50 protein-coding genes and 4 pseudogenes (1 of these 54 only partly in view) are annotated in these 57671 nt (G+C 51.3%); 36 read left to right on the forward strand and 18 right to left on the reverse strand.

The window, feature by feature from the left end:
* Window positions 1-150: 150 nt before the first annotated feature.
* From ACLHV8_RS24640 to ACLHV8_RS24650, 3 genes and pseudogenes are all read left to right on the forward strand, one after another.
* On the forward strand, window positions 151-387 hold the full coding sequence (locus ACLHV8_RS24640) for a hypothetical protein (protein WP_080847372.1): 237 nt from the start codon (window positions 151-153) through the stop codon (window positions 385-387).
* Between the two features lie 54 nt (window positions 388-441).
* On the forward strand, window positions 442-1584 hold the full coding sequence (locus tag ACLHV8_RS24645; protein ID WP_208595081.1) for a hypothetical protein: 1143 nt from the start codon (window positions 442-444) through the stop codon (window positions 1582-1584).
* A gap of 207 nt (window positions 1585-1791) precedes the next feature.
* Window positions 1792-2870, forward strand: a pseudogene (locus ACLHV8_RS24650) (IS3 family transposase).
* Window positions 2871-3310: 440 nt separating this feature from the next.
* Here ACLHV8_RS24650 and ACLHV8_RS24655 read toward each other — a convergent pair.
* Window positions 3311-4279 (reverse strand): IS5-like element IS903B family transposase, encoded by a 969-nt coding sequence (locus ACLHV8_RS24655; protein ID WP_022649395.1) that lies wholly within the window; start codon window positions 4277-4279, stop codon window positions 3311-3313.
* Window positions 4280-4481: 202 nt separating this feature from the next.
* A complete protein-coding gene (locus tag ACLHV8_RS24660) occupies window positions 4482-5108 on the reverse strand; it encodes a TetR/AcrR family transcriptional regulator (protein WP_049006209.1) in 627 nt (208 codons plus the stop codon).
* A 138-nt stretch (window positions 5109-5246) separates the two neighbouring features.
* On the opposite strand from ACLHV8_RS24660, the gene ACLHV8_RS24665 reads away from it, so the two are divergent.
* The 6 genes from ACLHV8_RS24665 to ACLHV8_RS24690 all read left to right on the forward strand — a co-directional run bounded on the left by ACLHV8_RS24665 (window position 5247) and on the right by ACLHV8_RS24690 (window position 11437).
* Window positions 5247-5534 carry a YtcA family lipoprotein gene (locus tag ACLHV8_RS24665; RefSeq protein ID WP_072001243.1) on the forward strand — a complete coding sequence of 96 codons (288 nt, stop codon included), beginning with the start codon at window positions 5247-5249 and terminating at the stop codon, window positions 5532-5534.
* A 9-nt stretch (window positions 5535-5543) separates the two neighbouring features.
* Complete coding sequence (gene mdtN / locus ACLHV8_RS24670; protein ID WP_208595083.1) at window positions 5544-6563, forward strand: multidrug transporter subunit MdtN; 1020 nt, start codon at window positions 5544-5546, stop codon at window positions 6561-6563.
* Between the two features lie 12 nt (window positions 6564-6575).
* Window positions 6576-8555 carry an FUSC family protein gene (locus ACLHV8_RS24675; RefSeq protein WP_208595084.1) on the forward strand — a complete coding sequence of 660 codons (1980 nt, stop codon included), beginning with the start codon at window positions 6576-6578 and terminating at the stop codon, window positions 8553-8555.
* A gap of 293 nt (window positions 8556-8848) precedes the next feature.
* The gene (locus ACLHV8_RS24680) at window positions 8849-10429 is read left to right on the forward strand and encodes an AMP-binding protein (protein ID WP_208595085.1); all 1581 of its coding nucleotides are present in this window, start codon (window positions 8849-8851) and stop codon (window positions 10427-10429) included.
* Window positions 10426-10878 (forward strand): MarR family winged helix-turn-helix transcriptional regulator, encoded by a 453-nt coding sequence (locus ACLHV8_RS24685; protein ID WP_208595086.1) that lies wholly within the window; start codon window positions 10426-10428, stop codon window positions 10876-10878. The genes ACLHV8_RS24680 and ACLHV8_RS24685 overlap by 4 nt, the downstream gene beginning before the upstream one ends.
* A 22-nt stretch (window positions 10879-10900) precedes the next feature.
* Window positions 10901-11437 carry a hypothetical protein gene (locus ACLHV8_RS24690; protein WP_208595087.1) on the forward strand — a complete coding sequence of 179 codons (537 nt, stop codon included), beginning with the start codon at window positions 10901-10903 and terminating at the stop codon, window positions 11435-11437.
* A gap of 123 nt (window positions 11438-11560) precedes the next feature.
* Here the strand turns inward: ACLHV8_RS24690 and ACLHV8_RS24695 are convergent, their stop codons facing one another.
* Window positions 11561-12229, reverse strand: a complete 669-nt coding sequence (locus ACLHV8_RS24695) for a hypothetical protein (RefSeq protein WP_049006200.1) — start codon at window positions 12227-12229, stop codon at window positions 11561-11563.
* A gap of 450 nt (window positions 12230-12679) precedes the next feature.
* On the opposite strand from ACLHV8_RS24695, the pseudogene ACLHV8_RS24700 reads away from it, so the two are divergent.
* Window positions 12680-12826: pseudogene (locus ACLHV8_RS24700) on the forward strand (YggW family oxidoreductase); the annotation flags it as partial.
* 105 nt (window positions 12827-12931) lie between these two features.
* Here ACLHV8_RS24700 and ansB read toward each other — a convergent pair.
* The 6 genes and pseudogenes from ansB to ACLHV8_RS24730 all read right to left on the reverse strand — a co-directional run bounded on the left by ansB (window position 12932) and on the right by ACLHV8_RS24730 (window position 21161).
* On the reverse strand, window positions 12932-13978 hold the full coding sequence (gene ansB, locus ACLHV8_RS24705) for an L-asparaginase 2 (protein ID WP_049006198.1): 1047 nt from the start codon (window positions 13976-13978) through the stop codon (window positions 12932-12934).
* Window positions 13979-14529: 551 nt separating this feature from the next.
* Window positions 14530-16461: a putative bifunctional diguanylate cyclase/phosphodiesterase gene (locus tag ACLHV8_RS24710; protein WP_208595088.1), complete on the reverse strand. Its 1932-nt coding sequence runs from the start codon at window positions 16459-16461 to the stop codon at window positions 14530-14532.
* Window positions 16462-16478: 17 nt separating this feature from the next.
* Window positions 16479-16973 carry a molybdopterin-dependent oxidoreductase gene (locus tag ACLHV8_RS24715; protein ID WP_049007691.1) on the reverse strand — a complete coding sequence of 165 codons (495 nt, stop codon included), beginning with the start codon at window positions 16971-16973 and terminating at the stop codon, window positions 16479-16481.
* 405 nt (window positions 16974-17378) lie between these two features.
* Window positions 17379-18076, reverse strand: a pseudogene (locus ACLHV8_RS24720) (IS1 family transposase).
* Window positions 18077-18146: 70 nt separating this feature from the next.
* Entirely contained in the window at window positions 18147-19931 is a 1785-nt protein-coding gene (locus ACLHV8_RS24725) for a diguanylate cyclase (RefSeq protein WP_208595089.1), read from the reverse strand.
* Window positions 19932-20051: 120 nt separating this feature from the next.
* On the reverse strand, window positions 20052-21161 hold the full coding sequence (locus ACLHV8_RS24730) for an AI-2E family transporter (RefSeq protein WP_208595090.1): 1110 nt from the start codon (window positions 21159-21161) through the stop codon (window positions 20052-20054).
* 351 nt (window positions 21162-21512) lie between these two features.
* Here ACLHV8_RS24730 and ACLHV8_RS24735 point away from each other — a divergent pair, with 351 nt between their 5' ends.
* The 8 genes from ACLHV8_RS24735 (at window position 21513) to tauD (ending at window position 29010) form a co-directional block, all read left to right on the forward strand.
* A complete protein-coding gene (locus ACLHV8_RS24735) occupies window positions 21513-21962 on the forward strand; it encodes a hypothetical protein (RefSeq protein ID WP_208594394.1) in 450 nt (149 codons plus the stop codon).
* 185 nt (window positions 21963-22147) lie between these two features.
* A complete protein-coding gene (locus ACLHV8_RS24740; RefSeq protein WP_208594393.1) occupies window positions 22148-22876 on the forward strand; it encodes a hypothetical protein in 729 nt (242 codons plus the stop codon).
* A 232-nt stretch (window positions 22877-23108) separates the two neighbouring features.
* On the forward strand, window positions 23109-24509 hold the full coding sequence (gene mmuP / locus ACLHV8_RS24745) for an S-methylmethionine permease (protein WP_208594392.1): 1401 nt from the start codon (window positions 23109-23111) through the stop codon (window positions 24507-24509).
* Window positions 24496-25428 (forward strand): homocysteine S-methyltransferase, encoded by a 933-nt coding sequence (mmuM, locus tag ACLHV8_RS24750; protein ID WP_208594391.1) that lies wholly within the window; start codon window positions 24496-24498, stop codon window positions 25426-25428. Before mmuP ends, mmuM begins: the two co-directional genes overlap by 14 nt.
* A gap of 172 nt (window positions 25429-25600) precedes the next feature.
* Window positions 25601-26563, forward strand: a complete 963-nt coding sequence (gene tauA / locus ACLHV8_RS24755) for a taurine ABC transporter substrate-binding protein (protein WP_049007686.1) — start codon at window positions 25601-25603, stop codon at window positions 26561-26563.
* A gap of 10 nt (window positions 26564-26573) precedes the next feature.
* Window positions 26574-27341, forward strand: coding sequence for a taurine ABC transporter ATP-binding subunit (gene tauB / locus ACLHV8_RS24760; RefSeq protein ID WP_208594390.1), 768 nt, complete (start codon window positions 26574-26576; stop codon window positions 27339-27341).
* Entirely contained in the window at window positions 27338-28165 is an 828-nt protein-coding gene (gene tauC, locus ACLHV8_RS24765; protein ID WP_208594389.1) for a taurine ABC transporter permease TauC, read from the forward strand. The genes tauB and tauC overlap by 4 nt, the downstream gene beginning before the upstream one ends.
* The gene (tauD, locus tag ACLHV8_RS24770) at window positions 28162-29010 is read left to right on the forward strand and encodes a taurine dioxygenase (protein ID WP_208594388.1); all 849 of its coding nucleotides are present in this window, start codon (window positions 28162-28164) and stop codon (window positions 29008-29010) included. Before tauC ends, tauD begins: the two co-directional genes overlap by 4 nt.
* A 105-nt stretch (window positions 29011-29115) precedes the next feature.
* Here tauD and ACLHV8_RS24775 read toward each other — a convergent pair whose 3' ends face one another.
* Both ACLHV8_RS24775 and hemB read right to left on the reverse strand, forming a co-directional pair.
* Complete coding sequence (locus ACLHV8_RS24775; protein WP_208594387.1) at window positions 29116-30816, reverse strand: lysophospholipid acyltransferase family protein; 1701 nt, start codon at window positions 30814-30816, stop codon at window positions 29116-29118.
* A gap of 72 nt (window positions 30817-30888) precedes the next feature.
* Window positions 30889-31863, reverse strand: a complete 975-nt coding sequence (gene hemB / locus ACLHV8_RS24780) for a porphobilinogen synthase (protein WP_028017695.1) — start codon at window positions 31861-31863, stop codon at window positions 30889-30891.
* Between the two features lie 395 nt (window positions 31864-32258).
* Here hemB and ACLHV8_RS24785 point away from each other — a divergent pair, with 395 nt between their 5' ends.
* Entirely contained in the window at window positions 32259-35033 is a 2775-nt protein-coding gene (locus tag ACLHV8_RS24785; protein ID WP_208594386.1) for an autotransporter outer membrane beta-barrel domain-containing protein, read from the forward strand.
* 88 nt (window positions 35034-35121) lie between these two features.
* Window positions 35122-35745, forward strand: a complete 624-nt coding sequence (locus tag ACLHV8_RS24790; protein ID WP_208594385.1) for a helix-turn-helix domain-containing protein — start codon at window positions 35122-35124, stop codon at window positions 35743-35745.
* 2 nt (window positions 35746-35747) lie between these two features.
* Here the strand turns inward: ACLHV8_RS24790 and ampH are convergent, their stop codons facing one another.
* The gene (ampH, locus tag ACLHV8_RS24795) at window positions 35748-36908 is read right to left on the reverse strand and encodes a D-alanyl-D-alanine-carboxypeptidase/endopeptidase AmpH (RefSeq protein WP_208594384.1); all 1161 of its coding nucleotides are present in this window, start codon (window positions 36906-36908) and stop codon (window positions 35748-35750) included.
* 204 nt (window positions 36909-37112) lie between these two features.
* Here ampH and ACLHV8_RS24800 point away from each other — a divergent pair, with 204 nt between their 5' ends.
* The 3 genes from ACLHV8_RS24800 (at window position 37113) to ACLHV8_RS24810 (ending at window position 40094) form a co-directional block, all read left to right on the forward strand.
* On the forward strand, window positions 37113-37646 hold the full coding sequence (locus tag ACLHV8_RS24800; protein WP_028017693.1) for an isochorismatase family protein: 534 nt from the start codon (window positions 37113-37115) through the stop codon (window positions 37644-37646).
* Between the two features lie 115 nt (window positions 37647-37761).
* Window positions 37762-38982: a peptide antibiotic transporter SbmA gene (sbmA, locus tag ACLHV8_RS24805; RefSeq protein ID WP_129323797.1), complete on the forward strand. Its 1221-nt coding sequence runs from the start codon at window positions 37762-37764 to the stop codon at window positions 38980-38982.
* A gap of 14 nt (window positions 38983-38996) precedes the next feature.
* On the forward strand, window positions 38997-40094 hold the full coding sequence (locus ACLHV8_RS24810; RefSeq protein ID WP_108090719.1) for a DUF1615 domain-containing protein: 1098 nt from the start codon (window positions 38997-38999) through the stop codon (window positions 40092-40094).
* Here the strand turns inward: ACLHV8_RS24810 and ACLHV8_RS24815 are convergent.
* Entirely contained in the window at window positions 40091-40390 is a 300-nt protein-coding gene (locus ACLHV8_RS24815) for a DUF2755 family protein (protein WP_028017690.1), read from the reverse strand. The genes ACLHV8_RS24810 and ACLHV8_RS24815 overlap by 4 nt on opposite strands.
* Window positions 40391-40638: 248 nt before the next feature.
* On the opposite strand from ACLHV8_RS24815, the gene ACLHV8_RS24820 reads away from it, so the two are divergent.
* Window positions 40639-40875, forward strand: coding sequence for a DUF2754 family protein (locus tag ACLHV8_RS24820; RefSeq protein WP_028017689.1), 237 nt, complete (start codon window positions 40639-40641; stop codon window positions 40873-40875).
* On the opposite strand, the gene ddlA is transcribed toward ACLHV8_RS24820, so the two are convergent.
* The gene (gene ddlA / locus ACLHV8_RS24825; protein WP_208594383.1) at window positions 40872-41972 is read right to left on the reverse strand and encodes a D-alanine--D-alanine ligase; all 1101 of its coding nucleotides are present in this window, start codon (window positions 41970-41972) and stop codon (window positions 40872-40874) included. The two genes, ACLHV8_RS24820 and ddlA, sit on opposite strands and share 4 nt — an antisense overlap.
* A gap of 293 nt (window positions 41973-42265) precedes the next feature.
* Between ddlA and ACLHV8_RS24830 the strand changes: the two genes are divergently transcribed.
* The 5 genes and pseudogenes from ACLHV8_RS24830 to adrA all read left to right on the forward strand — a co-directional run bounded on the left by ACLHV8_RS24830 (window position 42266) and on the right by adrA (window position 47081).
* Window positions 42266-43480, forward strand: coding sequence for a multidrug efflux MFS transporter (locus ACLHV8_RS24830; protein ID WP_028017687.1), 1215 nt, complete (start codon window positions 42266-42268; stop codon window positions 43478-43480).
* Between the two features lie 210 nt (window positions 43481-43690).
* Window positions 43691-43951: an anti-adapter protein IraP gene (iraP, locus tag ACLHV8_RS24835; RefSeq protein ID WP_049007514.1), complete on the forward strand. Its 261-nt coding sequence runs from the start codon at window positions 43691-43693 to the stop codon at window positions 43949-43951.
* Window positions 43952-44050: 99 nt separating this feature from the next.
* Window positions 44051-45465 (forward strand): annotated as a pseudogene (gene phoA / locus ACLHV8_RS24840) (alkaline phosphatase).
* Between the two features lie 89 nt (window positions 45466-45554).
* Window positions 45555-45875, forward strand: coding sequence for a phosphate starvation-inducible protein PsiF (gene psiF, locus ACLHV8_RS24845; RefSeq protein WP_028017684.1), 321 nt, complete (start codon window positions 45555-45557; stop codon window positions 45873-45875).
* 102 nt (window positions 45876-45977) lie between these two features.
* Window positions 45978-47081, forward strand: a complete 1104-nt coding sequence (gene adrA / locus ACLHV8_RS24850; protein WP_108090717.1) for a diguanylate cyclase AdrA — start codon at window positions 45978-45980, stop codon at window positions 47079-47081.
* 16 nt (window positions 47082-47097) lie between these two features.
* On the opposite strand, the gene proC is transcribed toward adrA, so the two are convergent.
* Window positions 47098-47907: a pyrroline-5-carboxylate reductase gene (gene proC, locus ACLHV8_RS24855; RefSeq protein WP_028017682.1), complete on the reverse strand. Its 810-nt coding sequence runs from the start codon at window positions 47905-47907 to the stop codon at window positions 47098-47100.
* Window positions 47908-48004: 97 nt separating this feature from the next.
* On the opposite strand from proC, the gene ACLHV8_RS24860 reads away from it, so the two are divergent.
* The 5 genes from ACLHV8_RS24860 to ppnP all read left to right on the forward strand — a co-directional run bounded on the left by ACLHV8_RS24860 (window position 48005) and on the right by ppnP (window position 50643).
* The gene (locus ACLHV8_RS24860; protein ID WP_014830847.1) at window positions 48005-48463 is read left to right on the forward strand and encodes a YaiI/YqxD family protein; all 459 of its coding nucleotides are present in this window, start codon (window positions 48005-48007) and stop codon (window positions 48461-48463) included.
* A 144-nt stretch (window positions 48464-48607) separates the two neighbouring features.
* A complete protein-coding gene (gene aroL, locus ACLHV8_RS24865; protein WP_028017681.1) occupies window positions 48608-49132 on the forward strand; it encodes a shikimate kinase AroL in 525 nt (174 codons plus the stop codon).
* A gap of 45 nt (window positions 49133-49177) precedes the next feature.
* On the forward strand, window positions 49178-49369 hold the full coding sequence (gene yaiA / locus ACLHV8_RS24870) for a protein YaiA (protein ID WP_028017680.1): 192 nt from the start codon (window positions 49178-49180) through the stop codon (window positions 49367-49369).
* 237 nt (window positions 49370-49606) lie between these two features.
* Window positions 49607-50284, forward strand: coding sequence for an AroM family protein (locus ACLHV8_RS24875; RefSeq protein WP_028017679.1), 678 nt, complete (start codon window positions 49607-49609; stop codon window positions 50282-50284).
* 71 nt (window positions 50285-50355) lie between these two features.
* Entirely contained in the window at window positions 50356-50643 is a 288-nt protein-coding gene (ppnP, locus tag ACLHV8_RS24880) for a pyrimidine/purine nucleoside phosphorylase (RefSeq protein WP_008503270.1), read from the forward strand.
* A gap of 48 nt (window positions 50644-50691) precedes the next feature.
* Here ppnP and rdgC read toward each other — a convergent pair whose 3' ends face one another.
* Window positions 50692-51606, reverse strand: a complete 915-nt coding sequence (rdgC, locus tag ACLHV8_RS24885) for a recombination-associated protein RdgC (protein WP_028017678.1) — start codon at window positions 51604-51606, stop codon at window positions 50692-50694.
* Between the two features lie 123 nt (window positions 51607-51729).
* Here rdgC and mak point away from each other — a divergent pair, with 123 nt between their 5' ends.
* Complete coding sequence (mak, locus tag ACLHV8_RS24890) at window positions 51730-52635, forward strand: fructokinase (protein WP_208594381.1); 906 nt, start codon at window positions 51730-51732, stop codon at window positions 52633-52635.
* A gap of 74 nt (window positions 52636-52709) precedes the next feature.
* On the opposite strand, the gene sbcC is transcribed toward mak, so the two are convergent.
* Window positions 52710-55841 carry an exonuclease subunit SbcC gene (gene sbcC / locus ACLHV8_RS24895; RefSeq protein WP_208594380.1) on the reverse strand — a complete coding sequence of 1044 codons (3132 nt, stop codon included), beginning with the start codon at window positions 55839-55841 and terminating at the stop codon, window positions 52710-52712.
* Window positions 55838-57043, reverse strand: a complete 1206-nt coding sequence (gene sbcD / locus ACLHV8_RS24900; RefSeq protein WP_049007508.1) for an exonuclease subunit SbcD — start codon at window positions 57041-57043, stop codon at window positions 55838-55840. Before sbcD ends, sbcC begins: the two co-directional genes overlap by 4 nt.
* Before the next feature lie 187 nt (window positions 57044-57230).
* On the opposite strand from sbcD, the gene phoB reads away from it, so the two are divergent.
* Window positions 57231-57671, forward strand: the 5' portion of a protein-coding gene (gene phoB, locus ACLHV8_RS24905) for a phosphate response regulator transcription factor PhoB (protein ID WP_003859122.1). Its footprint extends 249 nt past the window's final position; the window shows 441 of its 690 coding nt (coding positions 1-441); the start codon lies at window positions 57231-57233; its stop codon lies beyond the right edge, outside the window.

The following is a 57671-nucleotide window of genomic DNA, read 5'->3' on the forward strand; positions in this document are numbered from 1 at the left end:
CCCTTCAAGGCTATGAGGTTAGCACGAAACTTTCCTGCTTAGTGTTGTGGTGTTTTTTACGTTCTTCTTCTGATCGGTAGCTTAGCTACACATCTCATTTAAGGGATTATCGATCACGAGAACGGCGGCAATTAACTTCCGGAAAGTGACATGTCACGGGCCATAAATGGCGGGATGAATTACAACCCCGTGCAGTACCTCAGTGGCTATGGCGCTCCTGTTGTTTCATCCACCAGCAACCATTCAGGGGGGACCATCAACCAGACCAATCATTACAACATAATCGCTGGTGGCGTGGATGCGGACGGGCTGGTGAGGCGTATCAAGCAGGAACAGTCGGAAGACATTCATCAGCCAATGAATTTGACCAAGACTGACAAATTCTAATACGTCTAACTTCCTGATAGGATTAATCCGAATGCGTTCAACTGGGATAGGGATATGAAGAAAACTTTGATTGCAACATTAGTGGGCATAACGATGTTAACCGGGTGTGGGCCACAAGAGTTAACCCCCGAACAAAAACAGGAAGTTTCTGCACTTAAGGCTGAGTTGTCCCAAACTGAGGGAGAAATCTCAGCAGCGAAAGAAGTTGATCAACAATTTTCTGGTGGGTTAATCAAGAATTTAACGACAGCAAGATTGGAGGTTTTAGGAACTAATAAGGCTCTTTTAGAACAGCGTATCAATGCTATTGAGTCCGGTGCCAAAATTGATGTAGTTGTCTCTGGTACCAAGCCAGACCCTGAACTTGCTGCCTCTATTAAAACAGAGATCGATAATCTGACTGTTAAAATTAACGAAGCTAAAGCAGATGCCAGCCAGTACACTGGTGGTTTGATTCAGGTACTGAAACTATCAGCAGTTGCCACTGAAGAGCAAAGCATGGCTATGCTTCAGCAAAAATACCTTACCGCTAAGTATGGGCTCGCTGAAGTTAAGTTAGCACCTGTTCAAGATAATGCAGCAACCGCCAGCGGCAAGAAGGAAGCAACTTCTAAAACTACCCAAGAACAACCCCCTCTGTTGCCACCCGCTGAAGGCCCGTTCGGTCTTGAAGCTGGTCTGACCCAGAAAAATATCGAAGATATGATCGGGGCAAAGTTAAAACCACTACCGGATAGCGTGAATCTGTATACTTCCGATACACTACCGAAGCAAAACGCAGATTTTGAAATGTATGGTTTGTTGATCTCGCCTAAATCTGGCTTATGTCAAATACGGGCTTTAGGAAAAAATATTGATACTGATAGCTATGGTTTGGCTCTTAAATCCAAGTTTGAGGAATTGAGTAATTCTCTAAGCTCACTGTATGGAAAGGCTGAAACTACAGACCTTTTGCTTGCTGGTTCAATCTGGAAAGAGCCTCAGGACTGGATGATGGGGCTAAACAAAAAAGAGCGCTTCTTATCTGCAACCTGGAAGGGCGCAAAAGAAACGCCGCTAAAAAATAATATTGATACTATCTCTATTGAAGCCAGAGCTAACAGCTCTTCCAAAGGATATGTCTACCTCCAATACTCATTTAAAAATAATGATGTGTGTCAGGCTGAGATTGAGGGAGCAAAAAAAAGTTCACTGTAAAACACTCCCCCCATTCTAATGGGGGGGTTATTAAAAGTCAGAAATAGTCATGTTGTTAAATGAAGTATAAATACTGTCAATATATTCTATTCGTCTGCTTCTGCTGCCTTCTATTTCCTGCAGTAGGGAATCTTTCTGACCTGCTCCCCGTTGATTAATACACCCCGATGTTAGTAATGTCTTCATAAGCCACATGAGGACATCCCCATGAAGAAGCGTGTTTCCGACGAACAGATCATCAGTATTCTTCGCGAAGCGGAAGCCGGAGCTTCTGCCCGTGAGCTCTGCCGTAAGTACGCCATTTCCGACGCCACCTATTATACCTGGCGTAAGAAGTATGGCGGTATGGAGGTGCCCGAGGTGAAGCGGCTTAAATCTCTTGAAGAGGAGAACGCCCGCCTCAAGAAGCTGCTTGCCGAAGCCATGCTGGATAAGGAGGCACTTCAGGTGGCCCTGGGGCGAAAGTACTGACGACAGGCCAGAAGCGGGAAGCCGTTGAGTTTATGTGTGATGCGACCGGTCTGTCGCAACGTCGTGCCTGCAGGCTTACGGGTTTGTCCCTGTCGACCTGCCGCTATGAGGCTCAGCGTCCGGCAGCTGATGCGCATTTATCAGGGCGCATCACTGAGCTGGCACTGGAGCGCAGGCGTTTTGGCTACCGCCGCATCTGGCAGCTGCTGCGTCGTGAGGGCCTTCACGTCAATCACAAGCGTGTATACCGTATTTACCACCTTAATGGACTGAGCGTAAAACGCAGACGACGCCGTAAAGGGCTGGCAACCTAACGGTTTCCGCTTCTGCGCCCGGATGCGCCGAACCTGACATGGTCGATGGATTTCGTTATGGACGCACTGGCCAACGGTCGGAGGATCAAGTGCCTGACCTGTGTGGATGATTTCACGAAGGAGTGTCTGACAATCACCGCTACTTTCGGTATTTCAGGCGTTCAGGTCACGCGTATTCTGGACAGCATCGCGCTGTTTAGGGGCGATCCGGCGACAATAAGAACCGATCAGGGTCCGGAATTTACCTGCCGCGCGCTCGATCAATGGGCCTTTGAGCATGGTGTGGAACTACGGCTTATCCAGCCAGGTAAGCCAACGCATAACGGATTTATTGAGAGTTTTAACGGACACTTTCGCGATGAGTGTCTGAATGAACACTGGTTCAGCGATATTCTTCATGCCCGGAAAACGATTAATGACTGGCGGCAGGATTATAACGAGTGCCGTCCCCATTCATCGCTGGATTACCAAACACCAGCTGAATTCGCAACGGACTGGTGAAACAGGAAATATGAAGAAAAACCAACCGACATTACTAACTGAAGGTTGTATCTAATCCTGGTGGCAGGTCAAAAGACCTATTTGGACACGGTAAAAAGAGAGGGAGACGTGCCTTTTTATATAAAGGTTTCATGGCGAAAATAAATAGAAGAATGTAATCACTATCAGTGAAATTAGAAAGCATTTTGGCAATAAATGCTCTCAATATAATAATAGGTTGATTGATTTTAATTGGTTTTTTAAGATGGTTTGTCCACGATTTCTTGATATACTTAAGCGCGAAGTATTCTTCTGAATTTGGCCTGCTTAATTGCAGGCTTTTTTTTAATTATAGAAAATTCAGTATCAAGAACATCGGTTTGCTAACCACATTTACTCACTGGTTGGCTTTGTTGAATAAATCAGATTTCGGGTAAGTCTCCCCGTAGCGGGTTGTGTTTTCAGGCAATACGCACGCTTTCAGGCATACCTGCTTTCGTCATTTTGTTCAGCGCTCGTACCAGGGCCATAGCCTCTGCAACCTGACCATCGTAGTCACGCAGTGTCAGTGAACCTCCGAACAGCTGTTTTACCCGGTACATCGCCGTTTCCGCTATCGAGCGACGGTTATAATCTGTTGTCCATTTCCACCGCGCATTACTCCCGGTCAGCCGCTGATTCGCAACAGCACGGTTACGGTCTGCATATTCACCGGGCCAGTAACCCGCGCCTTTTCGGGGCGGGATAAGCGCGCTGATTTTCTTACGCCGCAGTTCATCGTGACAGAGCCGGGTGTCGTAAGCGCCGTCTGCCGATGCTGCCCTGATTTTTCTGTGAGTCTGCCGGATAAGACCCGGGAAGGCTTCTGAGTCCGTCACATTGTTCAGCGACAGGTCTGCACAGATGATTTCATGTGTGTTGCTGTCAACTGCCAGATGCAACTTTCGCCAGATACGGCGGCGTTCCTGGCCATGTTTTTTGACTTTCCATTCGCCTTCACCAAAGACCTTCAGCCCGGTGGAATCAATCACCAGATGCGCGATTTCACCCCGGGTGGGCGTTTTGAAACTGACATTAACCGACTTTGCGCGCTTGCTGACACTGGTGTAATCCGGGCAGCGCAACGGAACATTCATCAGTGTAAAAATGGAATCAATAAAACCCTGTGCAGCCCGCAGGGTCAACCTGAACACGCGTTTAATGACCAGAACGGTGGTGATGGCGAGATCAGAATAGCGCTGAGGTCTTCCCCGTGATGAAGGCGTTGCCGACTCATACCAGGCCTGAATAGCTTCATCATCCAGCCAGAAAGTTATGGAGCCACGGTTGATGAGGGCTTTATTGTAGGTGGGCCAGTTGGTGATTTTGAACTTTTGCTTTGCCACGGAACGGTCTGCGTTGTCGGGAAGATGCGTGATCTGATCCTTCAACTCAGCAAAAGTTCGATTTATTCAACAAAGCCTCACTGGTTGTGACGTTCTTTCGCGGATGTAGCCAGCATGCAATTCAACCACCTCTTGATGCTATGAGAGGTAGTGCATGGAGCGGGGGGGGATTAACAACCATGCACTTCAGGACATATACTCAGACATATATCAGCAATAAATACCTATGATATCAAAGGTATTTTTACTAATCCGATTTAACCAACTGTACTTCCGTTGATTCAAGGTAGAGTGCTAGAGAATGCAGTATTTTGGGAATGAACTCGTAAGGAAGTTTATTATCCCGCTGGAAAGCCTGCTGCAGAGTACCTATAGCGAGGGAATGAAGGAAGTTCGCTTCTCGTATAATTTCTGATTTTGTAACGTTACGGTTCCTGCGCTCTAATATATGGATCAGGAAAGCAAGAAACTTCGACTGAGTAAAATCCGGATTTATTCTCAGAAGAAGTGGTAAATAGGCCTTGTTCTCAATAAGGAAGTTGGCATAGGGCTGAAAAATAGCATTAATAAGATCGCCTGCAGGCAAAGAGCACCAGTCCTGCTCCACATATTGGTTTTTTTTCGCATCCAACATCTCGGAAAGTTTGTTATCAAAACTGAGCTTCAGTGATTCCTTAACGGACTCAATATCGGGGAAAAAATGATAAAGCGAACCCGGCGCTGTACCTGAACGCTTTGCAAGTTCCTGAATAGTGAGCTTTTCAATGGAGATGTCACTGATAATCTCAGCGGCTGCATCCAGGATTTTTTGAACCCTGAGGTGCCCCCTTCGTTGCATGGGGGGTCGTAAGCGGTTGGTATCTGAAATTGCCATAATGTGTCCTGGAAGAAGGTGACCTGTTGGTTGTCTATTTTGCACGATCTTGAGATTTGGTGCTGTATAAGATAAGCTAAACTTGAATAAAGATTCAAGTTTAGCTACTTTAACATTAAATTTCATGAACATACGAAAATGTACAAACATCCAGGCAAGCCATCATCATTCCATCTTCTGACGGTGCTGTTTATTGCCGTGAGCTCCCTGACTGGGTGTTCTCCCGCACCTTCTGTTGTCTTGTTCGGCGCATCCTTCCCTGACTGGCTTCTGTGTACGGGCATCGGTGTCACAGGAATGACGCTCTTACACATACTTTCCAGTAACTTGCACAAAACGGGCTGGTTATCCCCGGCAGTCGTTGTGTATCCCTGCGTTACAGCATTGATTTCTATGCTGACATGGCTGATTTTCTTCCCGTCTTAAGGTGCCGAAATGACCGTAAAAAGAAAAATTTATGCGCTCAGTTTATTTCTGGTGACGCTGATGGTTTTGGTGCTTGTCTTGTTCAGAATTGATGCCGCACCGCGTACTGATGATGCTTATGTCTATGCTGACACCATCAACGTCGTTCCTGAGGTGAGTGGCAGAATTATTGAATTGCCAGTCAAAGATAACCAGCTCGTGAAAAAAGGGGAGCTGCTTTACCGCATTGATCCGCGTCCATTCCAGAATTCACTGGATGCCAGTCAGGCCCGTCTGATCACCCTGAATGAGCAGATCAAGTTATCAGAACGCTCCGTCAGTGCGCAGCAGTACAACGCCGATGCCGTCGCTGCCCAGGTAGAGAGTGCCCGTAGCCAGTATCAGCAGGCGCAGGATACATATAACCGTAAGCTGGCGCTGATGGGTAAAAACTATGTGTCTAAAGAAGAGCTGGAGCAGGCCAGAACAGCGAGAAACAGTGATGAAGCTAATTATAACTCGACCAGACTTCAGGCCCGACAGGCCAGTGCCGCTGTCAGCGGTGTGGATGCGCTTGTGGCGCAGCGGGATGAAGTAAGGGCACAAATTGCCGAAGCTAAGCTGAATCTTGAATACAGTGAAGTTCGTGCCCCATTCGATGGACGAGTCACAGCACTGAAGACCACTGCGGGTCAATATGCATCCCCGGCACAACCTGTCATGACGCTCATTGATACAGGGCAGTGGTATGTCATCGCCAACTTCAGGGAAACCGATCTGAAAGGTATTACTGAAGGAACAACGGCAACGGTATTTATCATGGCGGATACCGGCAAAGCTTTTTCTGGCACCGTAGACTCAATGAGCTATGGCGTTGCACCGGGTGACAGTGCCACCGTCGGAGGACTGCAGTTAGTCGAAAAGACCATTAACTGGGTTCATGTTTCCCAGCGTTTCCCGGTAAAAATAAAAATGTCTGAAACCGATAAAGGACTCTTCCGTATTGGTGCTTCAGCTGTTGTAACGTTGCACCGCGGCAACAAGTTTTAACGGGGTCAGACTATGGGTACCACGTCTCCTGCTATGAGTGATTTGTGGATTTCTATGCGTCCATATCCCGGGCGTCTGAACCATGTCTTACGTGCTATGGTGGCTTGTACGATTGTGGTGATCATGTCGCAAAGCCTGCAGGTACCGCTGCTGGCTTTGTCATTAATTACCGTTTTTTTTGTCACCCAGACGAACATTGTTGTGACCAGACTGACGGGGATATTGTTTATCGTCGGGTCCACTTTCTCTATTGTTCTGTCATTAATTGTTCTGAAAGTGACATGGAATACCCCATTTTTGCGGATCCTAATCTCCTTCACGCTTTTTTTTGTCAGTGCGTTTTTGATGCGGACGACAAAAATCGGCGTGGTATTTTTTGTGGTTGCTATTGTCGCAATATACACGCAAAGCCTTGTGGATATTTCACCTGATGCAGATACTCTGGTCAGAGGGATCCTTTGGGTATGGGTGGCCGTTAACTATCCCATTGCCGTGACATTAATTGTCAATTCTCTCCTGATGCCATTGGAGCCGGAGATTCAGCTAAAACGGACCATTGGGAAGCAATTGTCGGATATGGCTTCTCTACTTTCAGCTGATGCCGCGTTACTGCGAAGACAAAACACCTTAAGCCAGGCAGGACGCGATATTCAGACGCTGTACCGGCTTTTGCGTTACAAAACGATGCGGGACAAACATGCTGCACAAAAAGGGGGGCATTATCTTACTGCGATCGCAATTGTTTCTGAACTGCGTACAGCATCTTGCCATCTTCCCGCTAGCTTTGAAGGGGAGGATGTATTAAAGGATGCAGAAACACTCCGTAATGCAATAAAGCAGTTAGAATTAATGCTAATTAATGGGGAGCCTGACTGGCAAACGAAACCTCCGGTATTGCATTCCGCAGAACCAGCCTTTATCGCGATAGCGGACATTATCAGCTCTTATAACAAACAAGTGGCGGCAGCGGAAAATAAGGCAAATACCCAGGAACTATCGCCAGGTACACACGCGGGTGTTCTGGTAAAGGATGCCTTCAGCAACGAAAATTATGTGTTTTTTTCACTTAAAACACTGCTGAGTGCGGCAGTTTGTTATTTGTTCTATACCGCAACGGACTGGTCAGGTATTCATACCATTATGCTCAGTTGTCTCATTGTTGCGCAGCCGGGTCTGGGGAATACGCATCGGAAAATCATCCTTCGTCTGGTCGGTGCTGCAGTTGGCAGTGTGTTTGCGCTGGTGGCTATTGTCTATCTTACTCCACGGATCGATACGCTGTTTGGCCTGCTCTGTATTGTGCTTCCAGTCATCGCATTGTCTTCGTGGATCTCTGCTGGCCCGGAGAATATAAGTTATGCAGGGGTGCAAATCATGTTCACCTTCGCTCTTGCGACGCTTGAGACGTTTGGTCCGGTCACAGGGTTGACAGAAGTAAGGGACAGGATCGTCGGTATTATCCTGGGGATTATCGTTGCAGGTCTTATCCATACCCTGATAAGACCGGAACGAGAGGGCGGTGTAATGTTGCAGAATCTTGGTGCATTATTTGATGAAGCCCGGAACTGGCTTCACAGTGCAACTCGCCATAATGAAACACGTCAGAAGGTCGCGACCGGTCTCGTGGAATGTGAAGATATCGCGGCCAGAGTTGCCATTGAACCCACCTGGTTTAGCGCTGAAGGATCGCATGATCAGTTGCATCAACACTCTCTGTCGATTTTGAACGCCATAAAAAATGTGCTTTTTTATATCGATCGCGTTTCGTTTGAAAAAGAACATCTGAAAAACCAGGAACCCGCCAATGAATTTATTTTGGGGATTCAGGGTAATATGGACAAGATTTCCAGTGTGTTAAATGGTAGGACTGTAAGCGATAGCGATGTTTATTATCCTGTTCCCGATAGCGTATTGCCGGACTCGTTCAGGGATGCCGCTAAGGGGTTAGAGGAGAGCCAGCGACACTTCTTTAACCTCACCTCAACGTTATAATTTGTCTTGTACTTAAGCCTATGGTAGAGCATAACTCGATGTTCTTGTTTTTTTGTAATTTTGTTAAAAAAATAAAGGTTATTTTCAAATTTATTTGGAGTGTTGGAGTATTGTGTTTTTGAGTTATTTGATCATGGGGTTGTGACTATGAAATATAGTGGAAGCATGAAGTAACGCCGTGAAATTAAAATAAGTGAGGGAACTCTCACTTATAAAAAAATACTACTCCAACTCTTGATTAAACATCTCTAATGTTAAAAATTAGTTAAAGACAATAACCGGGGGGCAATGCGGTGAATCAGAACCAGACTAAAGAACATCATACTTTGACCGAAATGTTTGAATCATCTTGCATAACTTATGAGTGCTATCCTGCCATTATATGCAACGATGCGATAGTCAGTTATGCAAAAATGGGCGAGCTCAGCAGAAATATTGCTGCATGGTTACAAAATGAAGCTTTTTTTACGCGTGGTGATTGTATCGCTATCATGCTTCCAAATTCATTACAGTATGCAATTTCAGTCATGGGGGTGTTACGGTCAGGGATGGTCGTTGTTAACATAAACCCAAATTCGACACGCTATGAAATTGAAAAATATATGATGGACTGTCGTCCTAAGGCCATCATTACGTTACCAGAACTGAAAGAAAAATGTCCGGAAGGTGATAATCTTTATATTATTGAAGCTGGTATGGATGATTTTCCGGACACGCCTGATGAATGTCTATCTGACTCATATGAAAAGGGAAATATCACCACTCTCGAAAAAATCATATTTTTGGGACAGTGTTTTTCATTTACCGCTCCCGAGGTAAAACAGAATACCCTGGCCTTTCTTCAGTATACCGGTGGCACGAGTGGAATTCCAAAGGCGGCAATGTTGACTCATGGCAATATCGCGGCAAACCTCAATCAATTACATCGTGTTTGCGGTGAATATCTGACAAAGGGTAAAGAGCGAATTGTAACTGCATTGCCCTTATATCATATCTTTTCACTAACGGTGAATTTTCTTTATTTCTTTTCGATTGGTGCAGTGAATATTTTTATCAGCAATGCCAGAAAAATTGATGACGTCATCAGTGCTATGATGAAGTATAAATTTACGGCCATTACAGGGGTTAACACGCTTTATAACGCATTGTTGAACCACCCTAAATTTGCAGAACTGGATTTCTCAGCAGTTAATTTTTGCGTTAGCGGTGGTACGGAGCTGGTTCGCCCTGTGGCTGAGAAATGGTTCGGCATTACAGGAAAACCGATTCTTGCTGGTTATGGCATGACGGAGTGTTCTCCTCTGGTTTCCGTTCAGTCTTTTGCAACCACGCAATGCCTGAGTAACGTGGGTTGTGCCGTCGCAGAGACGCAGATAAAACTGGTTGATGCCGATGGGAATACTGTTTCACCCGGTGAAAAAGGTGAAGTCGCAGTCAAAGGGCCTCAGGTTATGTCCGGGTACTGGAAAAGAGATGAAGAAACTCATGAAGCCTTAAGGGATGGATGGTATTTCACAGGCGATCTCGCCGTGCAGGATCGGCAAGGCGTCATTACTATTCAGGGCAGAAAGAAAGATATCATTATAGTTTCCGGGTTTAATGTTTACCCTGCTGAAATTGAAGCTGTGGTTCTGCAACATCCATTAGTCAAAGAGGCGGTGGCAATAGGCGTGCAGGATGATGTTACTGGCGAGGCGATAAAACTATTTATCGTACCATCAGATATAACGCCAATGGAAAGTGATATTCGGGAATACTGCCGGAAATTCTTGACATCATATAAAGTACCTAAACATATTGAATATATTGATGCATTACCTAAATCTGGTGTGGGTAAGGTTCTCAGATATAAACTTAAAGGTATTTCTGAATGAGCGAAAAGCCGCTATCGAACGATCTTATTCGTGTGATTGAAAAACTTAATGTCCTTTATCACGAGATGAGGAATGAAGTTAATAAAACTTTATTGCCAATGGCGTTAAGCTTATCAAAATTGCGTGTGTTGAAGGTTATACAAGATACGCCACAATGCTATGCTTCAAGCATCATGGATTGTCTGAACTTCACCTCCCGAAGTGTCACGGAAGCTCTGGATTTTCTCTTATTAGCCGGATTCATTACACGTGAAAAAGAATCTGGTAATCGTAAAGTGAAAATTGTCCGGCTCACCACGGCGGGAGAAATTATCCTTGCCAAAGCTATGAGCGAGCGGGACAGGAAACTGAATGAATTACTGTCTTGCATGAATAATAGTGATTTGGAAATGTTCCAGGACGTTATTAACAGAATGTTTATTTCGTACAAGAGCATGAAAGGCTTGTAATGGGGTTATTGAGGTAAGCAACATGATTGTTGAAGGTCTGCATAAACTGAGTATTTTTATGATGTGTGATCTTTTTGACCATTTTGATTTACGAAATGGCTACGACACAGAGCTTATACGTACTGCTATTTCGACAAACCATTTATGGGCGCTGGAAGTGGCGTATCCCGGTCTTCTGAATGAGTTTGAAGTTCCGGAAGAAACTGTTTTTATTAATGAAATAGCTTGCCTATTTAAGAAACTGCAGAGAACCTATCACATGTTTTCGGATAGTGAAAAGGATAAGCTTTTTACTGCTATTCCAAATTTTTCGCTTACGCACGACCTCACATTTCAGGGTTTTGATTCGATCAGCGAACGTAATATGTTAGATGTGTCAAAAATATTGAAGTTACTGGGTTATCATTCGGACATGGATCTCACTAAAGAAACATACAGCGCCACGACTCAGAGATACACCCGGATGCTTGACCTTGCCATTCCTCCTGACCAGGAGAATGATCCTTCTGGTGTGTTTTCTCTGGATGTTTTCTGTAAAATCATTCTTGCGGGACGTTAATCTGTTAATTTTTTCTTATCATGACGACTATGTAATAATGGATTCTTAATCGACTCGATGAAGGACTCATCGAGTCGAATTAAAAACAAAGTGAGAACACTGAGTCGGGCTTAGTAGCGGGTATTACTGTTTTAGCAAGCGTGGAAGCTGATTATTCAGTTCAAGCAGGCAACTATTCATATATTTTTCAGTTTCGCTGACAACTTTCTTATAATTGTTTGCATTCCAGTCGCTCAATGGGGCCTCGACAGGTGTTGGGGTACATTCTGCTACTGTAAATGCAGAGAACATATTCCCGCTTTCCGGGCGTTTATAAAACAGAACTTTATATTTTAGCTGATAAAGCGGCGTTGCAGCATTCGCATCTTTATAGATTAATGCCCAGGTCGCCTTACCAATATACAGAGGTTGTTTATAGAGGTGGCCATTCCCTTTTTCATTCATCCACTGAGTAATATTTTGTTTGGCTTTTGGAATAAACCAGTTGTTTGTTGGGTTCTCCAGGGTTTCGACTGTTGTTCCTTTATAGTTCTCTTTATCAAAATCACTACTGTTGATACTTCCGAGTAATGCACCGACCACCGCGATCCCCATACCGGCCGCTGCATGAGTCGGAGTCACTTCGCGTAAGTGACTATCGGCCACTCGATTGTTATTCAGCTCTGGAATGGCGGACACGCTGTAAATTTCAATTGAGCTACCATTTGCTGCCTTTACGGTGTCTGGTTTTACCGAACCTGCGCAGCCAGCAAGAATTAAAGATGTGGATATTGCTAAAAGACGTACTTTCATTTTATCTCCATATAATAATTTAACTTAAGTTGCTGTGTCGATTATCTGTGCCAGATATATCAGCTGAATTAACAAAAGGCTCTTTTCAACCAGGTAAGGTGTGCTGACGTATTTTCATATTGAGTATCGACTTGCCCATTAACTTCTTGAGCCATGTAGTCATATTTCTTTGACGGGCATCAAATTTGCTGGTGATATTAGTAACCACCGCTGTGTCTCAGCAATCCGCCCTGGTACTACCAGTAGAAAGCCTTTGGCAAGAGAAGCCAACGGTTGCGGGCTAACGATTACCCCGTCTCCAGCATCGTGAAGCTCACAATCCTCGCTTTTCCCAGCTCTTTTGCCTGGTACAGGGCCACATCCGCCGCGCGCAGTATATTACAGGCTGTTAGCACGCTACTAAGCTGATCTTCACCTGTGCTCTTCTGCCCGTTATTATCCAGGCTAACTACGGGGTTGTCGGAGACGGTGATTCGTCAGCCGCTTGATGAGGCCATTGCTCAGGGGGATCTGACCGAGAGTGAGACGCACTGGCAGATCACCCAGCACGGAAAACTGTTTTTAAACTCGCTGCCTGAACTGTTTCTCACCGAATAAGATCCTAAGTGCATTTACCGGATAAAGCCATCCGGCAAACTGCCTGATGGCGCTGCGCTTATCACTTTGACTTTCAAGTCTGATAAGCGCAGCCGCCTTCAGCGATTAAAACTGATTAAACATCGTCTGGATCTGTTTCGGATCTTTAGTCTGCGTCAGCGCCAGTTGCAGCAGTACGCGTGCCTTCTGTGGGTTCAGGGAACCAGAGGCAACGAAACCGTATTTCGCATCATCGATTTCAGCATCCTGCGTGGTTGAACCCGTCGGTACGCGGGAAGAACGCACCACAACAGTCCCTTTATGCGCTGCGGTTGCCAGCGTATCGAAGACTGTTTTGTACAGGTTGCCGTTACCCACACCCGCGCTCACAATCCCATCATAACCGGCATCCACCAGCGCTTTTGCCGGCAGATCTGAAGCATTCGCGTAGTTATAGACGATACCGACCTTCGGCAGCTCATTCAGCTTAGAAACGTCGAACGGCGTGGAGGTGGTATGCTTACGCGCAGGCGTTCGCTGGTAGTCGATTTTACCGTTATGAATGTACCCCAGCGGTCCGTAGTTTACGGATTTGAAGGTCGCCACATCGGTGGTGTTGGTTTTGGTCACGTCGCGCCCATCAAGCACGGTGTCATTCATCACCACCAGCACGCCACGGCTGGCAGAGGCTTTATCCGCCGCGGTCACCACCGCGTTATAGAGGTTGAACGGACCGTCTGCGCTCATCCCGGTAGACGGACGCATTGCGCCAACCAGCACCACTGGCTTATTGCACTTCACGGTTAGATCGAGGAAGTAAGCGGTCTCTTCCATGGTGTCTGTACCGTGGGTAATCACGAAGCCGTCGGTGCTGTCACACTCGTTATTGATCTTTTTCGCCAGGGTTAACCAGACGTCGTCGTTCATATCCTGCGAACCGATATTGACGACCTGCTCACCCTTAACGTTAGCGATATCCTTAAGTTGAGGAACGGCTTTGACCAGATTCTCTACGCCAACTTTGCCCGCCGTATAGTTAGATTTAGTTGCGGAGTCACCGCCACCGGCAATCGTCCCGCCGGTCGCTAAAATGGTGATGTTCGGTAAGGCGAGCGCTGCACCGCTGAAACCCATAACCAGTGCTGCCAGTGCCGTTTTCCTGAAAAACTCCATGTTATTTCTCCAGTTACGTGAATTTATCGTATTATCCCAACCTCATAGTTGAATAATGTGATTTCATCCAGTTAACCAGACAAATGTATTTTTTAGATTGTTAAATTTAGAGGTGGATGTCGCTTCCACCCGAACCACCAGCAAAATCGCCGTTGCTACGTTTCTGAAAAACCTGCCACAACCACTCTGAAAGGGTTTCCATCTTCCCAGCAGCACTTTCAGCAATACCCGTTTATTCCTCAACTCATCAATCAATACGACGTTCATCAAACCAGGCCACACTGAATTTGGCCACCTGAGCAGAGGTGATGGACTAACTCCGCATCGGTATTACCCATTTTAGTAGCTGATGGCACTCTCCTGCTGTGAGATAATGCGTACGCAAACGGTTTCGTACCGTTTTCGACACATATATCTTGATGGAATTGATGCCTGGTTTTTTCATTCTGGACGCCACCGTTCCCTGACGAGGCGTCTTTTTTTCCGTTACTAAAGCGTTAACGGATAATGAAAAAGTGCTGTGTAAAGCAGGAGAAAATGCTAAATGTGATTTAGCCGTTTTTGATTTTTAGGTCGACTTGAGATTGAGGTTTTCCGAATAGATATCCCTGCACGAGATCGCAGCCAAGTGCCTGAAGACGTTCAAGCTGCGCTTCGGTTTCAACACCTTCTGCGATGACACTCATATTGAGGCTCTTCGCCATACCGGTTATCAATTTGACGATATTAAGCGCATCATCCTGTGTGGAAATAGGATTCACAAAGGATTTGTCTATTTTAATTTTATCAAAATTCAATTCACTCAGTCTTGAGAGCGACGAATATCCCGTTCCGAAATCATCGATGGAAATTTTTACACCCAGAGATCTGAGCTTTTTGAGGATAGTGATTGGCATGTTGCTGTCACTGAAAAGAGAAGATTCCGTCACCTCCAACTCGAGTCGGTTAGCCGGTAGTCCTGTCTCTTTAAGGATGGATTGCACCATCGTCGTAAATGATTTATTACCCAATTGAATAGGTGAGACGTTTACGGAGATCCTTGCCGGAATCGCCCATAGCGCTGCTTCCCGGCAGGCAAGCTCAAGCACAATTTTGCCGATCTGATTGATCATCCCGGTTTTTTCAGCGACAGAAATAAAGTAATCAGGTGACAGCATCCCCTTCACCGGGTGTATCCAGCGAATAAGCGCTTCATATCCGTAAATTTGATTGCTGAATGAATCGACAATAGGTTGGTAATATACAACGAACTCATGGTTATCGAGTGCTAGTGCCATGTCATGTTCAAGGGTTCTGCTTTCCTGCAATCTTTGCATCATCCACTGACGGAAGACTTTTATCTGCTGTGAACCTTCTTTTTTGGCTTCATAGAGCGCCAGATCGGCAAATTTATAGAGATAATCAGAGCGTCGTTCATTGTCTGATAAAACGATACCCACACAGGTAGCAATTTTTATAAGTTGATTATTAATCGTATAGGGCTGACTAATCTCATCGCTGATTTCTCTGGCTCGCGAAAGTGCCGCTGTTTCGGTTAAACCACTGGACAGAAGCGCAAATTCATCACCGCCCAGGCGGTAAAATGTCTCTGAATCGCAACTCATTGAAGTCAGACGGCGGGATACCTGACGTAACAGTAAATCGCCGGTATCATGGCCATAGGTATCGTTGACCTCTTTGAACCGGTCTAAATCAAATAACATTACCGTTACAGGGATATGGTTTTTATCTGCCTGAAGATTAATTTTGTTGAGATCGTCCCAGAAGTAAAGTCGGTTTTTCATCCCGGTGAGGGAGTCATGATAGACATCATATTCCAGCTTCGCATTCTGAATTTGCAGTGTTTCTTTTGATAACTGGAGCTCTTCAGCAAGGCTTTTAACCTGCATATGTGCTTTGAGAATATTTTTGTTCTGATAGATCATTAAAAATCCCAGGATAAAGCTTAATATCACCAGGAGCAATGAAAGAGCAGAGTAAATATAATAAAGTATCTGTACTTTCTTGTTGGATTCATTAACCGTGTTAATGTCTTTCGTTAATGCTGTTGCAGAAAGTTGACTCAGTGGTGCATCGAGCATATGCATATTTTTCAGGTATGCCTGTAACTCAGAATGGCTCATTTTCTCAAGATGACCATCCAGATAGTTCAGTATTTGCTCTACGCGTGAAGCGAGCTCCTGGTGCGTTTTATCGCTGTCAATATAGTGACCTAAATCTCCCCCTTTCATTAAATCGCCCTGACTCAGCATAATTTCAAGTCGCATGCGGACCTGGTCTATCGTAACGTCATCGGTATCGGTTGCGTATAGACCAAGCCATGATTCAAAACGGTAATACTCAGATACCAGTTGGGCCACTGACCAGGACTCAGTGTATTGAGTCAGTTTTTGCAACTCTTGCTGTCGATCATAAACAAGGTATGCAATATATCCTGTCGTGATAAAAAGAGAAAAAATGATACCAACCAGTATCCTGTTCATTATGTTCTCCTGAACGACTACTCAATCTTCATTTTGCTAACCTGCCATGCTGATCGTGAGTAATAAATCTGATTATTCAACTCAGGAAGACTGTCATAGGGGTATACAATGAACGATGGGCCTTTATCGCGGATGCGCATATATTCGCCATTAACCTTTAGGGCAAGTATGGCGTTGTATTTTTTGAAGTCACTGAGAGGGATGACGGTAGAGTAATCATTGAGCGCGATAACATTAATGTTTGATCCCTTCGCACCCACATAATCCATGAGTTTGCTCATTGGAACGCCCTCAAACTTAGTGCGGCCATTATACCAGGGGGATGTTGTCTCAAAACTCACCATACCCAGTTTTTCAAGGCTGGCGAGATCAAACACTGCTTTCCCATTATCATTGGTATTTTCTATATTACCGTAAATCGTTAAAATGGGTTTACCGACTGGTTTTGGCAGGTCGCCAGCCCAGGTCAAACTCGGTGCCAGACAGCATAACAGCAGTAGGATTAATCGCATTTTGGCCTCCACTTTTTTACCAGAAGTATAAGAATTATAATTTAGTTATCATACTAGTTTATATATTTTGTTGAGACGCTACTGTTTTTATACATTTTTTGCGTGTAAATCAAGTGAAATCAATGAGTTGTGTTTGTGAGGTGACAGGGTGTTTTCTGCATAAAAAACGGTTAAGTTGTTGAGATAAACCAATGTTACTTGAATAAACTCCCCCGCGTTTAAAAAATGATCGCTTTAATTGATTGATATTTTCTCACACTACTGATTTTACCCGGCCCGGTAACGTAGAAAAACACAACATAACGGGTGGCGAAGCCGTACGTTTATCCAGCTGGGCGAGAACGTGTAAGCCACGTTGTCGCTGGCGGGAAAAATTCATACCGGAAAACCGGTAATGACTCCAACTTACTGATAGTGTTTTATGTTCAGATAATGCCCGATGACTTTGTCATGCAGCTCCACCGATTTTGAGAACGACAGTGACTTCCTGCCCAGCCTTGCCAGATGCCTGCCTCAGATTCAGGTTATGCCGCTCAATGCGCTGCGTATATCGCTTGCTGATAACGTGCAGTTCTCCCTTCAGGCGTGATTCATACAGCGGCCAGCCATCCGTCATCCATACCACGACCTCAAAGGCCGACAGCAGGCCCAGAAGACGCTCCAGCGTGGCCAACGTGCGTTCACCGAATACGTGCGCCACAACCGTCCTCCGTATCCTGTCATACGCGTAAAACAACCAGCGCTGGCGTGATTTAGCGCCGACGTAACCCCACTGTTCGTCCATTTCCGCGCAAACAATGACGTCACTGCCCGGTTGTATGCGTGAGTTTACCGACTGCGGCCTGAGTTTTTAAGTGTCGTAAAATCGTGTTGAGGCCAACGCCCATAATGCGTGCACTGGCGCGACATCCGACGCCATTCATGGCCATATCAATGATTTTCTGATGCGTACCGGGTTGAGAAGCGGTGTAAGTGAACTGTAGCTGCCATGTTTTACGGCAGTGAGAGCAGAGATAGCGCTGATGTCCGGCAGTACTTTTACCGTTACGCACCACGCCTTCAGTAGCTGAACAGGAGGGACAGCTGATAGAAACAGAAGCCACTGGAGCACCTCAAAAACACCATCATACACTAAATCAGTAAGTTGGCACCATTACCGGAAAACCTGTTTAATCAGCCCGCCTCCAGCATCCCAAAACTCACAATCCTTGACCGACCCAACTCTTTCGCCCGGTATAGGGCCACATCCGCGGCGCGCAGCAGGTTGTCACTCTGGGCATGCTGGGGATAGCTGGCAATACCAATCGAGACATCCACCGGCCCAATTTCTGTAAGCCCGTAGCGAAGCGACAGCTCATGCACGCCGTTGTAAATCTTCTGTGCGCAGGTGTGAGCCTCTTCTTCACCAGCACCGGAGAGCAGAACCAGAAACTCTTCGCCCCCATAGCGGAACGCCAGTCCATTGTCATGTGCCGCCCGCTGAACAATCGACGCCACGCTTTTGATCACCTGATCGCCCGCTTCATGGCCGAAGCGGTCATTGATGCTCTTGAAGTGATCGATGTCGATCATCATGCAGCTTAACGGTTCACCGTTACGCATCGCCTGCGTCATTTGGGTTTGCAGGGTATCTTCCAGATGATGACGATTACGCAAACCGGTAAGCGGGTCAAACAGGGCTTTTTCCAGCAATGCGTCGCGTAGTCGCTGGTTGGCGAGCGCCAGACCGAGTGCTTCGGCCATCAGTTCCAGATACGCGCGGGAAGGGGCATTATCCGCAGTGATATTCTGGAAGGAGAGCAAACCAATCGCCTCGCCCTGGGCGATAAGCGGCACGCACAGTGAACTATTCGACTGTGACTCCGGCAGGTGGTAACAGGCGATATCTGGCTCACCATTTACCGGCGGGTGGCTCTGCCCGCGACGCACGGCCCAGCACTCATCCGGATGGAATGTCGTCTTTTCCCCGATCGGTGAAAGCCATTGTGCGACACAGCGCATCTGCCACGGATCGCGGTCAAGCACGTAGAGTTGGCCCGCTATCCCCGGTGCGATATTCGGTGCAAACAGCTCCGCCACGTTAATCACATCGTTAAAGTTCTCGCACCCTTGCAGTCGCTGGGTCATGCGCGCCAGCAGCTCGCGGATGGCCCAGTCGGCATCACGCTCTTTTTCCAGACGTTGTCGCGCCAGGCCGTTTTCACGGAAGATGCGGATGGCCTGAGCCATATCGCCGATCTCATCAATCTGGTTGAAATTGGGCGTTTCAACCGCGTAATCCTGTGAGGCCAGGCGGTGTACCACATCACTCAGACGCACCACGGGGCGCAGCACGCGACGTTTTAATATAAAGCCGAGCACAAACAAGAACAGCAGGGCGGTCAGAGCGACCATCAGCTCAGAAGCCGTACGCAGCGCTTTCGATTTTTTGGTTGCATCCTGAACGGAGGCGATGACGCGTTTGTCGAGTATCTGGTGAAAGTGATCGATCTGCTTCTGCGCGCGCTCCAGCTCCTTCTCATAGGGCTCACCATAGAGCAGAGCAATGGCCTGAGCGTCTTCTCCTCGTTCCAGGCTGGAAAGCGCGGTTTGCTGCTCATCCTGCAGCTCATCAATAATTTTTAACCCTTCACGCAGCAGAGACAGCTCATCATCTGATGCACCATTGTCCCGCAGTTTTTCCAGCCGGAATTCAATGTTCTTCAGATAGCCCTCTGACTGCTGGTATTCCCTGAAGGTTTGCGGATCTTTTTTAATGACGTACAGGCGTGCCAAATCGGACTGCGCCCACGCGTCGGTCTCCACATCTTCAGTAAGCCCATCAAAACGCTGGCGTTGTTCCACCGCCTGACGTTCTGCGGTGTCGGCATTGGAGGCCATCAGCATGATGATGCCGGAGGCGATGGTCAGGCAGACAGTGGCACCATAGGCCCAGTTTGTTATCGTCGCGATTCGCACCTGATGATCCTTTTACGACATGAGTAGGATGGCGTTCTTTCAAATTATAGAAAACGTTTGATTTAAGGCGAAAAAAAAGGCGGCACAGTGCCGCCTGGTATGGTTTTTATCGTCACATCCTCACAAATCCGGAGGATTCTTTCCTTCTTCGATGAAATCCGCGTCCAGCTCTTCGGCGTTACCTTCGTGATCGCGCCCGGAGAAGAGGTTCCAGCAGGCGATAAACAGCGCGGCGATGAGCGGCCCAATCACAAAGCCGTTAATGCCGTACAGCTCCATGCCGCCGAGGGTCGAGATCAGAATCAGGTAGTCCGGCATTTTGGTGTCTTTTCCCACCAGCAGCGGGCGCAGGATATTGTCCACCAGCCCGACGACGATCACGAAGAAGCCCACAATAAACAGCCCTTGCCAGATCTGATGCGTGGCGAACAGGAAGATGGCGGCAGGCACCCAGACAATCGCCGAGCCGATGGCGGGCACCAGCGAGAGGAACGCCATCAGCGCGCCCCAGAGCACGCTACCGTCAATCCCCACAATAGCAAACGCAATCCCGCCGAGAATGCCCTGAACCACTGCCACCGCCGCCGTTCCTTTTACCGTGGCACGCGACACGCCGACGAATTTGGCAAACAGGTGCTGCTTGGCGAAATCCGACAGAGGGAGGGAGTCGAGGATCTGGCGCACCAGATACGGGCCGTCTTTCAGCAGGAAGAACAGCAGATAAAGCATGATGCCGAAGCTAATCGCAAAACCAAATGTTCCTTTGCCAATCAGAAACGCGCTGCCGGCCAGGTACTGTCCACCCTGCAGGGCGACATCCGAGAGTTTTTTCTGGATTTGTGCCGCGTTGTTCAGGTTGTGATCTGCCAGGAAGCCGCTGGCCCAATCCGGAAGGCGGTTGAACAGGCCTGCGACCACTTCCGGGAATTGTGTGTTGTTCTCCTGTAACTTGGTGTAAACCACGTTCAGCTCAATGGCGAGTGAGGAGAGGATCACCGTCAACGGGATAAACACAATCAGGCAGATGATGCCGATGGTCAGCAGCGAGGCCAAGCCGTTGCGATCCCCTAGCGCGGCGCGCAATCTGTTTTTTACCGGGTTAAAGATGACGGTCAGGATCGCGGCCCACAGAATGGCGGAGAAGTAGGGCGACAGCACGTCGAAGAAGGCCCAGGTGACAAGGGCGAGAATAAAAATAAAGAAACCTTTGGTCAGTCCGTTAAAGCGCATCAGTCAGTCCTGGTTACTAAGAAACTGTGTCGACTATAGAACTGATTTAGGGATTTACCAATAATTGCGAGGCTGCTTCAGATAATGACCCTTGTTAGATAATGGATATAGAAGTATCGTTTTGCCACGCCTGCAAAATCAGGCGTCGGGATTGACCTCCTGCTTTCTTCATCGGTGACGTATAATCATGCGTCGTGCGCTCTGCTATACCTCAATGGTGGGCTGAGTGAGGGCATCGTAAGGTGCGCCGGTATCCGATGAAGCCGGTAAGGTCAACTTCGCTCAGCCCGCCACCCATGAGATTGACCTCTCTGATGGCGGTGTTTACATCATTCATCGGAGGCTGCCACTATGGCTACGACCCTAACTCAGACTCACCCATTATTTACATTGCCGTTAACCCACAACACCGATTTCACTGAACTAGCGGACAACTGCGAGCGATTTGTTGACGCTCTGGTGGAGTGTGACGAATTCGCCACAAGGCTTGCCCTGTGCGGACGACTCTCTGTCTGCCTGGCATTATTACAACCCACACTACTTGAACCTGTGCCGGAGCATTTGAAGGAGAACCTGACCGTGGAGTCCCTCCCAACACGTCTGCCTGTATTCGAACCGGAACCTGATCAGTTAGGTCATTACTGTCAGGTTCTGACGCAACTGTTAATGAGTGGTGCTCTGATGGCAGGAGCAGAACGTATGATGCAAGATCTGTTGTTTGAACTAGTAACCTACTACTCTGATACGCTAAAAATGCCGCGCTGGCTCAGAACGGAGGAGGGGATGATTACCCTTGAGTAATTCCCTCACCCTCTCCCCAAACGGGAGAGGGGAGCGATGGTTCATACTATGTTCGGTTGAGATTATGAACAATTCAGGATGAAACATGGTGAAGGACTTTTCAGAAGTGTTTCAAGATTATGTTTTCCCCATCTTTAAATTGTCACAGTATACTGAGCAAAAAAATCCAATGGAAATAAGTGATAATGAAAATAGTGAGCGAAATGAAAAAATTTAGAAGGCATTTTTTTATTTTCAAAAAAATAGTAGAAAATGGATGGAGACTAGAAAGTGAGGGATTCTTTCTCTACTTTTTCGGGGGGATGTGTCTGATTGCTTTCGTTTTACTAAATGAGTATCTTTCTATCTATTTATCAGAGGACGTGTTTTCAGAAGCGTTGCTAAGCTTCTTTGTTTTTTATCCTATGTTGATTCTTTTTTTGCTAAATAGCACATTGATGGTTCTTAGGTTTTACTTTAAAAGAAGATTATTTCAAAGGTATTTATACAAAAGTTCACGACTTGTTGTTCTTAAGATGTGGCAGATTTGCTTGCCCGCAGCATTCGTTTTTACAGGTGTGGGTGTTGTTTGCCTTTTTATTTATTTATACTCTTTGTTTTCAGTTTCTCAGGATAAATATCTTAGGTATGCTGTGCTGTTTTTTTGTTATCCTTTGGCTCTGTTAATTTTTTTAGTTTTATCACATGTTATTAGCGCGTCAAGATTCTTATTTCGACGTGATAAATGGGTTAGGTATATTTTCAGTGTGGGATTGATTTTTTTGTTTTTCATGCTTTACAAAAGCTCTGGCGGGAGTCATAAGGTTGAGTTGGAAATAGATAATGTGCAATATGAAAAACTGCAGGAGTTGTCTAATGATAATGTAAAAAAATATGCACAAGAATTATTTAATAACGCTCTGCAAAAAGAATAATAAACTAACTTTCGCATGAGGTCGGATTGCTCTCACCTGGTAAAAATCATAAGTATCTGCTTGCGGAGGTGCTTATGGCCTGGCGTCCGATTCTCTATGTGATCCTCACAACCCACCCCAAACTCAGCGCGCGTCGCGCCCGTCTGCGCCTGGTCATCTAGCTTTTTATTAACAATCGCGGTATAACACACCTTCTTTGGATGTTTAGATGTCCATACGTATAGAAGGTGATATGCAAACACAACAAGAAAATGGGCAGCTTAAGCGCACCATGAAAACACGCCACCTGATTATGCTCTCGCTGGGTGGCGTGATTGGGACAGGGTTATTCTTCAATACCGGCTACATCATTTCCACGACCGGGGCGGCGGGCACGCTGCTGGCGTACCTGATAGGCGCGCTGGTGGTCTGGCTGGTGATGCAGTGTCTGGGCGAGCTTTCCGTGGCGATGCCGGAAACCGGTGCCTTCCACGTCTACGCCGCTCGCTATCTGGGGCCGGCGACGGGTTATACCGTGGCATGGCTCTACTGGCTGACCTGGACGGTAGCGCTCGGGTCGAGCTTTACTGCCGCCGGGTTCTGCATGCAGTACTGGTTCCCGCAGGTGCCCGTCTGGGTCTGGTGCGTGGTGTTCTGCGCGGTGATTTTTGGCCTGAACGTCATCTCCACGCGCTTCTTTGCCGAGGGAGAGTTCTGGTTCTCTCTGGTCAAAGTGATCACCATTATCGCCTTTATTATTCTTGGCGGTGCGGCAATCTTTGGTTTTATCCCGATGCAGGACGGTTCGCCTGCGCCGGGCTTAACAAATATTACGGCTGAAGGCTGGTTCCCGCACGGTGGCCTGCCGATCCTGATGACCATGGTGGCGGTGAACTTTGCCTTCTCCGGCACAGAGCTTATCGGTATTGCAGCCGGAGAGACGGAAAATCCGCATAAGGTGATCCCGGTCGCTATCCGCACCACCATCGCGCGCCTGATTATCTTCTTTATCGGTACCGTGTTTGTGCTGGCGGCGCTGATCCCGATGCAGCAGGCGGGCGTGGAAAAGAGTCCGTTCGTGCTGGTGTTTGAAAAGGTTGGTATTCCTTACGCCGCAGACATCTTTAACTTCGTGATTTTGACGGCGATCCTCTCGGCGGCTAACTCCGGGCTCTATGCTTCTGGCCGCATGCTGTGGTCGCTCTCGAACGAGAAAACGCTGCCGCGCTGTTTTGCTCGCGTTAATAAGAACGGCGTACCGCTGACGGCGCTATCCGTTTCTATGCTTGGCGGCGTGCTGGCGCTGTTCTCAAGCGTGGTGGCACCGGACACGGTGTTTGTGGCGCTGTCGGCGATTTCTGGCTTTGCGGTGGTGGCGGTGTGGATCAGCATCTGTGCGTCGCATTTTGTTTTCCGTCGTCGTCATTTACAGTCCGGCCAGCCTCTCTCGGCTTTGCAGTACCGCGCGCCATGGTATCCGCTGGTTCCCGTGCTCGGATTTATCCTCTGTGTGGTGGCCTGTGTTGGGCTGTGGTTTGACCCAAGCCAGCGCATTGCCCTTTATTGCGGGCTTCCGTTTGTTGCCCTGTGTTATGGTGCCTACTACCTGACCCGAAATATGACATCGCAGGAGCCTGAACATGTCGCAGAATAATCCGCTTACCGCCATCCTCGAAAAACAGCCGTTTGTGGTGCTGGATGGCGCGATGGCAACGGAGCTGGAAGCTCGTGGTTGTAATCTTGCAGACAGCCTCTGGTCTGCCAAAGTGCTGGTCGAAAACCCGGATCTTATCCGTGAAGTTCACCTCGACTACTACCGGGCAGGCGCGCAGGTGGCGATCACCGCCAGCTATCAGGCCACGCCTGCGGGCTTTGCAGCGCGCGGTCTGGACGAGGCGCAATCTCGGGCGTTAATTGGCAAAAGCGTGGAACTGGCGCGTAAGGCGCGCGAAGCGTATCTGGCTGAGAACCCGCATGCGGGTACGCTGCTGGTGGCCGGTTCCGTTGGGCCGTATGGTGCGTATCTGGCGGACGGCTCTGAGTATCGTGGCGACTATGTACGCAGCGAAGAAGAGTTCACCACCTTCCACCGTCCACGCGTAGAAGCGCTACTGGATGCGGGAGCGGATCTGTTGGCCTGCGAAACGCTGCCGTCTTTTGGGGAAATCAAAGCGCTGGCGGCACTCCTGGCCGAGTATCCCCGCGCCCGGGCGTGGTTCTCCTTTACCCTGCGGGACAGCGAACACCTGAGCGACGGTACGCCGCTGCGGGAAGTGATTGCGAAGCTGGGGCATTATCCGCAGATTGTCGCGTTGGGCATCAACTGCATCGCCCTGGAAAACACCACCGCGGCGCTGAAACACCTGCAGAGTCTGACCTCGCTGCCTCTGGTGGTTTACCCGAACTCGGGCGAGCATTATGACGCGGTAACCAAAACCTGGCACCACCACGGTGAAGTGTGCGAGACGCTGGCAGGGTATTTGCCGCAGTGGCTGGACGCAGGGGCCAAATTAATCGGTGGATGCTGTCGGACCACGCCGAAAGATATTGCTGAGCTGAACGCGCAGCGCTGATGCCCTCACCCTCTCCCTTTGGGAGAGGGAAAAAGCTACACCGCACAAAATCAACTATCCTTTCCCGCTTTTTATCTAAAAACGAATCGTTATGAGCGATTCATTTTTATTCCTTTATCAAAATTCCCGCGCCGGAAATACTGCCCTCATAACAACAAGGGGAGCAGGCACTATGGCAATTTCATCGCGAATCACACTTCTCGGCGCACTGGCGCTGTGGGCATTTCAGGCGCAGGCGGTAGACGTCACCGTCGCGTATCAAACCTCTGCGGAACCGGCGAAAGTCGCGCAGGCGGACAACACCTTTGCCAAAGAGAGCGGCGCGAAGGTTGACTGGCGCAAGTTCGACAGCGGTGCGTCCGTCGTGCGTGCGTTAGCCTCCGGCGATGTGCAGATCGGCAATATCGGATCCAGCCCGCTGGCGGTTGCGGCCAGCCAGCAGGTGCCGATTGAGGTGTTCCTGCTCGCCTCGCAGCTCGGTAACTCTGAAGCGCTGGTGGTGAAGAAAAACATCACCAAACCGGAAGATCTGATCGGTAAACGCATCGCCGTGCCGTTTATCTCCACCACCCACTACAGCCTGCTGGCGGCGTTGAAACACTGGGGCATCAAACCGGGTCAGGTACAAATTATCAACCTGCAGCCGCCGGCAATTATCGCGGCCTGGCAGCGCGGCGACATTGACGGCGCGTACGTCTGGGCACCGGCTGTCAACGAACTGGAAAAAGACGGTACCGTGTTGACCGACTCTGAAAAAGTGGGCCAGTGGGGCGCACCAACCCTCGACGTGTGGGTCGTGCGTAAAGACTTCGCCGAGAAACACCCTGAGGTGGTGAAAGCCTTCGCCAAAAGCGCGATTGACGCCCAGCAGCCCTATATCAGCAACCCGGATGAATGGCTGAAGCAGCCCGCCAACCTGGAAAAACTCTCCCGCCTGAGCGGCGTGCCGCAAGCGGACGTACCGGGGCTGGTGAAAGGCAATACCTATCTCACCCCCGCACAGCAGGTGCAGCAGCTGACCGGGCCGGTAAACAAAGCGATTGTTGATACCGCCACCTTCCTGAAAGAGCAGGGCAAAGTGCCTGCGGTGGCCGCTGATTACAGCCAGTACGTGACCGATCGTTTTGTGAAATAAGGAGTCCGCCATGCTGAATATTACGAACCTGTACGCCGATTACGGCGGTAAACCCGCGCTGGAGGACATTAACCTGACGCTGGACAGCGGAGAACTGCTGGTGGTGCTGGGCCCGTCCGGGTGCGGAAAAACCACGCTGCTGAATCTGATCGCCGGGTTTGTCCCTTATCAGCATGGCACCATTCAACTGGAAGGCCAAAAGGTGGAAGGCCCGGGCGCCGAGCGCGGCGTGGTCTTCCAGAACGAAGGATTACTTCCCTGGCGCAATGTGCAGGAAAACGTGGCGTTTGGGCTACAGCTTGCGGGCATCAGTCGCGAACAGCGGCTGGAAACGGCACGGACGATGCTGAAAAAAGTGGGGCTGGAAGGGGCGGAAAAACGCTTTATCTGGCAGCTTTCCGGCGGTCAGCGCCAGCGCGTAGGTATTGCCCGTGCGCTGGCAGCGAATCCACAGCTATTGCTGCTGGACGAGCCGTTCGGGGCGCTGGACGCCTTCACCCGGGAGCAGATGCAAACCCTGCTGCTGCGCCTGTGGCATGAAACCGGCAAACAGGTGCTGCTGATCACGCATGATATTGAAGAGGCGGTATTTATGGCCACCGAACTGGTGTTGTTATCGCCAGGGCCAGGCCGCGTGCTGGAGCGTTTGCCGCTGGATTTCGCCCGTCGCTACGTCACAGGAGAACCCGTGCGCAGCATCAAATCCGATCCGCTGTTTATCGAACAGCGTGAATACGTCTTAAGCCGCGTGTTTGAACAACGGGAGGCGTTCTCATGAGCATCGTCTTCAGTGAAAAAACGCGCCGCACGCGTATGGTGCTGCGCTGGCCTTTCTCGCACCAAATCACACTGAGCGTCGGCACGCTGCTGGCATTACTGGCGGTGTGGTGGCTGGTGGCTGCCCAGCAGTGGATTAGCCCACTGTTTCTGCCACCGCCGGGACAGGTGCTGGCCAAACTTATTTCCATCGCCGGGCCGCAGGGCTTTATGGATGCCACGCTGTGGCAGCACTTAGGCGCAAGCCTGGCCCGTATTCTGGTGGCGCTGCTGGCGGCGGTCATCATTGGTATTCCGGTGGGAATTGCGATGGGGTTGAGCCCGACTGTTCGCGGCATTCTCGACCCGCTGATTGAGCTTTACCGCCCGGTGCCGCCGCTGGCCTACCTGCCGCTGATGGTGATCTGGTTTGGTATTGGTGAAACGTCAAAAATTCTGCTGATTTATCTGGCGATTTTTGCCCAGGTCGCCATGTCGGCGCTGGCGGGAGTGAAGAGCGCCCAGCAGGTGCGGATCCGCGCGGCGCAGTCGCTGGGAGCAAGCCGCACGCAGGTGCTGTTGTTCGTGATTTTACCCGGCGCGCTGCCGGAGATTTTAACCGGACTGCGCATCGGCCTCGGCGTGGGCTGGTCCACGCTGGTGGCGGCGGAGCTGATTGCAGCCACGCGCGGCCTTGGGTTTATGGTGCAGTCTGCCGGAGAGTTTCTGGCGACTGACGTGGTACTGGCAGGAATTGCGGTGATCGCCGTGATTGCCTTTGGATTAGAACTGGGGCTGCGCGCGTTACAGCGCCGCCTGACGCCCTGGCATGGAGAAATACAATGAGTGAACGTCTGACCATTACCCCGCTGGGGCCGTACATTGGCGCGCAGGTGTCGGGGCTGGATGTGACCCGTCCGCTGAGCGATAACCAGTTCGAGCAGTTGTACCACGCAGTACTGCGCCATCAGGTGGTGTTCCTGCGCGAACAGGCGATAACCCCGCAGCAGCAGCGCGCTCTGGCGCTGCGTTTTGGTGACCTGCATATCCACCCCGTCTATCCGCATGCGGAAGGCGTGGAGGAGATTATCGTTCTGGATACCCACAACGATAATCCACCGGATAACGACAACTGGCACACTGATGTGACCTTTATTGAGACGCCGCCTGCCGGGGCGATTCTTGCGGCGAAGCTGTTACCGGAAACCGGCGGCGATACGCTGTGGACTAGCGGCATAGCGGCCTTTGAAGCGTTGTCCGCGCCGTTCCGGACGCTGCTGAGCGGCTTGCGGGCGGAGCATGACTTCAAAAAATCGTTCCAGGAGTACAAGTACCGTAAGAGCGAAGAAGAACATCAGCGCTGGCAGGAAGCGGTTGCAAAGCATCCACCGTTGCTACATCCGGTCGTGCGTACTCACCCGGTAACGGGCAAGCAGGCGCTGTTCGTCAACGAAGGGTTCACCACGCGCATTGTGGACGTGACGGAAAAAGAGAGCGAGGCGTTGTTGAGTTTCCTGTTTGCGCATATCACTAAACCGGAATTTCAGGTACGCTGGCGCTGGCAGGAGAACGATCTGGCGATCTGGGATAACCGCGTGACTCAGCATTACGCCAATGCGGATTACCTGCCGCAGCGCCGGATTATGCAGCGGGCAACGATTTTGGGCGATAAGCCGTTTTACCGTCCTTAACCCGTCGCTCCCGTAGGCCGGGCAAGCGCAGCGCCACCCGGCGAAAACGGTGCACAATTGCCGGGTGGCGGCTACGCCTTACCCGGCCTACAAAATACCGCACATTTAAAGGTGCGCCTCAATATACCGCTGATAGCGGTTCGCCTTCAGGTAACACAAATCCACCAGCACCAGTCCGTCGACGCAGTCGTTAAATGTCGGGTCGCTGCCGAAATCAATAAACTGCACGCCGCCGGGTTCGCAAAGCTCGGAATACTGTTTGTAGAGCGGGGGAATGCCGCAACCGAGGTTTCCGAGCAGCGATTTAAGCTTCGTCAGGTCATCCACATAATCCACGCCGCTAAACTGTGCCAGAACATCCGGCAGCGATGCCGGATACGGCTGACGTGAGGCGGCTAATGGATGTGTCGCCGGGAACCAGAGACGGTAAAATGCCACCAGCAAATCCCGTGCGGCAGGCGGTAAGCCGCCGGAAATGGAGACCGGGCCAAACAGGTAGCGATAGTGCGGATAACGTGCAAGGTACGCCCCAATGCCGGACCACAAATAATCCAGACCACGACGTCCCCAGTAGCGTGGCTGAATGAAGCTGCGCCCCAGTTCAATACCGTGCTCCAGCACATCCTGCATTTTGTTGTCGTAGTGGAACAGGCTATAGCTGTACAACCCTTCCAGACCGCGACGCTCAACCTGTCTGGCGGTAGGCATAAAGCGATACGCGCCGACGATCTCCAGATCCTCATCATCCCACAGGATCAGATGCAGATAATCATCATCATAACGGTCGGTGTCCCGGCGTTTGCCGCTCCCTTCTTCCACCGCGCGAAAGGCAATTTCGCGCAGGCGGCCCAGCTCGCGCAACAGCGGGGCATCTTCCTGACCGTTACGTTGCCAAAGATAGATGGTTTTACCGTCGCTGGTTTTGCCCAGACATTCGGCCTGCGCCAGCGCGCGTTTCAGGGTGGCCCGGTCTTCCGGGCGGGCGATAGCGCACTGGGTTTTAAAGACGCCAGGCACTCCCTTGCCAAGACGCATCACGTGCTGACGACACTGCTCGGCCATCTCACGTGACGAAAGGGTGGCGCTATGCCAGTGATGCCAGGCGATCTGCTGGCCGATTTTAATCGGCAGCTGGCTATGGCGGCGGCGGAACATCTGCTGCATCAGCAACAGCATCGACAGCGTCGGGGAGACCAGCGTGCTGGCATAAAAGAGCAGGCTGTTATGCGCCTGAATATGCACTGGCAGCAGCGGGGCGCGCAGTTTACTGGCGAGTTTGATGAAGCCAGAGTGCCATTTTTTATCGCGAATACCCTTACGCGTGGGCCGCGAAACTTCTCCCGCCGGGAAGAAAATCAACACGCCTGCGTTTTGCAGATGCTGTTCCATCTGGACCAGGGACGTTTTCGCCGTCCTGCCACCCATATTGTCCACTGGAATAAACAGCGAACTGAGGGGCTCAAGGTGAGTCAGCATCCGGTTGGTCACGACTTTGACATCGCGTCGTACCCTGGAGACGGCGTACAACAGCGCCAGCCCGTCAAGCGTACCCGTCGGGTGGTTGGCAATAATGACCAGCGGGCCATGTTCGGGGATTTGTTCGAGATCGCGGGCGGAAACGGCGCAGAGAATATCAAGGTGCTCCAGAACTTGCTCCACCATATCCAGACCTTTCAGGTGGCGGTGTGCTGCGGCAAATTGCTGGAATTCGTCTTCGTAAAACAGTCTTTTTAACAGACTTTTTTGCCAGGGTGCTGGCCTCGCCTGAGGCCAAAGATCGTCGAGAACGCTATCGAGGCTAAACATGATTACTCCTCCTGCCGTCTTGCGAAGACAGTAGAAGGAGCAGATGTCGGTTGTATTGCAGTTTGGTGAAGATTAGCGGAGGATTTTTTTCTCGGCCAGATCCAGCGCGAAGTAGCTGAAGATCAGATCCGCGCCTGCGCGTTTGATCGCGCCGAGGCTTTCGAGAACCACTTTCTCTTCATCAATCGCACCTGCCAGGGCGGCGAATTTGATCATCGCGTACTCACCGCTTACCTGATAAGCGCCCAGTGGCAGCTCGGTACGCTCGCGAATGTCGCGCAGGATATCGAGATAAGCACCGGCCGGTTTCACCATCAGGCAATCTGCGCCCTGGGCTTCATCAAGCAGGGATTCACGAATCGCTTCCCGGCGGTTAAGCGGGTTCATCTGATAGGTTTTACGGTCGCCTTTCAGCGCTGTACCCGCTGCTTCACGGAACGGGCCGTAGAACGAGGAGGCAAATTTGGTGGAGTAGGACATGATGGCAGTGTCAGTAAAACCTGCAGCATCCAGGGCCTGACGAATCGCCTGAACCTGTCCGTCCATCGCGGCGGATGGCGCGATGAAATCCGCACCGGCAGCGGCAGCGACGACCGCTTGTTTGCCGAGATTAAGCAGGGTGGCATCGTTGTCCACGCCGTGATCGCACAGCACACCGCAGTGGCCATGAGAGGTGTATTCGCAGAAACACGTGTCAGACATCACCACCATTTCCGGCACTGTCTCTTTGCAGATGCGGGACATACGAGCGACCAGGCCATCTTCTTTCCACGCGTCGCTGCCGGTGGCATCGGTATGGTGGGAGATGCCAAAGGTCATTACCGAGCGGATCCCGGCGTTGGCGATGCGTTCGATCTCACGCGCCAGATATTTTTCCGGAATGCGCATCACGCCAGGCATGGCTTCGATGGCCTTATAGTCATCAATCTCTTCTTCGACAAAAATCGGCAACACCAGATCGTTTAAGGTCAGTGTTGTCTCTTCAAACATAGCGCGCAGTGCAGGTGACTTGCGCAGGCGGCGGGGGCGTGCAATTAAATCGGTCATGGTATGCCTGATGTTTGTGGAACAAAGAGGGCTAGTGTACATCAAAGTGAAGACGGGTGTTTTACTAAAGTGGGCATTTTGTTTTTTGCGATATTCGCTAATGAAATATTTGTGCTGCTTCTATATTAATGGTCATGCATGTTTGAAAGTGATTTATTATTTTTGATTATATATTTCGCATCTGCTGGTAAGTATTTTAACGTTATGTTTTTATAATATTTATCTATTGTGACCCTATTCTTTTCATGTATCTTAAGGTCAATTGTCTGGATACGGACTTAATGGAAACATTCATTGAACCTTTTCGAATTGAAAATGCATAATTCCCTCCGCAATAAATATTGCCAAATGATTGATGGACAAACTTGCTTACGTCCCTGAGGAGGGATGACCCAATGCAAACATGGAAAAAGAAACTGGTTGTATCTCAACTTGCATTAGCCTGCACCCTGGCTATCGCTTCTCAGGCCAATGCGAAAGATATTTCCGGTACGACATATAATACTTTTGGATATGATAATACAGCTTCCACTCCCTGGTATTATGGTTATACGGACTGGAATGACTCTGACGTTGCTCACGACGGTGATATTTATCCGGTGATGAATAAATCCACCGTGAATGGTGTTATTTCCACATATTATCTGGATGAGGGTGTTAATGGTCGGGCGAATGCATTGAGCATTTCCAATAGCACTATTAATGGCATGATCACCTCTCAATGTATGACCGCTTCGTGTTCTGATGGCCTGGATACCGACGGTACGATCCATTCGCAGTACGATCGTTTTAGCCTGACCGTCGACAATTCCACTATTAACGACACTTACGAGCACTATGCGTATGACGTTGTTAACGGGGAAAATACGGAAACACATTATCTTGATACTTATGGTCTGGGCAATGCGATTACCCTGGATGTGGAATCGGATATTGTTATCCAGAATAATTCTCACGTTGCCGGTATTACCCTGACGCAGGGTTATCAGGAGCGGGATAATACCCCGTACGACGGCGTTGAAGGCGTGGCTAACAGCAGCAAGGTGTTTACTGACACGCTTGTGGTGAAAGATTCTGTACTGACTTCTGGCGCGTATAGCGATCTGGGTACCAGCGGGTTCTATGGTCAAACCGCGAAGCCGAGCGACTATGGTGAAACCAATGCGACAGCAGCAGATGATGCGGCGCTGATTGTGTCAGCCAGCGAATCTGACAACGCGATGCAGACCTCTGCCACGTTCGATCATTCCACCATCACTGGCGATATTTTATTCTCCAGTACCTTCGACAACAACTTCTACCCGAATGGCGATCCGGCAACCGATACCACCGAGGATGGCATCTATAACCCCACGACTAACGGCTGGGACGGTACCGATAAGCTGGATGTGACTCTCACTAACGGCAGCAAATGGGTGGGCGCGGCACAGTCCAGCGTCGAGGCTATCGGCACGGCTCAAATGTACGGCCTGGGCTATAGCAACGTAGACTGGAGCACGCTGTCCCCCAACAGCATTTGGCCGGACTCCACCTATGACAGCAACGGACACGTTGCGGGAGAATCGGTTTATCAGAGCGGTCTTTTCAACGTTACGCTGGATAACGGTTCTGAGTGGGATACCCGCAAGCTTTCTAACATCGACATGCTGACGGTAAACAACCAGTCGCAGGTCAATGTTGAAAACTCAGGCCTGTTGGCTGATTCCATTACGCTGACCAATACATCCTCGCTGAATATCGGCGATAGCGGTGGTGTGGCCACTGACCATCTGTATCTGGACAGCAATAGCCGCGCGGCACTGACGGAAGAAACGGCCGATCTCTATGCCAACACCATCACCGTGGATAACGGCGCAGAGCTGGCGTTGGGGCTGGGTCAGGTTGATACGCACAATATGGTGCTGAGCGATGGTGGTGTGCTGAACGTTGCCAGCCGTGACTACGTGCTGAACAGCGATCTGAACAACGCGCGCTATATCACCAACGATAAGCACAATGCCGATTATGACTACGGCGTTGTGGCGATTAACTCTGACGGCCATCTGGCGGTGAACGGTGACGTTGCGGGCAACTACAAAGTACGCATCGACGATGCGACCGGTGCAGGTTCCGTAGCCGATTACAAAAACAAAGAGATCGTTCGCGTCTATGACAATAACGCGGATACAGCAGCCAGCTTTACTGCCGCAAACAAAGCCGATTTAGGTGCTTACACCTATCAGGCGCAGCAGCAGGGTGACACCGTTGTCCTCCAGCAGAAAACGCTGACCGACTACGCGAATATGGCGCTGAGCATCCCTTCTGCCAATACCAACATCTGGAACCTGCAGCAGGATACCGTCGGAACGCGTCTGACCAACAGCCGTCACGGGCTGGCGGATAACGGCGGGGCGTGGGTGAGCTACTTCGGTGGCAACTTCGACGGTGACAATGGTGTAATCAGCTACGATCAGGACGTGAGCGGTATTATGGTGGGTCTGGATACCCAGATTGACGGTAATAACGCGAAATGGATCGTCGGCGGAGCGGCAGGTTTTGCGAAGGGAGATATCAGCGATCGTAGCGGTCAGGTCGATCAGGACAGCCAGACGGCGATGATCTACGCGTCGGCGAAGTTCATGAACGATCTGTTCCTCGACAGTTCCCTGAGCTATACCCGCTTCAACAGCGATCTCTCTGCTAACATGAGCAACGGTCAGTATGTTGACGGTAACACCACCAATGACGCAGTGGGTTTTGGGCTGAAACTGGGCTATGACTGGAAGCCAAACCTCTCCGGCTACGTTACGCCATACGCAGCGGTGTCTGGCCTCTTCCAGTCCGGTGATGACTATCGTCTCAGCAATGACATGCGCATGGATGGGCAATCTTACGATAGCCTGCGTTATGAACTCGGTGTCGATGCCGGTTACACCTTCAACTACGGCGGCGATCAGGCTCTGACCCCTTACTTCAAACTGGCCTACGTGTATGATGATGCCGATAACAATGCTGATATTAACGGCGACAGCATTGATAACGGCGTGAAAGGCTCAGCTGTGCGGGTAGGGCTGGGCACCCAGTTCAGCTTCACGAAAAACTTCAGTGCTTACACTGATGCCACTTATCTGGGCGGCGGCGACGTTGACCAGAACTGGGGGGCAAATCTGGGTGTGAAATATACCTGGTAATGAATAAGGCGGGGGGATATCCCCCGCTTTTTATATACAGAAATAAAAATAATATTGAACCGACAAATACGGATGCCTTGAGGTCTGCATGAACGTTAATGCGAAACCACTTTCTGAATTACGCCGGCTCGAACAGTACTTGAAATCAGCCAGTACCTCTTTTAAATGTGCCCCACAGCAATTAATTACCTCCGGCAAGGGTAGTGAGTCCCGGACGATCGTAGTACAGACCGGTATCATCGAAATCTATCGACATTCGGATGAACTGCTTGTGGGCATCGCGACAGCGCCCTTTATTTTTGGTTTGTCCGCCGTGATGATTAATTCCTGTCAGGAATATAAGGTGATAGCCAAAGCATCCTGCACGGGTTTTTATTTGCCCACTGAAACTACCCGCCAACTGCTGCAACAGAATTCCCTGTGGCAAGACGCTTTCGGTTGGTTATCCTGGATAAATTACATTCTTGGAAAACGCGATATGCAGCTGGTGGGAAATAACTCCTATCACCAGATCCGCGCCATGCTGCTGAATATGGCGGAATGGGATGAAGCGTTGCGTTCAAAAATTGGTGTGATGAATCATATTCAACAAAGTACGCGTATTTCACGCTCGGTTGTTGCAGAGGTTCTCGCAGCCCTACGGCAAGGAAACTATATCAGTATGAGCCGGGGCAAACTGGTTAGTATCAACCGTTTGCCCACGGAATATTAATATCAGTTGGACGCGGTAAGCACCTGAGCTTTATTGGCGCTCAGTTCAGCCACTAAATTATTAAGGCCGTCACTCATATTGACGAAACGCGTATGCGGAGAGCGGGTAACGACAACAAACGCGCCCACGTTTGACTGCGGGATCATCGCCATATACGTGATGAATCCACCGCCGCCGCCGGTTTTCTGAATAATTCCCGGACGGCCATTTTTCGGCGCCATATAGACCCAGCCCATGCCGAGCGCATCGGCTTTACCCGGCACGTCCATCCCAATAACGCGGTGCAGCTGGGTACGCTGATAGATCAGGGTCTGCATACGATCGGCCTGGCTGCTGCGCGAGTAGAAATCCGATGAAAGGAACTGCTGCATCCAGCGCATCATATCGCCAGGCGTGGAGTAAACCCCGCCGCTGCCCACGGCCGCCAGCGTATTATTACAGGGGCTAGCGCCTTTCTCAGCCACCATCAAACGACGGCACTGGTCCGGGGACGGGGTAAAGGTGGTGTCTTTCATGCCCAGCGGACGGGTTATCTGCTCTTCAAACAGCTGCGTGTAGGGTTTACCAGACGCCGTAGAAAGGGCGTCCGCCAGCAGGTCAAACGCCAGGTTTGAATAGGAGGCCTGCGAACCCGGAGCTGCCTTCAGCGTGGCGGTGCTCAGGTAATTCCAGCGCTGGTCGCGCGTTGGCCAGACAAATACGTCACGATGCGCCGCCCCGCCTGGCTGCTCACGCGGCAGGGCGCTGGTATGGGTGGCAAGGTTCACAAGCCGGATTGGCGTGCCCTGGTAGGTCGGAACGCGCGCGCCAGGCGGCGCGTATTTGCTGAGCGGGTCGTCGAGCTTAACCACGCCCTGGTCGAGCAGTTTCACCAGCATTTCACTCGTCATCAGCTTGGTTAAGGATGCGATGCGGATAACGGAATCCAGCTGCGGGTGAACGTTATTTCCTGGGCGCGTCTCGCCAAAGCTGCGGAACACGCGCTGGTTGCCGTCGATCACGACCATCGCCATCCCGGTCGCGCCGCTGCCGTAATAGATAAGGTTCGCGTAGCGATCGGCAATATCTGAAGCCAGAACGGGCGCCGTCAGCGGTTGGGCTGCCTGGGCGGTAGAAAAGCTCACCGCACACAGCGCGGCAAAAGAGAGCAGACAACGTTTCAACGAAAAGCATCCATGAAGTGAATGAGGAAAGTAATGGGTATTTATACTACTAATCGGAACCTTGCAATGCCCCGAATTGCATAACGATAGCGAGAAAAACGTAACCATGGGTAAATATGAACAATTTACTTGCAAGCCATCTCCCATTTTGTGACATCGGGCTTATGATAGGCACCTGTGTCACTCAATCTTACGGAGAACGGTATGTCTGAAAAGCGTGTGGTTATGGTTGTCGATATGCAGAACGGCGTATTTGAAACGCCTCGTCATCAGCGTGAAAAGTGTGTCTCTCTGATCAACCAGCTTACGCAGGCAGCCGACAAGGTGATTTTTATCCAGCATACCGAGGCAGGGGGGCTGGAAGAGGGAAGTGATGGGTTTGCATTGCTGCCTGAACTGCACCAGCCTGCTGATGCGCTCTATGTTACCAAGACGGCCTGCGATGCGTTTTATAACACGCCGCTTGAGGCGCTATTACGCGAGCAGGGTATTCAAGAGTTTGTCATCTGTGGTTGTGCCACGGATTACTGTGTCGATGCGACGATCAAGAACGGTGTGAGCCGGGGTTATCACATCACCGTGGCGGAAGATGCTCACACTACCGCCAATCGCCCGGCGGCAGATGCGCAGATCCTGATTAACCACCACAACGACGTCTGGCGTAACTTCATCGCGCCGGCGAATCCTCTCGCAGTGAAACGCACCGAAACAATTCTCGAAAACTGGAAAGCGAACTAATAATTAACCCTCGGGTCTGACCTTTTTGCCTGAGCCTTGAGACGGGCTCAGGCATGATTTTCGTGTGGTGATGTGTTGAACACAGCAAAAGCCATAACAACAAGAAGGAAGCATTATGTTTAAGTCTTTTTTCCCAAAGCCGGGGCCATTTTTCCTGTCGGCATTTATTTGGGCACTGATCGCCGTTATTTTCTGGCAGGCGGGCGGCGGTACCTGGCTGACGCGCATCACGGGTGCGACGGGCGATGTACCGATTAGCGCGGCGCGCTTCTGGTCGCTGAGCTATCTGCTGTTTTATGCCTATTACACGCTGTGCGTGGGGATGTTTGCGCTGTTCTGGTTTGTGTACTCTCCGCACCGCTGGCAATACTGGTCAATCCTCGGCACATCACTGATTATTTTTGTGACCTGGTTCCTTGTGGAAGTGGGTGTGGCGGTCAACGCCTGGTATGCTCCGTTCTATGATCTGATCCAGACGGCGCTGAGTTCACCGCATAAAGTGACCATTAATCAGTTCTACCACGAGGTAGGCATTTTCCTTGGCATCGCTCTTATTGCTGTAGTCATCGGTGTGATGAACAACTTCTTCGTCAGCCACTATGTTTTCCGCTGGCGTACCGCGATGAACGAACACTATATGGCGCACTGGCAACACCTGCGCCATATCGAAGGTGCGGCGCAGCGTGTGCAGGAAGACACCATGCGTTTTGCCTCCACCCTTGAAGACATGGGCGTAAGCTTTATCAATGCCATTATGACGCTTATTGCCTTCCTGCCCGTGTTGGTTACACTCTCGGCGCATGTGCCGGATCTGCCTATTGTCGGCCATCTACCGTACGGTCTGGTGATTGCAGCAATCGTCTGGTCTCTGATGGGGACGGGGCTGCTGGCGGTGGTTGGGATTAAACTGCCAGGGCTGCAGTTTAAAAATCAGCGTGTCGAAGCGGCTTATCGTAAAGAGCTGGTATACGGTGAAGATGATGCAAACCGTGCATCGCCACCGACCGTACGTGAGCTGTTCAGCGCTGTGCGTCGTAACTATTTCCGTCTCTACTTCCACTATATGTATTTCAACATTGCGCGCATTTTGTATCTGCAGGTGGATAACGTTTTCGGTTTGTTCTTGCTGTTCCCGTCCATTGTTGCGGGTACGATTACGCTCGGTCTGATGACGCAGATCACTAACGTTTTCGGTCAGGTCCGTGGGGCGTTCCAGTACTTAATCAACTCCTGGACCACGCTGGTGGAGCTGATGTCTATCTACAAACGTCTGCGCAGCTTTGAACGTGAGCTGGACGATCGTGACCTGCAGGAAGTGACCAATACTTTTAGCTAATACAGGGAGTTGCTATGTCTTTTGCCGTACCGCGTGCGTTACCGTTGTCCTTACTGACTGCTCTCGTCCTGGTCGGATGCGCCGAAAAAGGGGCTGCTCCGCTCAAGAAGGGCGAAAAGCCGGTTGATGTGGCAAGCGTTGTGCGGCAGAAAATGCCCGCCAGCGTGAAGGATCGCAATGCGTGGGCAGAGGCGCTGGCAAAAACCTTTGAAAGCCAAAAGATCGCGCCGACCGAGGAGAATATTTGCTCGGTACTGGCGGTGGCGCAGCAGGAATCAATGTACCAGTCAGACCCGGTGGTGCCGGGTCTGAACAAAATTGCCTGGAAAGAGATCGACCGCCGCGCGGAATCCATGCATATCCCGGTCTTTCTTGTTCATACCGCGCTTAAAATCACCTCGCCAAACGGCAAAAGCTACAGCGAACGGCTGGATACGGTGAAAACTGAAAAACAGCTCAGCGCCATCTTTGATGATTTCATCAGTATGGTCCCGATGGGGCAGAAGCTGTTTGGCTCACTGAACCCGGTACACACCGGTGGCCCGATGCAGGTGAGCATCGCGTTCGCGGAGAAGCATACCGACGGCTACCCGTGGAAAATCGACGGTACGGTGCGCCAGGAGGTCTTCTCCCTGCGCGGTGGGCTGTGGTTCGGCACGTATCATCTGCTGAACTATCCGGCGAACTACAATGAGCCGCTGTACCGTTTTGCCGACTTTAACGCGGGCTGGTATGCCAGCCGTAATGCGGCATTTCAGAGTGCGGTCAGCCGCGCAAGCGGCGTCAAGCTGGCGCTGGACGGCGATCTCATCGCTTACGGCAGCAGCGAGGCGGGCAGCACCGAGCTGGCGGTACGGAAATTATCGACAGCGCTTGGCCTGAGCAACAGCGATATTCGCCGTCAGCTTGAGAAAGGTGATAGCCTGGCCTTTGAGAAAACGGATCTGTACAAGAAAGTCTTTGCTCTTGCCGAGCAGAAGAGCGGGAAAACGTTACCGAGAGCTATTCTGCCGGGTATTCAACTGGAAAGCCCGAAGATCACGCGTAACCTGACAACCGCATGGTTCGCAAAGCGGGTGGACGATCGTCGGGCGCGTTGTATGGGGCTTTAACGGCGGCGGCGAACACGCAAAACTAACGCCACGACGCCTAAAATCATACAACCGGCGAGGAAGGGAACAAGGCCAAACAGGGTACTGACACCAAACCCAATCTCAACTCGCGGGCGTCCGTTATCCTGTACCTGCATCAGGTGTTCATATACCCCTGGCGCATGAACCAGCATATTGAGCAGCTGGGAACCGGCCCAGAAGCAGAACAGAACAAACAGGGCATAAGCAATATTACCTGCCGTGGAGGTTTTTGGTTTGCCGCCAAAAATCGGTTTCGACAATGTAAAATCAGCCATGATGACCTCCCGAAATATCATTCTGTTCAATACGCTTCTTACAGGGGGAGTTTGACAGGTCATCGCATTTGTCAATATCAGAATCGTGGTAATTTTCCCTCAGGAATTCTCCTGGATTGTCGATTTCTGCAGCACATCACAATTTCATCCCTTAAGTGAAATTGCGTCGCGTTTCAGAATTTCCGTATCCGCCACAGACCTGGCCGTAAAACTGTGAGAGGATGTCTTTTTTTCCTGCCGGAGTTGTTATGAAACTCACGTCCAAACTACGCCGTGACTGGCACTACTACGCCTTTGCTATCGGGCTGATCTTTATTCTTAACGGCGTCGTGGGGCTGCTGGGATTTGAAGCAAAAGGATGGCAAACCTATGCCGTCGGGCTGGTGACCTGGGTGATCAGCTTCTGGCTGGCTGGATTGATTATCCGCCGTCGTCCTGAAGAAACGACAGCGGATGAGACGGAGACGGCGAAGAGCGCCGATTAACCGTTTACGGAGCTTTTAAGGGCGCTGTCGGCGGCATGACGCTCCAGCGCCAGCTCGATCAGGCGAGTGATAAGTTCAGAGTAGCTCAGCCCGCTCGCCTGCCAAAGTTTCGGATACATGCTGATATTCGTGAAACCCGGCAGCGTGTTGATTTCATTGATGACCACCTCGTTTTCCGGCGTCAGGAATACATCCACACGCGCCATACCGCTGCAGCCGAGTGTCTGATAGGCGTTAATGGCGATCGCCCGGATCTTATCGTTGATTGCGGGATCGATATTGGCAGGCACGACAACCTGAGCACCTTTGTCATCAATGTATTTGGTGTCGTAGGAGTAGAAGTCGCTGTTTAAGACCACTTCACCGCAGGTGCTCGCCTGTGGAAAATCATTGCCCAGCACGGCACACTCAATTTCACGGCCTTTAATGCCCTGCTCAACCACCACTTTATGGTCGAATTCAAACGCCAGACGGACAGCCTGTGTGAACTCTTCTTCGCTGGTGACTTTGCTGACGCCTACGGAGGAGCCCTGGTTTGCCGGTTTCACAAACAGCGGCAGACCCAGCTCTCCGCTAATTTGCGCGAAGCTGTGTTTGTCGCGGTTGGCGCGAGTGAGCGTCACGAAAGGCGCTATATTCAGCCCGGCATCACGCAGCAGGCGTTTGGTGACGTCTTTGTCCATGCACGCGGCAGAGCCGAGGACGTCCGAGCCGACGAACGGCAGGTTGGCCATGCGCAACATTCCCTGCAGGGAACCATCTTCACCCAGAGTACCGTGAACGATGGGGAACACGACATCAATCTGAGCGAGAGACTGTGCATTGCCAGCGTCGATGAGTTGCCCCTTCACGACGCCGGGCACAGTGGCGACGCTAATTTCCGAAGGATTAAGGGCGATATGTGCTGGATCGTTGGCATTAAGCAGATACTGGCTAGCATCGTTAACATGCCACTGGCCCTGTTTATCAATGCCCAGCAGCACCACGTCGAAACGGCTTTTATCAATTGCATCAACGATATTCTTGGCTGATTGCAATGAAACCTCGTGCTCTGCTGATTTTCCCCCAAAGACAATACCTACGCGCTGCTTTGCCATCTCACTCTCTTCCAGTATGACGAAAAGCCAATAACATACCACGATGCCCTGCGGGTTTCGCGGCCTTCCGCCATAATGTTTTGGGGAATGTTGATGGGGAAGTGGGAGAGGGAAAACTCTTCTGAAGCATAAAATCTCGCCTGGAAATGGATGATTTGTGACTTATTTCACAAATATGATGACTGGGAAGATAAAACACCAAAGTCATCAAGGCCGCATCTCTGGTGCGACGTCAGTATGCGTAACTTGCTAATCTGTAGGCGAATTCGCCTAAAAATGAAGACTGTTTCTTTATGGAATCATGGAAAGTTAATCTTATCTCGGTCTGGTTCGGTTGCTTCTTTACCGGGCTCGCCATCAGCCAGATCCTGCCGTTCCTGCCGCTGTATGTGTCACAGTTGGGTGTGACCTCGCACGAGGCGCTCTCCATGTGGTCTGGTCTGACGTTCAGCGTCACGTTTCTGGTCTCCGCGATTGTGTCACCAATGTGGGGCAGCCTGGCGGATCGGAAAGGCCGAAAGCTGATGCTGCTGCGCGCCTCGCTCGGGATGGCGATTGCCATTCTGCTGCAGGCCTTCGCCACCAACGTCTGGCAACTGTTTTTCCTGCGGGCGGTGATGGGGCTGACTTCCGGGTATATTCCGAATGCCATGGCGCTGGTCGCCTCGCAGGTGCCGCGAGAACGTAGCGGCTGGGCATTGAGTACGCTTTCCACCGCACAGATTAGCGGCGTAATTGGCGGCCCGCTGCTGGGGGGCTTTCTGGCGGACCACGTCGGGCTGCGCGCCGTATTTATCATTACCGCGATCCTGCTGGTGGTCAGTTTTCTGGTCACGCTTTTTCTTATCAAAGAGGGCGGTCGTCCCGTTATCAGCAAATCTGAACGTCTGAGTGGCAAGGCTGTCTTCGCCTCTCTGCCTTACCCTGGGCTCATGATCAGCCTGTTTGTTACTACTATGGTGATCCAGCTCTGTAACGGTTCGGTCGGGCCGATTCTGGCGTTGTTTATTAAGTCGATGGAGCCAGACAGCAATAATATCGCCTTTCTCAGCGGCATGATCGCCGCCGTGCCAGGCGTATCGGCACTGATTTCTGCACCACGGTTGGGAAAACTGGGGGATAGGATCGGTACGGCGCGAATTCTGATGGCTACGCTGATTTTTGCCGTGGTGCTCTTTTTCGCGATGTCGTTTGTGACCTCTCCGCTTCAGCTTGGCGTGCTGCGATTTTTGCTCGGCTTTGCCGATGGCGCAATGCTGCCTGCGGTACAGACCTTGCTGGTCAAATATTCCAGCGACCAGGTGACAGGGCGTATTTTTGGATATAACCAGTCGTTTATGTATTTGGGTAATGTTGCCGGTCCGCTTATTGGCGCCTCTGTTTCCGCGATGGCCGGTTTTCGTTGGGTATTTGCCGCGACGGCGATTGTTGTTTTGATCAACATTATCCAGCTGGCTATTGCTCTGCGGCGCCGCAGGCACATGGCGGAGGTAAAATCGGCAAGATAATGCTTCTGTCGATGTATTGTATATTCTTATGATTGCCGCATTTTTCTATCACCCAATGCGGCATTTTTTATAGAAAAACGTTTCGCTGATAATTCCGAAACCCTATTTTTTTCGATGTCGTCACTTTTGCATAAGATAATACCTTTCTCCGCTTTGCATATTTCCCTCTTGATGTTAGTTTCAGGGGAAATCACATAAGGAAATAACACGATGAAAAATCTCATTGCTGAGTTGCTGGTCAAGCTTGCACAAAAGGAAGAGGAGTCAAAAGAACTGGTCGCCCAGGTCGAAGCTCTGGAAATTGTTGTCACCGCACTATTACGACAGATGGCTAAATCTGACCAGCAGGCATTAATAGAGAGCGTCGAAGGTGCGCTGGATAAGGCAAAACCCGATACTCAGGTTCCGGTTGAGGATGCAGAGTTGCTCCAGCAATACGTAAAGAAGCTCTTGAGGCATCCTCGCAGCTAAACCGTCGCCGGACATAACGACGTGTCATAGAATTGTCATGCAGGATGCCTATAGTCGCTCTGTTTTTATTTTTATGTATTTGTACATGGAGAAAATAAATTGAAACAGAGCGCACTTTTCATCGCATTACTTCCCCTGTTTATTACCCCTGCTATTTATGCTGATACGTCCAATACTCACATGCTGGATAATCGCGCAGCAAAAGGGGATATCACTCAGCCAGGCGGCGCACGCCGTTTATCTGAAGATCAAACAGCCGCTATTCGCGCTTCGCTGAATGAGAAACCGGCGAAAAATATCATTCTGCTTATTGGCGATGGAATGGGTGATTCCGAAATAACAGCGGCGCGAAATTATGCCGAGGGGGCAGGCGGATTTTTTAAAGGTATCGACGCATTGCCGCTGACCGGACAATATACCCATTACTCACTGGATAAAAAAACCGGTAAACCGGATTACGTAACGGATTCGGCTGCCTCTGCTACGGCGTGGTCTACGGGGGTAAAACCTATAATGGCGCGCTGGGTGTCGATATTCACGAAAAAGATCATCAAACCATTCTGGAAATGGCAAAAGCGGCGGGGCTGGCCACCGGCAACGTTTCTACCGCTGAACTTCAGGACGCGACGCCGGCGGCGCTGGTATCGCATGTGACTTCACGTAAGTGCTACGGCCCGTCGGTGACCAGTGAAAAATGTCCAACCAACGCCCTGGAAAAAGGGGGCAAAGGCTCGATTACTGAACAACTGCTGAATGCACGCGCTGACGTCACGCTGGGCGGTGGGGCGAAAACCTTTGCAGAAACCGCGACGGCTGGCGAATGGCAGGGTAAAACGCTGCGTGAGCAGGCACAGGCTCGTGGCTATCAACTGGTGAGCGATGCAAGCGCTCTGGCAGCAATCACTGAGGCGAATCAAGACAAACCGCTGCTGGGACTGTTCTCTGATGGCAATATGCCTGTGCGCTGGGAAGGTCCAAAAGCCTCTTATCACGGCAATATTGATAAGCCTGCCGTGACCTGTACTCCTAACCCGAAACGCACTGACAGCGTGCCGACGCTGGCGGCAATGACCGATAAAGCGATCTCTCTGCTGAGCAAGAGCGAAAAAGGGTTCTTCCTGCAGGTGGAAGGCGCGTCGATCGACAAGCAAGATCATGCGGCGAATCCGTGTGGCCAGATTGGCGAAACCGTCGACCTGGACGAAGCGGTGCAGAAGGCACTCGAATTCGCGAAGAAAGACGGAAACACTCTTGTGGTGGTCACCGCGGACCATGCGCACGCCAGCCAGATCATCCCGGCAGATACCAAAGCGCCAGGCCTGACGCAGGCGCTGAACACGAAAGATGGTGCTGTAATGGTGCTGAGCTATGGCAACTCTGAAGAAGAGTCCATGGAGCACACGGGCACTCAGCTGCGTATTGCCGCCTACGGACCGCATGCGGCAAATGTGGTAGGACTGACCGATCAAACCGATCTGTTCTACACCATGAAAGCGGCACTAGGCCTTAAATGATAAAAGCCCGGCGGAATTTGTCTCTGCCGGGTGACTTTTTTCCTGTCACGGACCAGACTTACAGGGAATGTTTACAAAAGGATGGTGCAATGAAAACAACATTACTGGTTACTCTGCTCTCTGGCCTGTTCCTGATTTCATCGGCGAACGCGGAAGAGAAAACATTAACGCCTCAGCAACAACGCATGACCACCTGTAACCAACAGGCCACGTCCCAGAGTCTGAAGGGGGATGCCCGTAAGACCTATATGAGCGATTGCCTTAAAAATGGCGCATCTAAACCTGCTGAAAAAAGCCTGACGCCACAGCAGCAGAAAATGCGCGACTGTAATGCGAAGGCCACTGAGCAGTCTCTGAAAGGTGACGATCGCAGTAAATTTATGAGCACCTGCCTGAAGAAAAAAGCGTAGTTCTAACGGGTGAGTGGCTCTGGCGACTCACCCGAAATTTCATACTTTCCTCGCACCCCCCCTCTCTATAATTTGGGAAAATGTTTCAGAATATTCCCAAAAATGATGAATGATGAATCTTATTACAACAAAAAATGCATTCGCGAAGAGTGGGATTTAACCCTTTCTCTGGATGCCCCTCACCGTGCTGGCATTCAGTTTGCCCGGCGAGTTCGGCTGGCGCGCGCTGTCGGGCTGGCGGCGATGTTTTTCCCTGTAGCGGGGATACTGGTCACCCATTTTTTACCCGGTGGCTGGTGGCTTTTACTGGTGGGATGGGCGTTCATCTGGCCTCATCTCGCCTGGCAGTTATCTTGTCGTGCTTCATCACCTCATCAGCAGGAAATTTTCAATCTCAAAATGGATGCCATTATCGCCGGGCTCTGGATTGGCGTGATGGGGATAAATGCGTTACCCACAACCGCGCTGGTGATGATGGTGGGCATGAATATGATGGGCTCCGGCGGCTGTCGACTCTTCATTCCGGGGATCATATTGACCCTGCTTTCCGCACTGTTGACGCTGCCCCCGGTCGGGAGAGTGGTGGTCTTTAATCCTGATCCGGTGGAGTGGGGCTTAACGCTTCCTGTGTTTGTGCTTTATCCCATGCTGTTTGCCTGGCTAAGCCATCGCACTGCCGTCAGGCTGGCTGAACATAAGCGGCGGCTGGAAATGATGAGTACACGCGATGGAATGACAGGAGTCTTTAATCGTCGACACTGGGAAATGCTGTTGCGAAACGAATTTGAGCAGTGCCGACGTCATAATGGTACGGCAACAATATTGCTGATTGATATCGACCACTTTAAAAACATCAACGACACCTGGGGGCATGATGTGGGTGATGAGGCGATCATTGCGATTACGCGTCAGTTGCAGATTTCGGTACGTTCAGGCGATGCAATAGGCCGTTTTGGTGGAGATGAATTTGCGGTGATTATGTCGCGGACAGCCGCTGACAGCGCAATCGCCGTTATGTCCCGGGTTCATGAACGGCTGGAAAAACTGTCGTTACCTTGCGCACCTGAAGAAACCCTGCGCATAAGCGTAGGTATCGCCACCTGGGGGCCGCAGTTTGGGCACTACCGGGAGTGGCTCAAGGCGGCTGATGTGGCGCTGTACAAGGCAAAAAATGCCGGGCGTGGCCGCACAGAAGTGGCTGCCTGACACCCGGCTGAGACGATCAGGATTTACTCAGTTTCTCTGATTTTTCCATGCATTTTGCCATCGCTTCGATGACGGCAGCACGGAATCCGCGTTCTTCCAGTACCCGCACCGCTTCGATGGTGGTACCGCCAGGGGAGCAAACCATATCTTTCAGCTCACCAGGATGTTTACCGGTTTCCAGCACCATTTTGGCAGAACCCATAACTGCCTGTGCTGCGAATTTATACGCCTGCGCACGCGGCATACCGCCCAGTACTGCGGCGTCGGCCATCGCTTCTAAGAACATGAAGACATACGCAGGGGCTGAACCGCTCACGCCGACAACCGGATGGATCATGGATTCGGCAATCACTTCCGCTTCACCGAAGCAGCGGAAAATGTTCAGGACATCAGCCACGTCTTCCGTGGTCACCAGTGCGTTTGGCGTGACGGAAGTCATGCCAGCGTTGACCAGTGAAGGGGTATTAGGCATCGCCCGGACGATTTTACGGTCATGACCCAGCGCGCGCGCCAGTTGATCCAGCGTGACGCCCGCAGCAATGGAGACGACCAGCGTCTCTTTATTCAGGCTGGAGGTGATGTCGCTCAGCACTTTGATCATGATGTTCGGCTTGACGGCGCCAAAGACGATATCGGCGACCTGGGCGACTTCCTGAGCGCTTTCGGCGGCGTTGATCCCGTATTGATCGCGCAACGCGGCGACTTTATCAGGTGACGGGGTATAAACCCAAATCTGACCCGGCAGCACCTGCCCGCTGGCGATCAGGCCGCCCAGGATGGCTTTGCCCATGTTACCGCAGCCGATAAACCCGATTTTCTTATCCATCACGACTCTCCGTCATTATGCGTTGTTTTCTCTGATTGATAGCTTAACAACGAAATGCAGGCGACAATAGTCGGCAGAGTCATTAAGGGGAGACAATATGGCGATTTGGGTTGATGCGGACGCGTGTCCGAATGTGATTAAAGAAATTTTGTTCCGTGCCGCCGAGCGTGTTCAGATGCCGCTAACGCTGGTGGCGAACCAGAATATTCGCGTCCCTCCTTCCAGATTCATTCGCGCGTTGCGGGTTCCGGCCGGGTTTGACGTGGCTGATAACGAAATTGTCCGTCTGTGTAGCGCGGAAGATCTGGTGATCACGGCGGATATCCCTCTGGCTGCCGAAGTGCTGGAGAAAGGGGCTGCAGCGCTTAACCCTCGGGGTGAGCGTTATTCACCTGCGACCATTCGGGAAAAACTCACTATGCGTGATTTTATGGATACGCTCCGCGCCAGCGGTGTGCAGACGGGTGGGCCAGACAGCTTATCCCAGCGCGATCGTCAGCAGTTTGCCGCAGAGCTGGATAAATGGTTGCTGGAAGTGAAGCGTCGCACCGCGTAATGATAACCATTGTCAATTTGTGGTACAGTATGGCCTCCTCAGGGTTGTCATCCCGTACCGCTTTGCAGTAAAGTAATCGAAACATCTTCTGCAATTATTTCTTTACACTCTTCGGCCATCCGGCATCAAGGGGAACACCTGGTTATGACCCAACCCATCTTTTTAGTTGGCCCCCGCGGCTGTGGGAAAACCACCGTTGGCCTGGAACTGGCACGCGCGTGCGATCGTCAGTTTGTGGATACTGACCACTGGTTGCAAACAGAGGCCGGAAGAACGATCGCGGACATTGTCGAACAGGAAGGATGGGACAGCTTCCGCGCACGTGAAACGGCAGCGCTGAAAGCGGTAACCACACCTTCTGCGGTTATCGCGACAGGAGGGGGCATTGTTCTGGCTGAATGTAATCGCCACTTTATGCGCGAAAAAGGGATTGTGATCTATCTCAGTGCACCTGTTTCGGCTCTGGTAGGGCGTCTGGAAGCCTTTCCGGAAGAGGGGCAACGTCCTGCACTGACCTCCAGACCGCTTAGCGAAGAGGTGAGAGAAGTGCTGGCTGAACGTGATGCGCTATACCGTGAAGCAGCACACCACGTGGTGGATGCTTCTGCGGCTCCTGAAGATGTGGTTACCCAGATTATTACTGCTCTACGTTTGGCTTGTGCCAGCTAACCGGCGTCTATACTTATAGCTCAGACATATAAAAAAGGATGAGCTATGCCGACCAGACCTCCCTATCCGCGTGAAGCGCGCATTATTACCGTTGAAAAAGGCCATACGGGTCATACTGTTACCTGGTATCAACTGCGTGCCGATCACCCTAAACCAGACTCGCTGATCAGTGAACACGAGACTGAACAGGAAGCGCTGGATGCGAAACGGCGCTACGAAGATCCTGATATAACCTGACCGTTTTCCTAAACGCTCCAGGATCGTGCCTGAATCACACTTTTTACTCATCGAGAAAGTTAAGCAGGAGTTAATATTTAGTTATTACAAGTAACTCCGATATTGACGGTCGATCTTTACATTTCGATGTGAAGATCACCTGCTACGCTTGGTGCTGTTTTGTTGAAAAAATGAACTGTGCAGCGTAGTGAGCCTGTACCTGTGTGCACGATGTTGTAGTAATGGAAGGCGATAAAGATGAAGGCGACGTTGGCGATCCTCACCATTGGTGTGGTCCCTGTAAGCGAAGTGTTACCGCTCTTAACCGAGCATGTCTCTGAACAACAGATAACGCATCTTAGCCTGCTGGGGAAGATGAGTCGGGAAGAGGTCATGGAGGACTACGCTGTCGAGGCGGGGGAGGATCCCCTGGCGACGTTATTAAGTGACGGTAAACTGGCGCATGTTTCGCGTCAGAAAATCGAGCGCTCGCTGCAAGGGGTGATAGAAGTGCTCGATAATCAAGGTTATGACGTTATTTTGCTGATGAGTACCGCACCCATTAAAGGTCTCACGGCGCGTAATGCGATTCTGCTGGAGCCGATGCGCATCATCCCGCCGCTGGTGGCCTCAATTGTTGATGGTCATCAGGTGGGGGTCATCGTCCCGATTGAAGAGTTGATGGACAACCAGGAGGCAAAGTGGCACGTGCTTGAAAAAGTGCCCTTATATGCGCTGGCAAATCCTTTCTGGGATAGCGATGCCGCACTGATTGAGGCCGGACGTGAGTTGCTGGAGAGAGGGGCGGATGTGTTGATTCTGGACTGTCTTGGCTTCCACCAGCATCATCGCGATTTACTGCAGAAGGCGCTGGATGTGCCGGTGCTGTTATCCAATGTTCTGATGGCTCGCCTGGCTTCAGAGCTTCTGACGTAATGATTTTGCGTGACAGGTGATGAGCATGGCCCCTATAGTGAATTTTTATCTAAAAATATAAGGGCCAGTTCATGCTTCAAAGTAACGAATACTTTTCCGGTAAAGTGAAATCCATTGGTTTTACCAGCAGCAGCACTGGCCGCGCCAGTGTCGGTGTCATGGCCGAAGGGGAATACACTTTTGGTACGGCCGAAGCGGAAGAGATGACGGTCGTTAGCGGTGCGCTCAACGTCCTACTGCCGGGTGAAACGGAATGGAAAGTTTACGCAGCCGGGCAAGTTTTCAACGTTCCTGGCCACAGCGAGTTCCATCTGCAGGTTGCTGAACCGACCTCTTATCTGTGCCGCTATCTGAAATAAAAAATAAGCCGGGTGGCGCTAACGCTTACCCGGCCTACGCTTTGCCTGTTATCTTTGCGCTTCGCCGCCGAGACCTTCCACCAGATTCTGAATCAACGCGGCCAGTTCCCCGGTCATCAGGATGAAGTCCGCGTCAAAACGCTGGGCGTAATCTTCCCGGTCGATGTCTTCATTCTGATCGCGCAGTTCATCGCAGAACTTCAGACGTTTCACGGAACCGTCATCGCACATCATAAACTGAATCCGCTGCTGCCAGTCGAGCGCCAGTTTGGTCACCACTTTGCCCGCTTCGATGTGTACGGCAATCTCGTCGCTCACCAGATCCTGTTTCTTCGCGCGGATCACGCCGCCATCTTCCAGCAGGGCTTTCAGCTCGGCCTCATCGAGGATCTGGAAACCTTGCGCGGCAGCACCGCTGCGTACCCACTCGGTCAGGGTCAGCTCGATTGGCGTTTCCAGCGCCAACGGTACGACCGGCAGAGAGCCGATGCTTTTGCGCAGCAGAGCCAGCGTATCTTCTGCTTTTTTGGCGCTGGCGCAGTCCACCATAATCAGCCCGTTAACGGTATCGATCCACATCATGGTCTGGCTGAAGCGGCTAAAGGCGCGCGGCAGCAGAGAGTGCAGAACTTCGTCTTTCAGCGAATCTTTTTCGGTTTTCTTCAGCTTGCGACCCTGTTCGGCTTCCAGCTTGAAGATCTTCGCTTCGAGCGCCTGTTTAACCACCGGCGTTGGCAGAATTTTCTCTTCTTTACGGGCGCAGACGATGATTTGACCCGTGCTGCTGGCGTGGGTCAGTGCATCGCTTTGTGAACCCATTGGCGGAACCCAACCGGTTTTTGCCATATCCTGGCTACCGCAAGGGGAAAAGGTGTAAGCGGCTAACTGTTTTTCCATCTCTTCTGCACGCAGCGAAACGTCGCGGCTGAGACGGTAAACCATCAAATTTTTGAACCACAGCATGATAATTTCCACGGCCTTGTCGTTAAATCAGCGGGCATGATAACGAATTGTCGCATCGCTTGCATTGCTAATCGGGAAGCGTGCTTCTACTCTGTTGATAATCAAAATAATGAGGAGAGTCTTGTGCGTATTGGGATTGATTTGGGCGGCACCAAAACAGAAGTCATCGCACTGAGCGAGCAGGGGGAACAGCTGTTCCGCCACCGTCTGCCTACGCCGCGCGATGATTATCACCAGACTATCGAGACGATCGCGAGACTGGTTGAAATGGCAGAGCAGGCGACAGGACAAAACGGCAGCGTTGGGATGGGGATCCCGGGGTCGATCTCGCCATATACCGGGGTGGTTAAAAATGCCAACTCGACGTGGCTAAACGGTCAGCCTTTTGATAAAGATTTGAGCGCGCGTCTGAAACGCGAAGTGCGTCTGGCCAACGACGCTAACTGTCTGGCGGTTTCAGAAGCGATTGACGGCGCGGCTGCCGGTGCCCATACCGTTTTTGCCGTCATCATCGGTACCGGCTGCGGTGCAGGCGTGGCCTTTGGCGGGCGTGCCCATATCGGGGGTAACGGTACGGCGGGCGAGTGGGGACACAACCCGCTGCCGTGGATGGATGAAGATGAGCTTAAATACCGCGCTGAAGTACCGTGCTATTGCGGCAAGCAAGGTTGTATTGAGACGTTTATCTCCGGTACCGGTTTTGCGACCGATTACCACCGTCTGAGTGGTCAGCCGCTCAAAGGGAGCGAGATCATGCGTCTGGTCGAAGAACAGGATTCGGTAGCTGAACTGGCGCTCCGCCGCTACGAAATGCGCCTGGCGAAATCGCTGGCGCACGTGGTGAATATTCTCGACCCGGACGTGATTGTGCTCGGCGGCGGCATGAGCAACGTCGACCGCCTGTACAGCACGGTCCCGAATCTGGTGAAACAGTGGGTGTTTGGCGGCGAGTGTGAGACCCCGATCCGCAAAGCGCTGCACGGTGATTCCAGCGGCGTGCGCGGCGCGGCTTGGTTGTGGCCGGAATAAAAGCAAAGAGTGTTTATTCCCTCTCCCTGTGGGAGAGGGTCAGGGTGAGGGCACCAGACCGCACCGCCCCCCATTCACTCCACCGCATACTCTTTATCCAGCCTGCTGTATCCCAGCCCGTTGATCTTTTTCACTTTAATCTGCACCGGAATACGCTCTTTCATCGCCTCGACGTGGCTGATGACACCGATAGTTTTCCCGGTGGCGTTTAGCGCGTCGAGGGCATCCAGCGCGGTATCCAGCGTTTCGCTGTCGAGCGTGCCGAACCCTTCATCCAGGAACAGCGAGTCGATCCGCGTTTTGTGACTCACCAGATCGGAAAGTGCCAGCGCCAGCGCCAGGCTGACCAGGAAACTTTCGCCACCAGAGAGCGTACGGGTGTCGCGCACGGCATCCGCCTGCCAGGTATCGACCACTTCCAGCTCCAGAGCATCGCTGGCTTTGCGCTGGAGCAAATAACGCCCGTGCAGGCGGTTAAGTTGCTGGTTAGCAAGCCAGACAAGATTATCCAGCGTCAGCCCTTGGGCGAACTTGCGGAACTTGTCGCCGGTACTGGAGCCGATAAGCGCATTCAGGTACCCCCAGTCGTCTGCCAGACGGCTGGCCTCTTCAATTTGCTGCATTAAAGCCAGTTGGTGCAGGCGGTTATCGCTATCCTGCTTAAGCTGCTGGCGGATCTCTCCCTGCCGCGTGGTGTTCTCACGAAGCTGCTGCGTCAGTTGCTGGAGCCGGATCTGCAGGCCTGGTGCATCGGCGTCGAGCCCTTCTGGCCGCAGCACCAGGTGCGCCTGCAACTGTTGGTTTGCCTGTCCGGACAAGGCGGCTGCCTGCTGTATCTGGTTTTCCAGCGATTGCTTCAGATGATTGAGGTGTTGGAGCATGTTCTCATCCAGCAGAGCGGCAAGGAACGCATCTTGATCGGCAAAACAGCTGGCTGACAGGGCCTGGGTGAATTGCACCTGCGATTGCTGCAGGCGCTCACGCTCCAGCGTTTCCTGCTGCCGGTGTGCCGCCAGTTGGCTCTGCAGAGACACGCATTCGTCGTGGATTGCGCGCCAGTTGTCAGGAATGGCGGGTTCGGTCTCTTCACTGTTGGTGACCGGAAGTGCGTCAAGCAGTGGCTTCAGGGCGTTTATACGTTCCTGAATCGCACCCTGCTGTGTCTGTTTTTCCTGCCACTGTGCGAACTCCGTTTCACGGGTGTTCAGCCAGGCGGCCTCTGTACCTTCTTCAGGTACGCTGAGTGAAAGTGCGGCCAGGGCGCTTTCCAGCCCCTGACGCGTTGTCGCCAGTTGCTGCTGGTACTGGCGTTCCTGCTCTTCCATTTCGTTGAGCTGGTTTTGCAGCGTCAGACGCTGGCTGAGCTGATAAAGCTGGCGTTCATAGTGCTCCTGTTCGCTCATCCAGATGGCAATATCTTCCTGAATATTCAGCGAAATATTTAATGCCGCGCAAACCTCCTGCCACTCTTTAGTGAGCGCTTGCTCTTCCTGAGAGAGTGTCTGCGCTTCGCCTGTCTCGCGCTGGATCTGTTGAGTCAGGGCATTAACCTGGCCCAGAACCAGCAGCCCTTCCTCTTTTAGCGAGGCGACCTCTTTTTCCAGGGCATCACGGCGGCGCTGATTATCAGTCAGTTCAAGTGCTTGATATTTCTCCACGGCGGGATGTTCGCTGGAGCCGCACAGTGGACAGGGTTTACCTGCCTCAAGCTGAGAACGATAGCTTTCCAGATCTTTAATCGTCGCTTCACGTTCACACAGGGCTTTCAGGTCCAGATAGTGCTGGTTTTTCTCTTTGTATTGCAGGCGACGTAGCGTCAATGTTTCATTGAGTTTTACCTGCTCAGCCAGGGCCTTCTGCATGCTTTCACCGTTCTGGTGCAGGCGTTTTTGTAGCGGCTGATAGCGGGCATGGAGCGAGGTCAGACGTTGACGCATCGTTCGTGACTGCGCCTGTTGTTCCATCGCTACTGCAACCTCATCCACCGTCAGCGTCAGGGTTGTTTCCGGCAGGGCGGCCCGTTTATGGCGTAATTCAGTGAGGCGGGCGGTCAGGGCAGTAAGCTGATTTTTATCACGGCCAAGCTGAGCGAAGTGCGCTCGCCAGCCTGCCATTTCCTGTCCCCATAAGCGGAATCGATCATGTTCTGCCTGCCACTGCGTCAATACCGTTAATTCAGTCTGCAACTGCTCATGGGTATGAATGGCGGTATTACGGATACGCGAGCGCAGCGCGGTTTTATCGTGTAAGCGAGTATTTACTTCGATAATTCGCTGCTGGGTTTGAGCCAGACGCGAGGCTTGCTCTTGCTGGTGCTCCCAAAGCGGTCGAAGCTGAGCGGCGGGTTGAGCAAGCTGGAGCTTTGCCAGGTCAGGCGCGGCGTCGGTCAGCGCCTGCTGCGCCTGCTGTTGTAACACGGTTACGCGCTGTTGCTCGCGAAGAAGCTCATCATGGCGCGTAAGCCACTGATAATCCTTCTGCTGGCGCTGCTGTTGTGCCAGCAGTGTTTTTTCTTCGTCAGTAAGTGCCTGCAAACTTTGCTGTAACTGCTGCTGTTGCTCTTCGTTCAACAGCACAACGCCCGCCGCCTGCGCCTCGTACTTTTCAAGCACGCTGCGGGCAGCTTTGTGTTTCTCAAATACCATGGCGGAAATCTGGCCGTAGATCTCAGTGCCGGTCAGCTCTTCCAGCAGCTCGGCGCGATCGCTCGGTTTGGCGTTAAGGAAGGCGGCAAACTGCCCCTGTGAGAGCAGCATTGAGCGGGTAAAGCGCCCGTAGTCCAGCCCGGTGAGCGCGGCGGTTTGCTCCAGCTTATCCGTCACTTTGTCGGCCAGGATTTTGCCATCTTCGCAGCGCGCCAGCTCCACGCGCGGCGCCTGCAGGTTCCCGTCCGGCTGGTTGCGCGCCCGGTTCTGGCTCCAGAAGGCGCGATAGGCGGTGCCTTTTACCTCGAACTCTACTTCCGCCAGGCATTCAGCGGTGTCGCGCGTCATCAGATCGTTTTGCGCCTGAGAGACCTTCTGCAGTCGCGGTGTTTCGTGATAAAGCGCCAGACAGATGGCGTCGAGCAAGGTGGTTTTACCTGCCCCGGTCGCGCCGGTGATGGCAAACAGCCCGTTGCTGGCAAACGGCTCAGCGGTAAAGTCAATTTTCCACTCGCCCTTGAGTGAGTTGAGGTTTTTCAGACGCAGGCTCAGGATTTTCATGCGTTCTCCTCCTCGTTATTCAGCGCGTGGAGCGTATGGGCGAACAGCTCGTTCAGCCGGGCGCGTTTTGCATCGTCCATCTCTTCCTGGGCCAGTCGGCGTTCAAAAACCTCTTCGACTTTAAGTTCACTCAGCGTTTCGCGCTGAGCACTCAGCAGGATTTTTTCGCGCTGCTCGCGACTACGGCGTACCAGTAAAACCTCGACAGGAAGATCTTCCGTCAGCGCCTGAATTTTTCGCTGCATATCATGCAGATAGTCGTCTGTCGTGATTTCGATATCCAGCCAGACGGGGGGATTAAGCGCAGTGCCACGCCACTGTTCAAGCTGGGAGGTGATGGCATCAAGGTCACCCTTCAGCACCGCCAGCGGCTGGGTAACAGGGACTTCCAGCGTTTCGACGGCGCTCAGTTTACCTCCGTTAAAACTCACCAGATGCACAGACTTGGCTTTACCTGTTTCATCAAAACTCAGCGAAATGGGCGAGCCACAATAGCGAATGTGTTCGCAGCCACCGATGATCTGCGCGCGGTGGATATGCCCTAGCGCAATGTAGTCGGCAGGCGGGAAATTTTGCGCCGGGAACGCATCCAGCGTACCAATATAGATGTCACGTACGGCGTCACTTTTACTGGCTCCGACGGTGGTGAGATGCCCGGTCGCAATCACCGGAATGAGCTGTTCGCCGCGCAAGGTACAGGCATCGGTATATTGTTGGTGATAATAGTCAGTGATGCTCTGCAACAGATGCTGCTGTTTTTCCCCGCCGGACATCCCTGCCTGGCTCTGCACGATATCGCGTGGGCGCAGGAAGGGAACCGGGCACAGCACCGCTCCCGGTGTACCGTCACGTTTTTTCAGGATCTGCGGCGCATGCCCGGCACTGGCCACCACGGTAGTGTTCAGGAAGGCCAGGATGTCGCGGGATTCATTCAGCGTGGCGACGGAGTCGTGATTACCGGCGACAATCACCAGATGGCAGCCTGTTTGCTGCAGATTTACCACGAAGCGGTTGTACAGCTCACGCGCATAGCTTGGCGGCGAGCCGGTGTCGAAAATGTCACCCGCGACAATAATCGCATCCACTTCGCGCGATCGGGCCGTTTCCAGCAGCCAGTCCAGGAACGCTTCATGCTCAGCCGCACGGCTTTTACTGTAAAAGTTTTGACCCAGATGCCAGTCCGAAGTGTGAAGTATGCGCATAGGAGATCCGTGGCGAAAAAAGATGTAGACGATTATAAACATTCAGGGAGCGGAAAATAACCGCTGTAATAAAACAACAGTTTGCCATTTATGGTGGTAAGGTTTTTCATAAATCTGTCATAAATCTGACGCATAATGACGCCGCATTACAAACTTGTAACTTAAATAAGATAAGACAGGGCAAAGTATGGCGAGACGTATTCTGGTCGTAGAAGATGAAGCTCCAATTCGTGAAATGGTGTGCTTCGTGCTCGAACAAAATGGCTTCCAGCCGGTTGAAGCGGAAGATTATGACAGCGCGGTGAACCAGTTGAATGAGCCCTGGCCCGATCTGATTCTGCTCGACTGGATGTTGCCTGGCGGCTCTGGACTGCAGTTTATCAAACACATTAAACGTGAAGCGATGACCCGCGATATCCCCGTAGTCATGCTCACGGCACGTGGTGAAGAAGAGGATCGCGTGCGTGGGCTTGAAACGGGTGCCGATGATTACATTACTAAGCCGTTTTCCCCGAAAGAGCTGGTTGCTCGCATCAAAGCCGTAATGCGCCGCATTTCACCGATGGCAGTGGAAGAGGTGATTGAGATGCAAGGTCTGAGCCTTGACCCGACCTCACACCGCGTCATG

Source organism: Enterobacter sp. CPE_E863 (assembly GCF_046521465.1).
Taxonomy (GTDB): Bacteria; Pseudomonadota; Gammaproteobacteria; order Enterobacterales; family Enterobacteriaceae; genus Enterobacter; species Enterobacter adelaidei.

Excerpts from the sequence above, each read along its gene's own strand:
- ACLHV8_RS24640 (WP_080847372.1), top strand. The coding sequence starts at position 151 with ATGTCACGGGCCATAAATGGCGGGATGAATTACAACCCCGTGCAGTAC.
- ACLHV8_RS24645 (WP_208595081.1), top strand. The coding sequence starts at position 442 with ATGAAGAAAACTTTGATTGCAACATTAGTGGGCATAACGATGTTAACC.
- ACLHV8_RS24660 (WP_049006209.1), bottom strand. The coding sequence starts at position 5,108 with ATGGCAATTTCAGATACCAACCGCTTACGACCCCCCATGCAACGAAGG.
- ACLHV8_RS24665 (WP_072001243.1), top strand. The coding sequence starts at position 5,247 with ATGTACAAACATCCAGGCAAGCCATCATCATTCCATCTTCTGACGGTG.
- mdtN (WP_208595083.1), top strand. The coding sequence starts at position 5,544 with ATGACCGTAAAAAGAAAAATTTATGCGCTCAGTTTATTTCTGGTGACG.
- ACLHV8_RS24675 (WP_208595084.1), top strand. The coding sequence starts at position 6,576 with ATGGGTACCACGTCTCCTGCTATGAGTGATTTGTGGATTTCTATGCGT.
- ACLHV8_RS24685 (WP_208595086.1), top strand. The coding sequence starts at position 10,426 with ATGAGCGAAAAGCCGCTATCGAACGATCTTATTCGTGTGATTGAAAAA.
- ACLHV8_RS24690 (WP_208595087.1), top strand. The coding sequence starts at position 10,901 with ATGATTGTTGAAGGTCTGCATAAACTGAGTATTTTTATGATGTGTGAT.
- ACLHV8_RS24695 (WP_049006200.1), bottom strand. The coding sequence starts at position 12,229 with ATGAAAGTACGTCTTTTAGCAATATCCACATCTTTAATTCTTGCTGGC.
- ansB (WP_049006198.1), bottom strand. The coding sequence starts at position 13,978 with ATGGAGTTTTTCAGGAAAACGGCACTGGCAGCACTGGTTATGGGTTTC.
- ACLHV8_RS24710 (WP_208595088.1), bottom strand. The coding sequence starts at position 16,461 with ATGAACAGGATACTGGTTGGTATCATTTTTTCTCTTTTTATCACGACA.
- ACLHV8_RS24715 (WP_049007691.1), bottom strand. The coding sequence starts at position 16,973 with ATGCGATTAATCCTACTGCTGTTATGCTGTCTGGCACCGAGTTTGACC.
- ACLHV8_RS24730 (WP_208595090.1), bottom strand. The coding sequence starts at position 21,161 with ATGCGCTTTAACGGACTGACCAAAGGTTTCTTTATTTTTATTCTCGCC.
- ACLHV8_RS24735 (WP_208594394.1), top strand. The coding sequence starts at position 21,513 with ATGGCTACGACCCTAACTCAGACTCACCCATTATTTACATTGCCGTTA.
- ACLHV8_RS24740 (WP_208594393.1), top strand. The coding sequence starts at position 22,148 with ATGAAAATAGTGAGCGAAATGAAAAAATTTAGAAGGCATTTTTTTATT.
- mmuP (WP_208594392.1), top strand. The coding sequence starts at position 23,109 with ATGCAAACACAACAAGAAAATGGGCAGCTTAAGCGCACCATGAAAACA.
- mmuM (WP_208594391.1), top strand. The coding sequence starts at position 24,496 with ATGTCGCAGAATAATCCGCTTACCGCCATCCTCGAAAAACAGCCGTTT.
- tauA (WP_049007686.1), top strand. The coding sequence starts at position 25,601 with ATGGCAATTTCATCGCGAATCACACTTCTCGGCGCACTGGCGCTGTGG.
- tauB (WP_208594390.1), top strand. The coding sequence starts at position 26,574 with ATGCTGAATATTACGAACCTGTACGCCGATTACGGCGGTAAACCCGCG.
- tauC (WP_208594389.1), top strand. The coding sequence starts at position 27,338 with ATGAGCATCGTCTTCAGTGAAAAAACGCGCCGCACGCGTATGGTGCTG.
- tauD (WP_208594388.1), top strand. The coding sequence starts at position 28,162 with ATGAGTGAACGTCTGACCATTACCCCGCTGGGGCCGTACATTGGCGCG.
- ACLHV8_RS24775 (WP_208594387.1), bottom strand. The coding sequence starts at position 30,816 with ATGTTTAGCCTCGATAGCGTTCTCGACGATCTTTGGCCTCAGGCGAGG.
- hemB (WP_028017695.1), bottom strand. The coding sequence starts at position 31,863 with ATGACCGATTTAATTGCACGCCCCCGCCGCCTGCGCAAGTCACCTGCA.
- ACLHV8_RS24785 (WP_208594386.1), top strand. The coding sequence starts at position 32,259 with ATGCAAACATGGAAAAAGAAACTGGTTGTATCTCAACTTGCATTAGCC.
- ACLHV8_RS24790 (WP_208594385.1), top strand. The coding sequence starts at position 35,122 with ATGAACGTTAATGCGAAACCACTTTCTGAATTACGCCGGCTCGAACAG.
- ACLHV8_RS24800 (WP_028017693.1), top strand. The coding sequence starts at position 37,113 with ATGTCTGAAAAGCGTGTGGTTATGGTTGTCGATATGCAGAACGGCGTA.
- sbmA (WP_129323797.1), top strand. The coding sequence starts at position 37,762 with ATGTTTAAGTCTTTTTTCCCAAAGCCGGGGCCATTTTTCCTGTCGGCA.
- ACLHV8_RS24810 (WP_108090719.1), top strand. The coding sequence starts at position 38,997 with ATGTCTTTTGCCGTACCGCGTGCGTTACCGTTGTCCTTACTGACTGCT.
- ACLHV8_RS24815 (WP_028017690.1), bottom strand. The coding sequence starts at position 40,390 with ATGGCTGATTTTACATTGTCGAAACCGATTTTTGGCGGCAAACCAAAA.
- ACLHV8_RS24820 (WP_028017689.1), top strand. The coding sequence starts at position 40,639 with ATGAAACTCACGTCCAAACTACGCCGTGACTGGCACTACTACGCCTTT.
- ddlA (WP_208594383.1), bottom strand. The coding sequence starts at position 41,972 with ATGGCAAAGCAGCGCGTAGGTATTGTCTTTGGGGGAAAATCAGCAGAG.
- ACLHV8_RS24830 (WP_028017687.1), top strand. The coding sequence starts at position 42,266 with ATGGAATCATGGAAAGTTAATCTTATCTCGGTCTGGTTCGGTTGCTTC.
- iraP (WP_049007514.1), top strand. The coding sequence starts at position 43,691 with ATGAAAAATCTCATTGCTGAGTTGCTGGTCAAGCTTGCACAAAAGGAA.
- psiF (WP_028017684.1), top strand. The coding sequence starts at position 45,555 with ATGAAAACAACATTACTGGTTACTCTGCTCTCTGGCCTGTTCCTGATT.
- adrA (WP_108090717.1), top strand. The coding sequence starts at position 45,978 with ATGATGAATGATGAATCTTATTACAACAAAAAATGCATTCGCGAAGAG.
- proC (WP_028017682.1), bottom strand. The coding sequence starts at position 47,907 with ATGGATAAGAAAATCGGGTTTATCGGCTGCGGTAACATGGGCAAAGCC.
- ACLHV8_RS24860 (WP_014830847.1), top strand. The coding sequence starts at position 48,005 with ATGGCGATTTGGGTTGATGCGGACGCGTGTCCGAATGTGATTAAAGAA.
- aroL (WP_028017681.1), top strand. The coding sequence starts at position 48,608 with ATGACCCAACCCATCTTTTTAGTTGGCCCCCGCGGCTGTGGGAAAACC.
- yaiA (WP_028017680.1), top strand. The coding sequence starts at position 49,178 with ATGCCGACCAGACCTCCCTATCCGCGTGAAGCGCGCATTATTACCGTT.
- ACLHV8_RS24875 (WP_028017679.1), top strand. The coding sequence starts at position 49,607 with ATGAAGGCGACGTTGGCGATCCTCACCATTGGTGTGGTCCCTGTAAGC.
- ppnP (WP_008503270.1), top strand. The coding sequence starts at position 50,356 with ATGCTTCAAAGTAACGAATACTTTTCCGGTAAAGTGAAATCCATTGGT.
- rdgC (WP_028017678.1), bottom strand. The coding sequence starts at position 51,606 with ATGCTGTGGTTCAAAAATTTGATGGTTTACCGTCTCAGCCGCGACGTT.
- sbcC (WP_208594380.1), bottom strand. The coding sequence starts at position 55,841 with ATGAAAATCCTGAGCCTGCGTCTGAAAAACCTCAACTCACTCAAGGGC.
- sbcD (WP_049007508.1), bottom strand. The coding sequence starts at position 57,043 with ATGCGCATACTTCACACTTCGGACTGGCATCTGGGTCAAAACTTTTAC.